The following is a 40,615-nucleotide window of genomic DNA, read 5'->3' as shown; positions in this document are numbered from 1 at the left end:
GCTGCCACCAACAGATACACTGGAGCACTCCGAAAGGAGAGGATATCTAGGAGCCGTGTGAGATGAAAGTCTCATGCACGGTTCCGAAGGAGAGGTGCCCCGGATAATACCGGGCATCGACTCTAACATAAAGGCTTTTAGATTTAGTGCAGCTCGACCTAACAGTACTAGTGCGGGTACTTTACTACCATGATAACCGCATCAATGCTGGTTCCGGCAACTTTACATATATCATAACAAATGATATACTAACTCTAACTTATGGATGATTTAATCTCAGCAAATAAAAATCCCTAGGTCAGCATTCAGCCTAGGGCTAATGGGCTTAGGGCATACTACCCTTGCCAGCTAAAATCGCTGTTCATGATCAGTGCAACAGAAACGAGCCTGCCCGATCTAGGAATCTGCTGACAGGCTCATCGGCCAGCAGGTTACCCTGTTGGCGGTGGTATAACCGCATAATCCCAGCACTTTGAACCTGTGGAGATCTCAAGACTAGGATTGATCACGGCAGTGAACTGTCAACGGTTAACAGCCAACCATCAACACAACGATATGTCTAAACCTAGAGAACTAAATCTGTTCAACTAAATCTGTTCAACTACATCACAGTCAGCAGAGTTTCTGTAGATGATGTTGCTGCTGACTTGGTAGTCTCTGGTGTGCAATAGACTTCGCAGGAGTTATTGGGACTTTCACTCAATTTCACCTTATGAAGTTGGACATCCAATTCTTGAATTGGTTGTTGCAATAACTGACAAATATAGATAGCAATATTTTCGGCAGTAGGAACAACCCGGGCAAAGTATGGAATGTCTTTATTGAGGAAAGTATGGTCAAAAGCTTCCAGGACATACTCATCCATGACTTGCTGCAAGGAGCCTAGATCAACAATCATGCCAGTGCGCGGATCCATTTCACCCTTAACTGTCACTTCTATGTGATAGTTATGTCCATGTCCGTTGGGACGAGCACACTTACCGTAAATCTGGTAGTTTTCCTCGTCACTGAGGTCAGGATGAGCTAGTCGGTGAGCAGCGCTAAAGTGGTTACTGATAGTCAGATATACTTCCATACCGTTTCCTTGATAGTCAGCCCAGAGTTTTGGATGTTCAAATAGCTGAATCTTCAGTAGTGGTAGATAGGTAACCAAGCGTTGCCAAATTACTCGTGCTATGTTTTCGGTAGTAGGTAAGGTTTGCTGAAATTCTGACCAAACCTCATTGAGATAAGCGTAGTCAAGTTGGCTGGTGACCTCTCGTTGGATCACCGTTTTGACTTTAGACAAGTTTTTCACCATGCCATACTTATCCAACTGAGCGGTCAGGGAAACGAACAGAACGTAGTTGTGTCCGTGTCCAGGAAATCTGCTCCCCAAACCAAACCGCTGAAGGTTCTCAGCTTCACTCAGTTCTGGTAACCAGTATCGGTGGCTGGCTGAAAACTCAGCACGGCGCTTAATGACGCATTCCATGTCAAGTTAGGTAAACTAGACTTATTTTCAGGATAAACTAATTTGGATTAGTGGTCGTTGGTAAGCTAAAAAAATAATATTGGTTACCCATTAGCAAAAATCTTTAACTGTGTCTTTAGCTTCCCAGAGCAGATGGGAAGCTATTCTGAACAGTTCTTGACCTGTGTGTAGGTGGTAGTCGTCGTAGTTAAGGGTAAACAGCTTTAATTCTTCTATCCCATCTCCTAACTGATTAAGACAGTAGTAGAGGTTAGCAGCAGCACTGGCAACGGTGGCAGGATTAGGTTGAGACTGAAACAGTCTCTGAGCTTGATGGAGATGATCACCACACTCTTCCAGATAAGCTTCAAACTCTGCCATGAGTTCATCATCAAACGGGTCAGCGGAGAGTTCATCAAGTTGAGCCTCTAGAGGCTCAAGGATATGACTAATCCGGTGGTTTACAGGTTGATAAATTTGCTGCAACCATTCCCCTAGCTGGGCATCAGTCTTTTTTCCCTTTTGCCGATGATGCTGGTAATGTCTTTGGGCATGAGCTGTTCGCTGTTGTCGATTCTGAGGCTCTAATGAATCCTGAAAGTAATTCCTCTTTTGGTCATAGGAACGCCGTCGCTCAGGGTTACTGAGTACCTCATAGGCAGCATTAACTTGGATAATTTTTTCCGGATCAGCGGTGGGGCTGTTGCTATCTGGATGAAAGCGCTTGGCTAGCCGTCGGTAGGCTTGTTTAATTTCTAGGGTCGTAGCGTGGGGATGAACATCCAAAGTTTGGTAGTGATTCGAGTCTGACATGGGCTACACTAAACCTACTGAAACCGGCAGCGATAGTATAATTGAGGTAGCAACTAAGCTCAATCCTTATATTTCCATCGATTTCCAGAGGTTTTAGGATAACTACTGAACCGAAGCGCCTTGCCCCATAACACTAATCAGTGGTGGCGGTTGGCTCTTGGAAGAGGGGGGTGCTTAGGTACCGTTCCCCAAAACTCGGTTGAATCATGACAATCAGGCATCCCTCATTTTCTGGACGTTTGCCAACTTCAATAGCCGCTGATAGTATGGCTCCAGTGGAAATGCCGGAAAGAATTCCTTCTTCACGGGCTAAACGACGACCGTATGCGATCGCATCATCATCCGTAACTGTAATCACCTCGTCAAGAAGTTCAACCTTGAGTACTTCTGGAATAAAACCCGCACCGATACCCTGAATTTTGTGAGGTCCTGGAGACCCTCCAGAAAGTACAGAACTACCAGCTGGTTCAACTGCGATCGCTTTAAAACTGGGCTTGCGTTTTTTGATCGCTTCAGCAACACCAGTAATTGTACCACCCGTACCAACTCCAGCCACCAGGAAATCCACCTGTCCTTCCGTATCGTCCCAAATTTCTTCAGCGGTGGTACAATAGTGAATTTTGGGGTTAGCTGGATTACGAAACTGTTGCAGCATATAGGCATTGGATGTGGTTTCTACAATTTCCTGAGCTCGCCTAATACAGCCACCCATGCCTTCACTACCTGGTGTCAGTTCCAACTGAGCACCATAAGCTCGCAACATAGCCCGTCGCTCGATGCTCATTGTCTCTGGCATGGTTAGGATCAGTTGGTAACCCTTGGCTGCCGCTGCCATTGCTAGAGCAATACCTGTGTTTCCCGAGGTCGGTTCCACCAAAATAGTTTTGCCGGGGGTAATCCACTCATTCTGCTCCGCTGTGTTGATCATGCTAACACCAATCCGGTCTTTAACAGACGAAGATGGATTCATGCCCTCTAGCTTGGCTACAATTCTAGCGACACAGCCTTCTGCTTGAGGAATACGGTTTAATTGTACTAGAGGTGTCCGACCAACCAGTTCGGTAATATTTGGAGCAATTCGCATAACTGTTGGAAATTCTGAGTTATTAGTTGTTATCCATCATCCATCCTAGTATTTTTTGACACTCCCACCCCTTCAAACAAAAATCCCCGCCTAGGGGCAGGGAAACCTAACTAATTCTCAATAGTCCTTGGGCAATTAGCCAGGGTCTTTAGAAGGTGAATGTGGTTCTGATGGTACCAATCACAGCATCATCATTACCGTCACTCTGCTCTGGATTAATCACCCAGATCACACCAGGAGTGATAGAGATATTATCGGATAGCTGATACTTGTAGAAGCCTTCTATGTGAATGGGGGTATCAATCTCATTCAAATCCGAATAGGGGACTGCACCACCAAAGAAACCTAACACACTACCTTCTTTCCCAAAATCGGGGAAGGCTAAACCACCGCCGTAACTCCAAATTTCACCATCTCCTTCACCAATCACAATCACATCGGTGTAGTTGAAAAATCCACTAAAGGAAATCTTGTCGGTGAGGCGAAACGCTAATTCTGCTCCGTAGGAGTTGGTTACCTTGTCAGCTGAATCAGCTATACGACTAGCAAGAAGTGCTTCTTGATTTAAGTTGGCAGCACGAGTACCTACTATACCATCTTCTCCAGCGCCTTTGCTGAATATGGCACTGTTCTCTTTATGGAAACCATGGACGTAAGTAAAGCCCACACCAATGCGGTCGTTGACGTTGAAGTTCAACTGACCCAAGGCAGAATAATCACCATTGAACAGACCTGAACCTTCATCAGGATCTGACGCATTGCCAGCTAGGTAACCCAGTGTGACAGTACTTGGTCCAATCACGCTCTCTAGTAAACCGAGTTGGAAGCTAACCCCTAAACCAGCACCACCACCAATCCGATAGATGGGGTTTTGTTGAGAAAATGTGGATAGAGAGCCACTACCACCATCGAAGTCTTGGAAATAGGGATTGAGTGTAGGAACGTAATCATCATGCCGACCACCAAAGGCAGCAATGTAAGTTGATACTTGACCAAACGGACCAATAGGAATGTCACCGTAATAGGCTAACCAGTCAACTCCTATATCGTTCCCGTCACCAGTACCATCAATCTCAGTGTTAAAGGTCTGGGTGAGTTCTGGGGTAATCTCACCCCCCGCTGTGAAGGCATTCAGGTTACCAGCACTCAGACGAGTTACTAAACTGTCTTGACCAGTGAAGCTGGTGTCGAGAACTAAACGAACCCTGTCACCAAAGACAACTTGGTTATTGTCATCTTCCCCAAAATCACCAAAGTTATTGGTCAGGGCGAATATGACTTCCCCTTCCAGTTTCGTAGTAGTGGAGAATTGGTGATCCTCTAGGAATGCGACTCGACCTTCGAGGTTATCGACCCGTGCTCCGAGGGTAGCCAGTTCTGCCTCAAACTCTTGAATCAGCCGTTGCAGCGTTTCTAAGTCTTCACGGGTAATAAAGTCAGCAGTACTAGCAGCAATTAAACGCTCAATCTGGTTCAAACAAGCGTTCAAGCCAGCCGCAAATTCGTAACGGGTGGTAGCACGGTTGCCACGGAAGGTGCGGTTTGGGTAACCAGCGATACAACCGTAGCGCTCTACCAGACTACGCAGAGCTTCATAAGCCCAGTCTCCAGGAGAAACATCCCGCAGTTGGGAAACACTAGTTACCTGATCTTGGCTGTTACTGCCTTCTTTACCGTAGCGTTGAATTTGATTTAACAGCTGGCTGTTATCTGAGGCTGAGGGGACGGCTTGGGCTATTTTTGTTTCTGCCTCCGGTACGTCTACCTTAGGAACTAGGGTATCGGCCTTTAAAGTTAATGATGTTCCCTCACCCAAGGTGGAGCCCATCGACCTGGAAAAAACTGGGGTATCCTTTACTTCTGGAGCAGTGGGGGCCGCCGCGATCGCCATTGTCTTTACTGGGACAGCTTGAAGTGGGGCAGCTTCCGTAGTAACTTGATTCTCAACTGTTAAGGAGTTGGCCTTGTTGGCTGCCTGTACCTCATTGGTACCAAAGGCGAGAGCAGCACCCACTACAGCAGGACTTATCAGTAGGGACTTCAACAGTAGTTTAGACATCTTCTCTTAATCCTCACACCTTTACAATTATTGAACTCTCCCCCGGATCAATCACGGAGGATGGTGACATACTCCCGACGCTGACAAGCACGCGACAGCACGGGCTTCTTACCAACACCAGCTACTGCTTAGGTTACTCGGTAAGCTTTATTAACGACACGGGATGCCCCTCCGCGCCGGAACAATACAAAAAAGTTCTATTTTCTTTGTACTGCAGGTGCGACCCGTGGCGAATTTAATTCGCCGACGGAAAGCGCACCTATGGAATTTTACCCATCCACAGATAACTCAAACTATCAAGTTTTTTCTGAAGGTCACCCCATATTCGTTGGTTGTCAAGGTTCAGGCGCGTAGGTGGCGGTTAGCTCTTAATTTGTTTTTCCCTACTATCCCTAGTACATCGCATTGGAAAGCTCTGTTCCGACCCTTGCCCCGCGCTCCATCCCTACACTTACTCTATACGGTAAAGTACGGGGATTCTCGCGGTTTAGATAAGAATCAGCGCTATTGCGATGAAACCTATTAACCTATTACAGGAACAATTTATTAGAGGAACAATTCTTATACTATAGCCTTTATCGACAAAGTGCTATACAAACTTTTTTGCCAATGCCTGTGAATGAACTTCTGCGCTAGCTGCGGGTCTATTGCTAAAGCAATTGTCACTTATTTAGAGTTATTGAAAGGATATTAACCCAGCTCTGAAATAACTTGCGCTAGGTCAAAATCTTTTGAGGTTAAGCCACCACTATCATGAGTGGTTAGAGTAATCGTTACCTTATTGTAAGAAATCTCTAGGTCAGGATGGTGTCCTGCAACTTCAGATGGTTCAACAAGTTTATTCACAAAAGCGATCGCTTCTACAAAACCCTTGAATGTCTTTTTACTACGCAGGGTTTTCCCTTCCACACTCCAGTCTTCTAGCTGACTCGCCTTGGCTTGAATTTCTGCATCGCTGAGTAGTTGAGCCATGATGGTTAGATCCACTCCTTCAACAATCCCAAAAAAAGACTATCCGCTCTCACGGCTAGTGTTTTGGTTAATCCATAACACCTGGTGTGAGAGCGGTCTAGCGGGTCTTCTGATTGAAACCAGGCTGCCGAGAGGAACTCTTAGGTAGCCCTGCCTAAGCAGTCATATAGATTCTCCGTAGAGAATCCAGCTAACTCCTAGAGAACAGCCCCGGCGCACAGCCGGCTAACTCCAACCAGATGACCCATGAGTTTACTACTATCTTCCATGGGCATCACCTCCTTTAATCCCTAAGCGGTTTTTTGTACCTTTCCAGGATTATTACCTTTTCTTACAATAACAGAGTATCCCTCAAATGGCAACCTCTGGAAACTAGCATAATTATAAGTTCAGCGAAGATTGCTCAGAACGTTCCAGTTTTCTGTTTCTAGAACTGCTCAAAGCCCCACCTCCAGGTGGGGCTTTGAGCAAATCCAAGCGCTAACCTTAATTCGGGATCAGCCTTGGAGTGTTACAGAGCGTTACCGCGAGGCAGTACTTCCTCAGGGAACTCAAAGTTTTGGTGAGGTTGATCTGCTGGAGCCATCCAAGCCCGCAGACCCTCGTTCAGCAAGATGTTCTTAGTGTAGAAGGTTTCAAACTCTGGATCTTCTGCTGCCCGGATTTCCTGGGACACGAAGTCATAGGCTCGTAGGTTCAATGCTAAACCTACAATTCCCACTGCACTCATCCACAAGCCAGTTACTGGCACAAACAACATGAAGAAGTGTAACCAGCGCTTGTTAGAGAAAGCAATTCCGAAGATTTGAGACCAGAAGCGGTTGGCGGTGACCATTGAGTAGGTCTCTTCCGCTTGGGTCGGGTTGAACGCCCGGAAGGTGTTGGCTTTGTCCCCATCCTGGAACAGGGTATTTTCTACCGTTGCCCCATGAATGGCACACAGCAGAGCACCACCGAGTACTCCAGCTACGCCCATCATATGGAAGGGATTCAGTGTCCAGTTGTGGAAGCCTTGCAGGAACAGGATGAAACGGAAAATACCCGCTACTCCGAAGCTAGGTGCAAAGAACCAGCTGGACTGTCCCAACGGGTACATCAGGAACACGCTGACAAATACTGCAATCGGCGCACTGAATGCGATCGCGTTGTAGGGTCTAATGCCTACTAGACGAGCAATTTCAAATTGCCGCAGCATGAAGCCAATTAGACCAAACGCTCCGTGGAATGCCACGAAGCTCCACAACCCTCCTAGTTGGAACCAGCGGGTCAAGTCTCCTTGAGCTTCTGGTCCCCACAACAGCAGCAGGGAGTGTCCCAGGCTGTTGGGAGGAGAGGATACTGCTACGGTCAGGAAGTTGCAGCCTTCGAGGTAGGAAGAGGCTAAGCCGTGGGTGTACCAAGAAGTAACAAAGGTGGTACCAGTTAGCCAGCCCCCCAAAGCCATGTAGGCACAGGGGAACAACAGAATGCCTGACCAGCCAACGAATACAAAGCGGTCGCGCTTGAGCCAGTCGTCGAGGATGTCAAACCATCCTCTGGTGCTGGGGGCGCGTCCTACTGCTACTGTCATAGCAAGGATCTCCAGATATATATAAGTACGGTAAGCCGATTTACTTTCTTGCCAACTTTGCTACCTTACTAAAGGGCGTCTAAGTAAAGAAAAGTAAAGTTCGTCTAATATAACTATCATAATATGTCATAATTCTTAATTTTGCTACCCCCTTAAAAAAAAATTAGGTAATAACTGCACCCAAGATACCGCTCTTACCCCGGTTTGGGCTGGGGTCTAAGATAAGAAAAAGAAGTACATTTATAGAACGCGCTACGGCTTGATACTCCATGTTCACCATTGACTTGATTCTAAGGAATACACCCATGCCACTGTCTGTGCAACGTAAGTCAGAAGAAGAGGCGCAAGCGACCTACCAGGAAATTTTGACAGCCATGCTCTCTGGGCATCCTCAGTTGTTAGAACTCAGCTGCGATCACCAGCCAGAGAAGAAAATTGGCGTTCTCAGCGATCAGATCAGTGCAGCAATGATTTCTCAAAAATCTGGAGCCACAGGCTCAGGACGTACTCCCGGCTTCTTTGCCATGGCTGAATAAATTCATGGAACAGCAAGATATATAATGACTCAACCAGCAATTCAAGTAAGAGAGGTTGGCTTCAACTGGCCTAAAGGGGGGACAGTTTTGCAATCTTGCTCCCTGGAAGTCCCTAAGGGGGAGTTTTGGATGCTCTTAGGAACCAATGGCAGTGGTAAATCAACCTTACTTAGATTACTGGCTGGTTTATTGTCCCCCCAATCCGGTGAAATTTACCTAGCGGGTTCAGCAGGTTTTGTTTTCCAGAATCCTGATCATCAGCTAGTGATGCCTACCGTAGGTGCCGATGTAGCCTTTGGACTGGTAGCAGAAAAGCTCGACCTAGCTCAAGTTCAAGCCCGGGTAAAAGAAGCTCTAGCTGCGGTCAATTTACTAGACCTAGAACGACGCCCGATCTATGCCCTCAGCGGTGGTCAGAAGCAGCGAATTGCGATCGCTGGTGCGATCGCAAGACAGTGCGAGATTTTATTGTTAGATGAACCCACTGCCCTACTCGATCCAGATACCCAGATGGATTTAGTATCACAAGTGCGAAATTTAGTCAAAAGTAGAGGATTGACAGCCATTTGGGTTACGCACCGTTTGGATGAGTTGGATTATTGTGATGGAGCATTTTTGTTAGACCAGGGTCGGGTCATTGACCAAGGTCAACCGGAACGCCTGAAGCAAAGACTGGTAAGTCCTAATCACTGATTCTCGGGAAGTTTCCGGAAAGTGGTAGGATTTGTAATCGGCTAACTGTTAACAACAATAAGTGTTATAAATAACACTTATTGTTGTTATTGTAATATGATATGTTTTAATAGTTAAAGGTTGAGTGTTATTTTTGCTCAATCCTTTTGCCTTTTTCTCAAGTGCAATTTATACTAATATAAAGAAATGTTAAATTTATTCTGGCCAATATGAGCAGTCCATAGGGACTGTAAATAGTATAATCCCATGGAAAATGTCTTGTTCTTCACCGCTGGCTATTTTACTAGTTGATGGCTATAACGTCATTGGCTCTTGGTCTTTCCTGAAAAATACCCGTGATCGTGATGGTCTGCTGAGTTCTCGCCAAGAGTTAATTGAGACCCTAGCCAATTACAGTGCCTTTGTTGGCTATGACACTGAGATTGTCTTTGATGCTCACTCACTCAATACCCCTAACAGTCGTGAGGTGATAACTAATAATTTATCCGTTTACTACACCGATTTCGGGGAGACAGCAGACACTTACATCGAAAAATTTTGCGCCTCCTATAGAACCAACCTTGTTCAACCAACTAAACGTCTGATCGTCGCTACCTCAGATCGGGCACAGCAATTGACTGTTGTCGGGTATGGTGCTCAATGCATGTCTTGCCAGCAGTTGCTCAGCGATGTTGAATTCACAGCTCGTCGAACCCGCCGCAAATACCGACCACAGAAATCCTCTCGTGGTCGTTTTTTAGTCAATTCCTTGGATGCCAAGGCTCAGCAGCGCCTAGAACAGTTGCGAAATAGTATCAAGTAAGGGGAGTGGAAAAAAATTTCCTGATCAAACACTTGACACAAACCAAAATATCCACTATTATTATAAAAGTGAAATCAATAAGCCCCCATCGTCTAGAGGCCTAGGACACCTCCCTTTCACGGAGGCGACAGGGATTCGAATTCCCTTGGGGGTATATAAAAAATAAAATACAACATAAAAAATACAACAGCTTAGGGTAGGCGATCTAATAAATATAAGATTGCCTACCTTTGGGCTAACCTATCCAGTCTTTCTCTAATGGCTAAGTTAATCAGAGAACGCAGCAAAATCAAAAACCAGAATGCGGAAAAGGCAAAGGCGGCTATCGCCCATCCACTATAAGGACCTGATAGGAAAATAGTACCGGCTACCAGAGTAAATCCAGTTAAACAAGCATAAATTAGGCTTTTTAGAGCAAGGGTGATCTGCTTGAGAGTGCGATCGCTTTCTACAGAACGCACCCGCAATTGTAACTCTCCCAGCTCGAGCCGCTCTTCTAAGCGTCGAATTGCTAGTTCGGTAGCGCTAGCCTTACGTAAGTTATATTTCACAAAATCCCTAGCTTGTTTAGCTAGTTCCCCCACTATATTCCCCCGCCCTTGAAAAACAGCCAGGCTTTTAACAAAAGGCTCTGTAGCAGCTAACAAATTATACTGGGGATCTAGGGAACGAGCGATCCCATCAAGAGTTGTTAGTGACTTTAATATAAATGTCAGTTGTGCTGGTAGGCGAAAAGGTTGCTGCTCAAACATTAAGTAAAGTTCGCTACTGATTTCCTCAAAAGCTTGTAATTCTATGGGCTTTTCGGTAAATTTTTCCAGTAGGAAAGCAACTAATCGCTTGACTGGCTTGAGATCTGACATGGGTTCAATTAACCCCATGTAAGTTAAACTATTAACGACCTGATCAGTGTCCTTACGCAGTACAGCAAAAAAAGTCTGGAGCATTTGGTCTTTAGTCATGGACTTGACCTCCAGCATTGTGCCAAAGTCATAGAAAATCAGACTGCCCTCTGCAGAGACTGCCATATTTCCAGGATGAGGGTCAGACTGAAAAAAGCCATCTTGTAATAACTGCTTGAGGTAGCAACAAATTCCCAGCTGAATAATTTCTTTAGGATTTATGCCTAGGGATTCCAGGCTCTGACGGTCATCAATTTTAATCCCCGGCATATACTCCATAGTCAAAACTTTTTTAGTTGTATATCGCCAGTAGACTTTCGGGACACTAATACGAGCATAATTGCTGAAATTTTGACGAAAACTCTCAGCATTCTTCCCTTCATGGATGTAGTCAATTTCTTGATAGAGCAGGTTAAAAAACTCATGGGTGATGGAATCCAAATCATATTTTCTGGTTCCCGGAACAAATCGATTGACAAAACGAATCAATCGATGGATAATCTCAAAATCTAGGTTAAATAGCTTTTCTAAGCCAGGACGCTGAACCTTAACGACTACATCTTCCCCGGTGTGCAATCGGGCTTTATGAACTTGTCCCAAACTCGCAGCGGCTAGAGGAAAATGCTCAAAATCCCGATACAAACCATGAATGTCGTGACCCAGTTCTGATTCAATTAGAGTTATAGCATCGGTTACACTAAATTCTGGGATCCGATCTTGTAATTGCGCCAAGGCATTCACATATTCTAAGCTAAGTAAATCAGGGCGTGTGGATAGTGCCTGCCCAATCTTGATGAACGTTGGACCTAAGTCTAAGAGCTTTCTAACTAACCACTGGGCTCGACGATTTCTTTGCTTGGGGGAATTATTAGCCGATACCTTGTCCCACCATAAATAAACCATAAACTGCGCTGCCGCAGTAAAAATATCGATCTGGCGAGCCAGGGGAGAATAGTTAGGTTGTTGCCAACGTGGTGGCTTGGGCGCATCAGTTGTGAGCATACTCAGCTATTCATAGTTACTCCTATTCAATCCGGGAGTATAAATCAGATCATATCCACTTTAATACCTATTCTTCCCAGTTAGTCTTCCGAGCTATTAGTCATTAGTGATTAGTTTTGCCTTCTTACTTACTAATGACTAAGTTTTACATAAAAGATTGAACCTGGGGCAGAGTAATTGTGAAAGATACCCGAGAGGTGCGAGGAGTGTCAGACGGGCCAGTGGAGACATCTACTGTGCCATTGAGATGCTGCACTAAGCATTTTACTAGCGCTAGACCCAAACCAGTACCCTGAACTGCTCTTTGGGTCATCCCCTGACCGCGATGGAATTTATCAAAAATATGTCTGAGGTCTTCTGGAGAGATGCCCTGACCAATATTGCTCAAACTCATCACAATCTGCTTCACCGATTGCTGGATTTGCTCAGTTACCTCGATCACCACTGTAGTATTTGGGTGAGAATACTTGCCAGCATTGGTTAAAAGTTCCAGCAAGATACGGTTAAGGCTCTCAGCGTCGGTGTTGATCAAGAGCGATGGTAGTGAACTATTGATTGTTAAGGTTAAGCCTTTCTGCGCCCATTTGTACTCAAAGGATTTAGCCAAGTGCTTAATCATCGGCATCAGGTCAATTCTTTGCAGCTGCAGTTGGGACTGGTCAGATTCCAGCTGCTGTAGACTCAACAGGTCGTTAATTAGCTCAATTTCTTGATTACACTGTTGCTCAAGGATTTCTAGATATTTGGCACGACGCTCAAGATCAAGTTTGGGTTGACGTAACATCCGAATCGCTAGACTCATGGCAGTCAAAGGTGTCCGCAACTCATGATTCATGCTACTGAGAAATTCGTCTTTGAGCCGATTTAATTCTTTTAACTGACCCATTTGCTGGCGAGTTCTTTCGTATAACTCTGCCTGAACTTTCAGACTATGTTGTAACTGAGCCGTGCGTTCTTCAACAAGGGATTGTACTTGCTGGAGAGTCTGATTTTGGATAATAGTGCTACTAACTTGTGTACTGACCCACTTGACCAAGTTGATTTGATTTTCTAGCCAAGGGCGAGGTTGACTATTTTGCAAGACCAAGAACCCCAAAACCTTAACGGATAGCAAGCCATGATTATCTGCCCCAACCAGAGGACAGATCAGTAACCCTGGCAATAGGACCTGATCTAGGAGTGAGATGCTCTGGTGGTCAGCTTTACCAATCGGGTGATCTGGTCTATGGGTAATGACTATCGGTTCAGGGGCTTGCTTGAGAGCCTGTTGGTACCAAGAACACTCAGAAACTGGGAAGGATTTATTTAACAGTGCGTCGCCTTTTGAAAATAGATCAGTAGTAGAGGTTTCCTGTAACCATTCACAAACGACTGTCAGATCATGTTTTGGTGAATGCTGTCCTGGTACAGTGCAACCAAGGGGATTCGTTTCATCTAAGAGTAGCAGTAGTGCCCGTGACACCTGAAGTGCTTCAGCAACAGCCGTGGTAGCTATCTGGAAAATCTCCAGGAGATTGAGAGAGCTATGCATCACTTGACTCAATTGGTTGAGCAGAGTTTGGTCTCGAGTAGCCGCCTTCACTTGGTGGGTTAGCTGAACTTGAGAAATTGCTACTGATACCCATTGGGATACAACAATTAACTGTTCTTGCTCTGTCTTTGTCCATTGGTAAGGCTGGGCTTTTCCTAAAACAATTACCCCGTTGACTACAGACTGAAACTTTGTGGAGGTCTTCAGTATTGCCCTGGCAGATAGCACTTCTTCACCCAAATCTAAGTTAGACCAAGCATCGGATTTTTGCCAATCTGAAATTGCCAGTACTGAGTCACTGCCTAAGTCATCCTCTGTGGTTAAGAGTTCCAGCAGTTGCACTGGATTTTTGTAGTATCGGTGTTCTGGGTCGAGGTGTTGATCAGCACGCCACCAGGCTAGTTGGGGTGTAGTGCTAGGGTTAGCCAGCCCCCCAATTAAACAGCTATCCACCTGAAAACTCTCTCCTATAGCCTTGGCCAGCATGGCCAACAGAGTTTGCGTTTCTGAGGTATTTAGTATAGTCTTAGCAATTTGTTGCCCGATCTGAGCTAACTCTGTCGGGTAAGGCATGAGTGAACCCTGATGTTCCTGGCTAAAGGTTGGTTCAAATGTACCTGAGAGACGGGACTTGATGGAATTTACTCTTGGGGCAAAAATCGCGCTTTCTGCATCCATTATGCTAGTTGCACAACTTGTGAATACTGGTCTTGACTAGAGCAACTGTTAAAACAGTAATCTCGCTAGGATTAGTGTTCCCGGCATCAGAGTGCTTTTGATCAAGAGATTGGAGTTTTTTACGACAACCGACCTACACACCCGTTCAATCATCACTGCTGGTTAGAGGAGAAGCTGTGGGTCGGTGGCACAACTTGCATCATGTAATCGTCACAGTTGAGTTAAACTCGTCCCCGGTGAGCTTGACCCGTAATTAAATTCGCTTTAGGTGCGCGCCTCCTAGGCCGGGGAACCCGGCCTAGGAGGCGCGCCTATCGGCAAAGCCGACGCGGGGCGCGAACGGGCGCGCACCACGATATCAACAATGGTTACTGCTCGAAATTCGTCTACCCAATTAATTCTGATCGGTAGATTGGATGAGGGCTTGTTGGAGTTTCGACCTAAGGCACAGAGCGTAAAAATCCCAAAAGGCGCGTGCCTCTGAGTTGGGTAGACTAGTAGTACCTGGAAACCCAGGAGAGAATTGAGAAACTCCAGATATCTCCCCTGGGATTGAAATAGATTCACTTTGAACACCTTAAACACCTTGAGCACCTTTTTATACCGTTTTTTAAACAAAACTGATTTAAAACTTCAATTCAACACTACTAGGAGCGCTTCTTTCTAGCTTGTTTTTGAGCTTCCTCACTGTTTTTTCGATACAGTATAACCCGATAACGAGCTATCTGGTAGCGTTGGTCATCAGGTTTTACCGTCTCCATTAGATTTGATGCCCGTTCCCACTTAGCTGCCACATCTAACCATTGAGCTGAGGTTTCGACACTTTCACCTGCTGCCGCTGCTTCTTGAGCTAGGCGCATTGCTTCAGTAAAGGGGTCCCGAGTAAAGGGGGGGTCTGGATTACTAGAAGATCCCGATGAAGAAGAATTGGCTGGGTCTTTTGCCGAATGGTCGGCTTGAGTTGGGTTTAGGGATTCGATTTCCCTCCCAAACCAATCATTCAGTAACCAACCTACTAGGATCAGGAATAAACCCAAACCTAACCCAATCACAACACCTTGCCGCAATCGACCTTTTTTACGTAGTTGACTGTAAGAAGCTGGCGGTAAGACCAGTTGCTGACTCGGTAGTTTTTTTTGGCTCAGTTGACGGGAAAATCCTGGTGTTAGAGCCAGTTGCTGGCTCGGTAGGTTTTGGCGATTGTTGAAGGTTTGAGCCAGTTGCTTGAAGAAATTTGGCCTAGTAAGGGTTATGTCTTCGTACCACAACAGCTGATTGTCTGGGTCACGGCTAATTTCTTCTAACCAGAGTAATTGTTCCTCTCGCACGATGCGGCTGTTGATCCTGACACGACGAATGTTACGCGGTGAAATTTCTTCCAGAATTTCCTGGATTTGACTGACTAGAATCGATTGTTCCAGCTGTTCCGGTTTTGCTGCTTCACACAAAACTTGCAATACGCCATCAGCCAGAATGGCTCTAGTTCTCACCCCAAAATCGGCTAATCGTTCATTCAGTGTTTGAATAATTGCCACCACGCTACCCTGGTGGGCTTGTCTAGCAATATCTTCCATGGTACCAGACATTTTTTTTAGCTATGACATTGGATTAGTGTGTTTGACTTTACTTAATATAGTTTTTCCCTTTAGAGTACCAGGATCTTCCATTAGTGCATGTATTGTTAATTTTTCTTGCCCCGTGGAGACCACTGCTAAAACCCAGGTGGATATAGTAATTATCAGAATCATGAGGTACACAGTTTTTTTTATTCCCCCTACCAGTCCCGGAAAACCATACTCGATCAACTCTCCCGGTGCGCTTACAGTCGTCGAATTAAATTCCCATGGTAGTGCGCGACCCAAGGCCGGGGAACCCGGCCTTGGGTCGCGCCTTCAGGTCGCACCGCAAATCTTTGATTGGTTTGCAGGGAATTGACATGGTGAGCATTGACTACTGCCTGAAAAGATGAAAAAATAAAGGCTGTGAGCAGGAGGTTTATAGATGCTGTTAAAGTCAACCACTCGTCATGTCCGAATCTATACAGCAGAGGTAAAAAACAACGAACTAGTCGGGAGTGATAACGTTCTCACCTTAGACATTGACCCCGATAACGAATTCAATTGGAATGAAGACGCTCTACAGCAGGTTTACCGGAAGTTCGATGAGTTGGTTGAATCCTACAGCGGATTTGATTTAACCGAATACAACCTCCGTCGTATCGGTTCTGACCTAGAACACCTTGTGCGATCGCTTTTGCAAAATGGACAAATTAGCTACAATACGGAAAGCCGAGTGATTAATTACAGTATGGGATTGCCCCAAGTAGAACCTGAGAATTAGGCAGTAGGAGATAGGCTGACAAGCTACTTTCAAACCAAGTCACGACGGGAGCGAATAACTCAAGCGCCTGTCTGCCTTCATCCCCGGCCAAACTGTAGCTGGTTTACCAAAAAAATTGGGTTTAAAGCCCCGTCCTTATAGGAGACGAAACCTTAGATAGTGGAGCCTTATTACAAAAGACCGTTACCTTTTACGCATAACCTGCCGACTATAAAGGCTCCACTATCTTACGGTAACTTCAACGGACGGCTTTTTTTAGATATGCCTTGACAGTTTTCGTCTAGCACGTTAAGATAAATAAAAACATAATAAAAAAAACGATTAGTACTTTAGATAAACATAATCTTAAAATAAGTAGACAATGTAAAAAACCTGTTTTGAGATAATCATGTTGCATAATCAAATCTAGCGATTTGGAAGTCTATGAAAATCAAGATTAAAAAACATTGTTTGTCTAAATTTATTAAATAATTTAGGTACGGTGGGGTTAGAAGTTACCGTAATCAGAGGGTCGCCTTTAAGGGTTACAGGCTATGCATAAAAGAGGTGCGACCCGTGGCGAATTTAATTCGCCGACGGAAAGCGCACCTTTGGTTAAAACTTTTTTATTAAGGCGACCCTCTGATCAGGTTTCGTCTCCGGCACACCGAAACCTAGGTCATAGACTAAATACGCTTGGGTCGAGGAGACCTCTATTTTTCCTGGCTCCGGCCTGGTTAAACAAGTCACCTCGTTGTTCGCGTAGCGTGGCCAAAGGCCAAGCAAGAATCCCCGTCCTTCCAGGGCGGGGAGTGTCAATTGACGTTCTCATGCTTTTAATCAATCCCTTGCTTAGTGCAAAGAAGTAAGTCGTGGTAGCTTAAAAGACTAATCTTGTCTACAGAAAAAAAATTTAATCCTTGGAGTTATAAGCCTTGGTGGTGCCAACCCTGGTCAATCCTATTGACCGGAGGGGGCATCATCTTGAGTATCTGGGTAGTTTTCAAAACCCTCTGGATAACACTACTCGTTGCTATGCCAATTCTGCTTTGGTGGACGTACTTTTTGCTGATCTGGCCTGAGCTAATCAAGATTAGTGCTATGAGTGAGGGGAACCGGTCAATATTGCGCAATGATTAATACATAAAATTAATACATAAAACTTAATGGTTACCTTCCCCATAGACCATAGGGTAATCATTGCTGCCTAGAATGTTTCAGGGGAATTCATTCACTATTGACGTAAATCATTAACCAGCCCTTAAGTCAAGCGCTACAATCTGTAATCAATGGGCTGATTTTGGCACTTCCTTTGTTGGCACATAACTCCTTCAAAGAAAGCTGTGCTAATGTTAACCCGGTTCCATCAGGCTATCTTTAGCAGCAAAGAGTTTCATGGACAATCCGGCGGCAACGCTCCACTGCCCAAACCATCAATGTCAGGCTCCCAATCCCCAGACCAACAAGTTCTGCCAAAAATGTCGCACGCCGCTGCTCAGACGATACTTGTGGGCTATTGGGTCAGGCATAAAAGCCGCTCAACCGGGAGAAGTTATTGCTAAGCGCTACCTCCTGATTCATTCTCGTGTTCTTTTAGATACTCAACCAGCGGTACCGCCAGAGACCCCACTAGAGATTCCTCAAACCATAACCCCATACTTGAGACTGGTTTCCTATGGATTACACCTGCCTCAAGTGTATGGTCTGCTAACACCTCAGCCAAGGCATAACAAAGAGATTTGGTTACTCGAAGGAGTACCAATTCAGGCAACAGGGAACATTAATACTCAAGGACAACTGTCACCAGAACTCACTAGCGTCTGGAAAGATGCCTCACCAGTACGCCAACTCAACTGGCTGCAGCAATGGGCTTCACTGTGGCAACCTTTGAGCCGAGAAGGGGTAGCGTCTAGCTTACTGAAATCAGACCTGGTGCGGGTGGAAGGAGCCTTGCTAAGGTTGTTGGAATTGCAGCCTGATCAAACGCCAGCACCAACCTTAAAACAGCTGGGTCAGCTGTGGTCACAACTGCTTGAGGGGGCTTCCCCTGTTATTAGTGAGTTTTGCCAACAACTCTGTTCCCAGCTTACAAAAGGACAGATACAGACATCAGAGCAGCTGTTAGCATTACTGGCGAAAGGGTTGTTTGAATGCCGGTCATGGCAATCGAGAACCTATAAGACTCTCACTCGTACCGATACCGGTCCCGGTCGTAGCCACAATGAAGACGCTTGCTACCCTCCTAGTGGTAAGCTAATTAGCTCTTCAAGAGGTAAGGAAGCTTTGGCAATGGTTTGCGATGGCATTGGTGGACAAGCAGGTGGTGAAATTGCCTCCCAACTGGCGATTGACACTCTCCGACAACAGCTCAAACAACTGCCAGCTAAACTGAAGGTGTGGCACCCAACCACTCTAACCCTGGAATTGGAAAAAGCTGTCTGTGCTGCCAATGACTCCATTAGCCAACGCAATGATCATGAGAACCGATTTGATCGGCAGCGTATGGGAACAACCTTGGTCATGGCTAGAACCCATGCCCATGAAATATACATTACCCATGTCGGGGATAGCAGAATCTATTGGGTGAGTCGCCATGGTTGTCACCAAGTTACTCTAGATGATGATTTAGCGTCTCGAGAAGTGCGGCTTGGATATACCCTTTACCGACATGCTCTACAACAACCAACATCTGGTGCGCTAGTGCAAGCTTTAGGGATGGGTTCATCAACCACACTGCACCCGACTGTACAGCGCTTGGTGTTGGATGAAGATTGTTTGTTTCTGCTGTGTTCTGATGGTCTTAGTGACAATGACCGAGTCGAGCAGTACTGGGAAACTGAAATACTGCCTATTCTCGACGGTCAAATTGATTTGAAGAAAGCAGCAGAACGAATCATTGAGCTTGCTAATACCAAAAACGGGCACGACAATGTCACGGTGGCGTTGATTTACTGTCAAGTCACACCAAGCCAGCCTTCCTTGCCAATCCAACTATCACCGCCACGGATAGAATCCCTTCCCACTCTCGAGACCAACAAGACTCTAATGTTAAACGTTAAGAGTGATCAGCAACCCGCTTCTACTGATGAACAAAAAACAGCGTTGCTCACACTTAACCTCATGGAAGAGGGGGACGCCTCTGGTGACCAAAATCCTAATTATTCAGCTTCAACCTTTCCTGAGAAGACTGGGAGACTTTTGTTGGGCATATTCGTGCTGTTGGTGTTAGGGGGGGTAGTCGTTTATCTGTTGAGTCCAGTGTTGAGTCCAAAGGCGAGTGGACAGATAAATCGCTTCCTGAGTGGGGTTTTTAGTCTCGGTAAGGGGCAACAAATAACCCGTTCTAAAACCCCTACACAGATTCCAGTAACTAAAGCTCCTCCAGAACAAACCCCTGACTCCGGGACCGACCCTAAGCCAGCTGCCTTAATTAAAAACCAAGATATTATTAGAACAGTGGGTCCTGTACAACTTTTGGTTAAACCTGAAAAGCAATCAATCCTTGGGAGATTTACTGCTGGTAGTGTTTTGCAGGTGATTGCCAGAAAAAGGTATCCTCAGGAAGAGACTTGGTGGATTAGATTAAGAGTTTGCTCACCTGGAACCAACAAAACTGATATTCCATCGGATATTCCATCGGATCAAATGGCTAGCCCTCCCAAAGTTGGCTCATCCTCAGTACCGTTAAACTCTAAGCAGACTAAACCCTCTGCTACCTTGGTGTCACAGGGACAGGAAGGGTGGATAAGAGAAAAGGATATTTTACCTATGATGGATCGTAATTTTACACCAACCTCTTCCCAAACGAGTCAATGTCAGAAAAAGACGCCTCCGTCTAGTTCCCCTAGACCTACTCAATCTCCCTAAGTCTCCAGAAAGTAGTGATTAGCTTATCGCTTTTAAGTTAATGCTCACCAAAGCTTTCTGACTAACCACTCAACTCCTCAACTAAGAACTGGAAACTAATGATGTCCTACTAATGACCAATGCCTCATTATTGATAGCGCCAATACCACCCAAGACTCGATAGAGTGATCAAAACATCGGTATATTCCCTATAATGATGAACCTTTAATGTCTGGTATCGAAAATCCTTGCCTCAGTTTAGCGATCGCTCGTCTATCTGCCGCTGGCAGAGAAAACTTGGCTATCTGGGTGCTGAAAGCTCCTTACCCAGGGGGAATGGTTCATCATGATTCTACTTGGTCTGAATACATGACTCAGTCCTGGCTGGCTTGGCAGGAAATGTTTTCCCCATTTTCAAACCATGTGCCGATTAGTGGTCATCACAACCAGTATCCCACCACTTTGCCCTCAGAGAATCAAAACGGTGCTAAAGGTCCGGAGATTAGCTACAGTGGTCGTTTGATGCAAGGTTTGGGCATTGACCTCTGGCAGTGGCTGTTTCAAGGCTCAATTCGCAATGCCCTCGAACGAAGTCAAGGCATTGCCTTGGGACAAAATAAACCCCTTCGCCTGCGCTTGGAAGTCCGCGCTCCAGATTTCATTCCCCTCCCCTGGGAAATTATGCAACCCATGGCGGGTAAACAGGCAATTTCCCTTTCTCAGCAAATCCTGTTTAGCCGCACAACTAGTGATGTAGACGCCCTCGAACCCCTGCGCTCCCACCAGGCTCTCAATATTTTGTTAGTTCTAGGAGAGAAGGTTCAAAAATTAAATGGTTCGACTACCAATTTGGATCTCGAAAAAGAAGCGGCTACCTTGGTAAATGCCCTTCAAGCTGGTAGAGCCGCTCAAACTTCTAGGAACCAATCGGTTCCACCAGTTACCTGCAACGTCTCAAAACTCATACAACCGACACCAGCTGAACTGATTAAAGCACTGGAAACCGGTGCCTATAACATCCTATTCTATGCTGGTCATGGTGAAAGCGCACCAGACGGAGGTTTGCTATTTTTACGCTCGGATGCGAAAATTAGTGGTACGGAATTGGCTCAGGTTCTGGTCCGCACCCAGGTTGCCTTAGCTGTATTCAATGCCTGTTGGAGTGCCAAACCTGACCAAGTGAATTCCCAAACCATTCCCCGTAGTAGTTTAGCTGAGGTGCTCATTCACCACGGTGTTCCAGCAGTTTTGGGGATGCGGGACTCCATTGCTGACCAAGAAGCCGTGAGTTTTATTAAAGCATTCGCCCAAGCCTTGGCGGAGCGGATGCCCATAGACCATGCTGTAGCTGTAGCGAGACAGCACCTGTTGACCCTTTACAAGTTTAACCAACCAGCCTGGACCTTGCCTATCCTTTATATGCATCCTCAGTTTGAAGGGGAGTTAATCCAACCGGTGGGAGAAGGAATTACAGAACTGCCCACCATCACCTCAAGCTGGGTTGAAAGTCCGCCCCCAACGGCATCTTTGCGTTCAATTGGAAAAACCGATCATGTCTGGCCGATTCGAGGTGGATTGATGCGAGTGGGACGCCTACAATCTCACAACGATTTGGTGATTCCCGAAGTTTGTGTTAGTAAGCAACATGCTGAAATTATCTGCCGTGATGCTTTCACTGACCAAGGCTCGGATCCAACTTACTTCTTGAGGGATTTTTCTCGTAATGGGACGAGAATATTAATCGATAATGGTTGGAAAACTGTTCATCATCAGGAAGTTAAGCTAAGGTCTGGTATTCAGCTTAAGTTTGGTGGTCCTCGTGGTCAGATCTTTGAGTTTATTATTGACTCCCCAGAATCTTGAGTCGGACTATCCTCCTGCCGAGGATAAAGTGCAGCTTATGCTGTTAACTATGCTGTTACCAATGGAAGTTTCACAAGGATACTGGTTAGAGTCAAATGGCAACTAGTGGCTGTCTACCTAAAGTCTTCTCTAAATAGCTAACTAATATCACACATAAGTTTAGTTGGAAAGTGCTGTTGCCATGGCAATTAAACACGCGCTGAGAAGTTCAGATTATTTTTTCAGCTGTTGCGGAACTTCCTCAAAAATTGATGTAGCTATTTTATGTCAGGTTTCATCTACTAACCCAAACAGGAGGGGCATTATGAACAGCCAAGCTATTCAATATCAAGAACATCAACAATCAGATTTTGAGGATACTTCGGTTCAAATCCAAGAAGAACTACTAGAATTACTATTACAGCCAGAAGAGGAGTTTTATCCTTGGGATCCAACTCATCCAGAAGCAGAAGCTTATTTTGCTGAGCTAGAAGGAGGTTTTTCCCTCGACGAAATCCAAGATCATCAGGAAATTGCTCAGGCTTCTGTTGCCTTTTTTGAGCGACTAAATCAGTGTTGGGAATTACCGCTCGAATCCACCATCGAATCCACCATCGAATCCACCATCGAATCCACCATTGACTCGTTGAAGGCAGCTTTAGCTAACGGATGTGCTTCTTGCATGCCTACCGAATGGCTAGAAGCGATCGCTTCTAGAGCCCAAGAGGTTGTTGACAAGAACTTGTCCTTAGCAGAGCAACTTGTGCTTTGTGTCAAGCCATTGTTACAAAACTGGACAGAAGACGATCTATTGGTTTTAGCTCGTCCGTGGGCTTACGCCATGCGCAGTAGCTCAGACTCCATGAATGTCAGCCCTTCAGTTAAATCTGAACAGTGGCACTCTTTGTCTTCTATCCAACAAGTCCGCCTAAGCCTAGAAGTAGCCCATTCGGCTCTGATCGAACTAAACAATCACACTAGTAACTAATCATCTCACTAATCATCTCACTAATCATCGTAATTAATTAGTATCGTAATTAGTGATAGCGCGTAATTACTGATTAGTCATTACCACCAAGCTGGGTTTGAACCGAAAAACCGTTTTCTGGTTCTGTCTTTGCCTACATTAATTATAATCCGGACATGATAGTTATCCCAAGTTGCATTGATATGTAACACCATTACCTCCCATCTGCTCATGTGTGGTTTCTACCGTCTACCTAATCCAGAATGCACTTTTATAGCGGTTTTCAGGTTTTTATTCCGATGGAATACAGCCGGTGATTGCACTCGGAATTTACCAGAGACTAACGTGTATTCTACTGAGCTGGAAACCGCTATAAATTTTTAATCTACTCAAAGGTAGTGCAACGTTTTAATTACATCAATATATTGCTTATTGCAATCAATAAACTAAAAAAAAATCTGACATTGACACAATACTACAGGGAGCTGGGTAACAGTGGTAGTAATAGCGTGACAAAATAATACACCAAAGGGGCAGTGAACACATAGCTGTCTGTTCGGTCTAAAATGCCACCATGACCAGGAATTAATTGTCCGGAATCCTTGACACCAGCATCCCGTTTCATTAAGGACTCCGTTAAGTCTCCTAATAGGCTAGCTACACCAATGATTACTCCGAGCATCATCCCACTCAACTGCCAGCACGGCCAATTCAGATACCAAGCTCCTGCGATTCCTACAGCAATACTACTGACAAGGCCAAATATAGCGCCTTCCACAGTTTTTTTAGGACTGATCATAGAAAGGCGAGTGCGACCAAAAAATTTGCCGAAGGTGTAAGCTCCGATATCTGCTGCCCAAATACAGCTGAATGCTAGGAGAGTTGTACTTAACCCAGCAGGTATGTGACTTAGATTAATCGAAAAATTAGACCAGTATTCACTCCCGGGTAGGTTCGTAGCAGCGACTGTAGCATCTCTAGCTAGGGAGGAGGTTTCAGTTAAACCCACTCGCAGACGAACCCAATAGCCGGGCAGATAACCACCATAGAGTAAACCCAATATGGAAGCCCCAATATCCGCAATGGTTGCTATCTTGGGTTGGAACAGTAAGTAAAAGCAAATAAATGTTCCAGCAATGGGAAACACCGCATCAGTCAGGGTTGGTGAAATGGTAGCTGTAATTAGTAGTAGCTGAGACACAAACATGGTGCTTTTGGTTGCTGGCACCATACCTTTTGCTTTGACTAGTTTAAAAAGTTCTAACTGACCTAAATAGACAATGACACAGAAGCCGATGGTGAAATACCATCCCCCAAGTAAGATCATCCCCATCGCCAGGGCGATCGCAACTATTCCACTAAAAATCCGTAACCAGGGCATATGACGTTTTTTTTTGACACTCCTGTTCTGACAGAAGAACAGGTTATTTATCTTATTATTGTTAATTTTGTTCCCTGAATGGGTCTATTCCTTACTCTAACTTCTCTCCACTAAGAATAAAAATGGGGTTAACTGCTGCAAATGTTTGATAATTCCCCCGTGTCTCTAGGCGGTTGACGGCTGACTGAACCACTTCGATATTGCGAGCCTGTAACTCTGCTAAGCCTTCTGATATGGAATAGAGTCCTTCTAGATTGTTGGTGGTTGCGACTATCCTCCCTGGAGATTGTAGGTAGGGCCAGACTTCTTTGAGTAAAGTTTTGATTGGTCGTCCTCCTTCAAGGCAAACTCGGTGGGGTTTCAATGGTAGATCTTTGAGACATTCTGGGGCGTTACCTTCGATCACTTCTACGTTGGTGACATTAAAGCGATCGCAATTGTGTCGAATCAGGTTGGCTACTTCTTCATCCCGTTCTACGGCAATAATCTCACTTTTGGGACACAGTAGTCCAATTTCTACAGGAATGGTACCGGTTCCAGCACCGATGTCCCACAACCGGTCTTGGCTTCCTAGTCGTAGGGCAGAAATGATCAGCAGTCTGACTTCTCGCTTACTTAAGGGAATACCGGGTAGGCGTTCAAAGAGGTGATCTGGGATTCCAGGAGTAATGTACGGCCAAATTGGGGATGACATTTGTGGTATTTAGGTTTCGGGGTATTTTTTTTCCTGTAGTTATTTTGATTTATTAAACTAACCACTTCAGGTAGAGAACACACAAAGAGTATTATAAATATGGCTGTTCGGTACCTGTTAGGCTAATTTTTTAAGTTTAATCGACTAAAACGATTACTGTGTCTAGTTTTGATAGTTTGATAATTTATTTTTTATCCTAAATAGGAGCTCAAGTTTATAACAACTTAGCATCCCTTTGTAGGGAATAACCATAACTATTTACGAAGATTATAGCCTTGATCATACTTATGAGGTACATTCAATTTTATTACCTCTTTATTAAGGGGGTAAACCCCCAATACCTCTCTGCATCGCTACTCCCTACTCCCTACTCCCTACTCCCTACTCCCTACTCCCTACTCCCATTAAGCCAGCAATCTCATTAGTCAATAATAACTTTTATGGTTTGGAGGCTGGGGTCGCTACAACCGGTAATTTGACCACCTAAGGTTAGGATTTTTTGGAGGTATTCAATAGTAGTTGATTTGATTTGTTCTCCTGGCATTAGGGCTGGTATTCCTGGTGGATAGGGACAGATTAATTCCGCACTGATCCGGTTTATGGTTTCGGTTACGGGTAGGGTTTCGGTGGGAGCAAAGAAAGCTTCACGGGGGGAGAGTAAGGATTGCAGGTTGCCAGTTGCAGGTTGTAGGTTACAGAAGGCAGGTTGCTCGGTGGAGGAATTGCCGTTATTTTGGGCAAGTTTGGTGAAAGCTTGTACAAGTTGCTGAATATCCCTTTGGGTATTGCCTAGGCTAATGATAAAGGTTAAGTGGTGAAGTGTGGGTAACTCCGCTGTGACACCAAGCTGTTGATGAATAATTTCATCGGCTTCAAATCCGCTTAATCCTAATTCGGTCACTCTTACGGTTAAGCGAGTTGGGTCTAGGGCTTGGAATCTTGGGGGTTTTATTGGTTCTAAAACTGATAATCGAGGAATTTTGCTGATTTTACTTCTGGCATCCTGGGCTAGCTGCAAGGTACGACTCATGAGTCGTTCTCCATGGAGTGCCATTTGTTGTCGTGCAGCATCTAGGGAAGCGAGTAGTAAGTAACTGGGGCTGGTGGATTGAACTAGCTGTAATGCTTTACTCAACCGCTGAGCATCAATGCGATTGCCCTGAATGTGCAACATCGATGCCTGAGTCATGGCACCGATTACTTTATGAGTTGATTGTACGGTTAAATCGGCTCCGGCTGATAGGGCATCGATGGGTAAATCGGGATGGAAGGCAAAGTGAGGTCCATGGGCTTCATCCACTAGTAGGGGAATATTATGTTGGTGAACTATTTTAGCGATCGCTTTTATGTCACCACAGATTCCCTGATACGTTGGATAGACCATCATCACCGCTTTGGTGTCCGGATGCTCAGTCAGGGCTTGGTTAACTGCAGTTGGGGTGATGCTATAAACTACGTCAGTTGATGGGTCGTACTCGGGGTTAATAAAGATCGGGATAGCACCACACAAGACTAATCCTGCGATCGCGGATTGGTGGATATTGCGCGGTAATAGGATTTTCTCCCCGGTATAGCAGGTGGCTACTATAGCAGCCATCACCCCACAGGTGGAACCGTTGACCAGGAACCAAGTTTTGCTTGCACCAAAGGCTGCTGCTGCTAGGTCTTGGGCTTCTTGGATTACCCCTTCTGGAGCAAAAAGATTATCTAACTCCGGTAATTCTGGCAAATCAGCCCTAAATACTGATTCTCCTAGCAAATCCGCTAATGGATCAGGTATTCCCTTCCCTTGTTTGTGTCCTGGTGCATAAAAGGCTGCATGGGGCTTCTGGGCTGATGCCCGCAGAGCGTCTAATAAAGGTGTCTTGTCCTGAGAAGGTGGTCGATTGTTCACAAATTTTTCCCAATGGCTCTAGCTTATCGAAAATTGAGCCAATTATGAACCTCTGTGAGGGGAGCAGGGATTCAAAACCAGTATACTAGGGGAATCGCAAAAAGCTATATTCTTGATGAGACTATAATCGTCCTAATAGGTATCCTTCCAGTTTGGTTTAGGTTTACCATTTAAATCAGGACTTAGGCATCTACAACAAACCCTATAATTTGTAGACTTTGTTATTAACGCACGCTACAGGTAGAGGTACTGCTTAAGTTCTGTTATGTTTAATTTCGAGGTAACTTGCAGATACGTATCGGAAGTTGATTAGGTTATGAATAATTTGTTTTTGACTTTGCTTGGGACTTTTCTTGGTGCTGCTATAGGAGGACTCCTAACAATTAGTTCACAAAAAAAACAAAAAGCTATAACAATTTATCTATTTGCTGCGACGGGAGTAATAATAGTAGTCTGGGTAGGATATGGCTTGGGTAAATGGGATAACAATAGCTCATTACAAACTCAAAAGGCTATAATAAATGTCTTATTTTTTACTGTGGTGGGAGTAATAACCGGTGTCTCGGTAGTATATGGCTGGATAAAATTGGATACCAGAAGAAATAAACTCTCTGATATAAGTAGTAAAAATTTGCAGGATGGTTCTGAAGCAGCACAAAAACCAGTTGTTACAAGAACTGATCCAGATGAAGATATGGGGAGTGAAGATAATCTCAAAAAAATTTCCAAACAAGCAAAGGCTATAGACAAACTTATAGAAGTCTCACGAGATCTAAACCAAGAGACACTAGAAAAAGAAAAAGATCCAGAAAAGAAAAAGCGAATGGAAATTTATAAGAATTTTTTCTCAGACCACAACAATTCTGTGTTAGGAGAAGAGATTGGAAAAGCAGCTTTAAAAAAATATAGAGACCAAGATAAATTCCTAGAAGAAATTCCTGATATAAACTCTATTCAAGAGGATCGTTTTTGCATTGATATTTCGCAGTACCTTAGACTTATAAGGACTTCTTTACTCACGCAAGACTATACAAATCTCCGAGTACCTGGAGCTGTAGTTAGGCATTCTTTGTCGTTTCCAGAGGTATATCAAGAAAGTCTAAAAATACTGAAAACTCGATTAACTGATGACATTAAGTATCAGGCTAGAGAAGAAATTGAAGATACAATTGATTTCTTAATAGATAAATTTTCTAATAATAAAAGTTAAATAGTGAGGTAGCATACAATTTTGAACATGATCTATTTCAAAATTGTATGCTCTAAATGCTTGCTGATACATCAAGCATTTAGTTTAGGGCTATAACCAGGGTAAACGCATCTAATTTTTTCAATCCTATATATAGTGTTTTTAAAATTAAATAAACACTATATGTTAAAAAGCCATTGTCAATAAGCACAATAAGGCCAGGTTTATTGAGAACTACCCCCGCTTTATTGACAAGATGCGTTTACCCTGGGGCTATAACGAAATGTTTTCTAGTAGATTTAAGTCAGTAATTGCTTTCTCTAAAGATTTCTTTTTAGTCGAATTATTATCTTTCACAAATTTTGGTTCTAGACCAAGATCTATAAGATGATTTTGGGCTTGAATTATTCTACGATCTACATCATGTTTAAAATTTGTTTTCTGACTTTCAGATACTTTCTCTAACTTGTTTGTATCATAATAAAAATTAACGATTTCTTCCGTTGACATTTGTTTAAAGCTCATATCAAACCAGGAATAATAATTTTTTACCTATACACTTTTCCTGCTATATACACGCTATCCGGAAAAAATAGGTATTGATTAAAACTTTATCCGTTTAATTAAAACACTATTTATTCATCGATTCTTTACAAAAAAAATCCGGATAAACGCTACAATAGTAGTAAGAAAACTATGGCAAACCCATCTTGTTGGGTAACCGGAGATATTTCTCAATAAACCATGGCTTATGGTGTTTGTTGACAAGGCAGTTGACACATATAGTGTTTTTAAAATTTAATAAACACTATATATAGGATGAATAAAATTAGATAGGTTTACCTGGGGGAAATCACAACTATTGCACTGTCGCAATCAACTGCTTCCATGGGTGATCAAACCGGGTGCATCTGAATATTTGCTGTTTGACTCGGTGGGTATAACGGGCATCTTGGTGGAACGGGCATCTTGGTGGAACGGGCATCTTGGTGGAACGGGCATCTTGCCCGTTTCATTTCCCGACGGACTTTCCGAACTAACCGGGGCATTGATGCGGAAAAATAGGGCAAACCAAGGGTTGTGCGTTACGGGGCGCACTATCCCAACCCTGGCTACGAGGCGAAAAATAAGGGCAAGTCCGCCCCTAACACACCCTACGCACTTGGTCTGTTCGACTCAATACTATTGGGATTGACTAACTAACGACCAAATCCTGATAGTACCATCTTCGCCACCACTAACTAGAGTGTTTCCATCTGGACTAATGGCAACTGACCAAACCCAGCCATCATGTCCAGATAGAGTGCGCAGCAATTGTCTACTCTCTACATCCCACACCTTGATAGTTTTATCACTGCCAGCACTAGCGATAGTTTTGCCATCGGAACTAATGGCAATGGTAAGAATTGGTGCGGAGTGACTTTCGAGGATAGCTAATTCTTCGCCACTGTTGATATCCCACAACTTGACGGTTTTATCAACACTAGCAACTAGGATGTTGCTATCTTCACTAATGGCAATATCATAAATCTGGGTTGTTTTGAGATGGTTTGCCGCAATTCTAGGGAAGACAAATCCCAAATCTTGATAGAACGATCTGACCCGCCACTGGCACTAACCAAATGTTTTCCATCGGGACTAATGGCAACAGCAGTAACCCAGTCGGAATGCTCGGTAATGGTGCCTAAACTTTTGCCAGTGAGGACATCCCACACCATAACTGTCTTGTCAGGAGAGCCACTTACTAGGATTTTGCCATCGGGACTAATTGCTATTGATCTGACTATACCCGTATGTCCTTTCAAGGTACGAGGTGGTGCTCCAGTTTCTAGGTTCCAGATATTTATTTGTCTTTCTGTTGCGGCAGCGAGACGTTTACCATCAGCACTGATTACCACAGAACTTGGCGTTCTCGTAAACCCTTTGACCGTCCTCTGTAGCCTACCATCCCTTAGATTCCAGAACTTGATGGTTTTGTCTTTACTGCTACTAATTAGAGTTTTGCTATCTGGACTAATGGCGAGAGAATTAACATCTGACCGATGACCTGAAATAAGTTGAGTCAGCTGAGCCTCTTGCCAAGACTGGGCTAGCAATGGTTGTTGAGAATGTGAGCGTCCTATGGTTACCGGATAGACTATCCCTGTAGCCATAGTTAAGATAACTGTAGTGCTAGATATATATGACTTACGAAGTTTAGTTGGTTTTGCCCCCCTAACCCCCCAGCGAGCAATCCCTCGCTGGGGGGGACTACTCTCAAAGTCCCCCAAGTTTGGGGGATTTAGGGGGCAATGGGTAAGTCCTGATATAGCCAACAGCGCTATTAATATTTTTCTAAACATCTGTTGGATTGTGATCACCCCTTCACCCTGCTAACGCTAATCCATCACCACGGGGTTCAGATGCCGCTACCAAAACCCCTGACTGACGCAAGATTACTTGACCTTTACCAAAATTTATGCTATCGGCCTTAACCTGAATGTCATGACCCATCTCAGCTAGCTCCAGAGCAATATGACGGGGTACACTCTGTTCCAACAGGACTTGTGACCCATCTACAAATCTCCATCTGGGAGCATCTAGAGCAGCTTGAGGATTCATCCCGTAATCTGCCAGATTAACCACTACCTGTACATGCCCCTGAGGCTGCATGGGGCCTCCCATAACTCCAAAGGGTCCTAGAGGTTGACCATTTTGAGTCAGAAAACCCGGAATAATGGTATGATACGACCGCTTACCTGGTGCGACTTGATTAGGATGACCGGATTCTAGGGTAAACCCTAAGCCTCGGTTTTGCAAGGCAATCCCAGTGCCAGGAATAACAATCCCACTCCCAAAGCCTTGAAAGTTGGATTGGATAAAGGATACCATTAATTCCCCATCTGCTGCTGCTAGATAAACTGTCCCACCTTTGGGTAAACCGGGTTTTGCTAAAGCGATCGCGTTTTCCCCAATTAACTTCCGGCGTTCCCTGGCATACCCATGGTCTAATAGCTTTTCGATTGGGACTTCCATAAACCGGTGGTCAGTGATATGGCGGTGAACATCAGCAAAGGCTAGCTTCATGGCTTCGATTTGTAGATGGTAGCTTTGGGCTGATTCACGGGGATAGTGGCTTAGGTCAAAACCTTCGATTATATTCAATGCCATTAATGCCGCTATCCCTTGGGTGTTGGGGGGAATCTCCCATACGGTCAGGTCACGATAGTTAGTTGAAATCGGGTTGACCCACTCAGCTTGGTGGGTAGCTAGGTCAAGTTTGGTCAGCACGCCACCAGTATTAGCCGCAAAGTTTGCGATCGCATCAGCAATTTCCCCTTGATAAAAGCTTTCACCACCACTGTTTGCGATCGCTTTCAAGGTCTTAGCATGATCCTTACTCCCCCATACCTCCCCAGCTACTGGTGCGCGCTGGTTAGGGAAAAATACCTGTTTAAATGGTTCAAATTCTGGCCCAGTCAGGGGGAGGTACAGAGCTTCCGCTTGTTTCCAAGCTCTTGCTGTGACTGGAGAGACTGGAAATCCCGCTTCGGCGTATCGAATGGCTGGGGCAAACAATTGCTCAAAGGGTAGCTTTCCCCACCGTTGCCACAAACTACGCCATGCTGATACCGCTCCTGGCACTGTTATCGATAACCAGCCGATAGCAGGAATGTGACTCATGCCAGCAAAATGCTCAAGGGTCAGGTGTTGAGGGCTTTTGCCAGAGCCATTGATGCCATGGAGTCTACCATCCCATACTAAGGCGAAGGCATCGGAACCGATACCATTAGAAGTAGGTTCAACCACTGTCAATGCGATCGCTGTGGCTATAGCAGCATCTACAGCATTGCCTCCAGCCCAAAACATTTCCATACCAGCTAGGGTGGCTAGGGATTGGCTGGTGGCTACGGCAAATCGATTACCCATGACTACCCCTCGTCTTGATGGGTAGGGATAATTGCTTAAGTTACCCTTGAGCATAATTTTCTCTGGTGAACTATTATCTAGTTATTTTAGAGAGAAGCTGCATAACCCCTAAGTTTGAGTACCAAGTAACTAATGAGGTTTCCTTCTACTTAGTTGTTTGACCTATGAATCGGTTCAAGTTAGGAGTTAGGCGAAAGCGCTACTACAAGTTAGGGGAAAGAATCAATGCCTACTAACAACTCAGATAACAACTCAGGTATCAAACCGTTTTCGACATCTATTTATTTAAAAGACCGCCAAGGTAATAGGGGGATCGAGCCGGTTTTTGAGTCTAATTCTAGATTAGAGGATTTCATGGCACATCTAGTCGAGTCTGAGCCAGATAGGAGCGAAGCCGAGTGGGCTGCTTGCTTCTTATATCAGTTGAGACAAGCATCTGGTATTTACCGGATTTTATCCATGACTAATCCTCCGATAGTGGTGATTAGAGCTGATCTGTTATTGTTAACGTTATCTGATCAGCTCTTATTCAATTATCTACAGTTTGTTTGTTGGTCTGCAGCTCAAGCGATCGCCCATCAGTTGAGTAAATCTCATAATCTTGCGTTACATTACCCTGTAGAAGAATGTTTCATCATTGCTAGTGCAGCAGCCAGCAACCCCGCTAAACTCCTCAGAGGATTTAACTTTTATCCTAAGTCTTCTATTTATGCCTATGCTTTTAATGCCCTCAAGCGAATTATTAGAAATCAAGTCGCCAAGGAACTCAGGTTAAAATCTATCAAGTTTTCTGATTATGGCTTGTTGCGATATTTGGATAAAACAGAACTTGAGCAAGCACTTAACGACTATGGCATCACTAATCAATATTTTAACTATTATCGTCTGGCTTGGCAATCGTTTAAAGACTACTTTAATGAGATGTATCCTCCCAGCAGCAAGGGAAATCATCGCCATCATTCCCCAATTAAATTCCTAACCCAGCAACAGCTTAACCAAATTGCTCTTCGTTACAACCAGCAGTTAAATCGGTTAAATAAACTGGTGAGCTCTGAGTTCCAAAGTGATGAGTTTCATAGGAATAATCTTAGAAGAAGTGATTCAGATTGGTTAAGACAAGTACTACGTTACTCAGCAATCAGCACTCAGCATATGCCCTACGCGCATGCTACGCGAACAGCACTCAGCAATCAGCAATCAGCAATCAGCACTCAGCCCTCAAGACTCAGCACTGAACACATTGAAGAAATGCTAGCCATTTGCATCCAAGCGGTGCGGATGTCTCAACAAAGGAATTCAGTATCCTTAGATGAGTATGGGGAAATTACTGATATAGGATCTAATCCTTTAGAGGTGGTAATCCAAGAGGAAGAAAAGGATGAGTTGACTCAAGTCAGGAGTATTATCTTAAAAGAATTTACGGCTTTAGATCAGCTAGCTCAGAAATCCCTAAGACTTTGGCTTGGTCTAGGCATCAATCAACAAGATTTTATCGAGCTTTTCGGGTTTAAAAAGCAATATCAAGTGGCTCGCCAGTTTCAACGTTATTTTAAACGGATTTTGAAGGCAGTCGTCACCTTTTATTTTCGGGATGCTATGAGCAAAAATATTACCTCTAAAGACATCAATCAGCACCTTAATAAAACCACTAAAACTAACTATATTAATAACTATCTCAAATCTTACTTAAGTGCTGATAGTAAAGAATTATTTGCTCAAATTATTTATAAAATTTATGATGAAATTGTCGATAAAATAATCACGACAAAGCTTAGTAATCTAGAAAAAAAACAACTAATTAGCAGCAACCAGATTTTAAGGGAATTAATTCAACCAAAATTTGAGGTAATGATTGAGGAAAGGTTTGCTATAAAACTGATTAATTTCAGATCAGCTAAGCCAGCGATCGCTAAATTTATTGAGCGGTGGCTCCAGCAAAATCAGGCACTAATAGAGCAATCCCAATCACAAAACAGTCAAAAGCCATGTAGGCACAGTGAAACCTGAAACGTGAAACGTTAACCCAAATATACCAAATACCAATTAACGATTAACCAAAAAGGAGATGAGTCAATGAAATTACGTTTAGAGGATGTAGCTTGCCTACACCCAGACCAAATGTTGATAGAATTCTCCCCAGAAGAACGAGAAAAAGCATGGCAACAAACCCAAGCTCAAGGTTATTCTAACCAAGCTGCTCGTTGGCGAGCCTATCTGAATTGTCTCTGTCTGAATACGTTTTTAAGCTATCTGGACACAGAAGCAAATTTAACAGAACCAAATTTAACAGGAACAAATTTACTAGAAACAGCACTAGACAAAGCACTAAACAAACCACTAGATACACCACTAAACAAACCACTAAACAAACCACTAAACAAAGCATTAGTATGGCCAGAGTTGGGGGATTTACCAAGTTTCTGGGACGTAGTGAATGGTACAGCTGTTGAGCTAAACCAGACGCGACTGGTATTAATTCCTAGTGAAGAAATCAAATTTACAGCGTTGCGAGTACCGCGAGAGTGGGTTGATATTCCTGAGTGGGCTAGTCATTATTATGTGGCGATGCAACTGAATTTAGAAGAATGCTGGTTACAGGTGTGGGGATACACCACTTATCAACAGTTACGTGATCATGGTAACTATGACATCATCGATGAAACCTATGCTGTGGATGCAGTAGATTTAATTGAAGATTTGAATGTGATGTGGGTAACGGAGGAACTTACTCCAAGTCCCAAACTGACAGTAAAGCCAATGGCAAGATTATCCTGTGATGAAGCAACAACGTTAATCAAGCAATTGAGCCAGGAAACTCCTTACTCTCCGAGGCTAGATATTCCTTTTGCTAAGTGGCAGGCACTGGTATCAAATTCTAAATGGCGCAAAGAATTATATAAACAACGTTCCCTAGTTTACTCTCGTAAGCCATCTATAAACTTACTCTCATGGCTGGATAATTTCCTGGAGGCTGGTTGGCAAACTGTTGAGGAAGTTCGAGCACGTAATTGTCAACCTACTCTAAGAGTAGCTTACCGGTCTCAACAGACTCGTTTGAAGGATAGTTTGAATGGTAATTCTTCAGCATCTTCCCCCTTTTACGAAAATATCCCTGAAGCTGTGACCGCAATTATTAAACTATTAAAGACCAATAACAGTAAACAAACTAACTTACCGGCTATAGAATTATTGGGTGAAATTGCTCATGGTAGCTTAGACGCGATCGCATTGCTTGCTGACATGATCAATACTACTCACGATCATGACTTACGCCGCCAAGCCGCTGTCAGTTTAGGAAAACTTGACCCAAATCATCCCCAAGCTGGGATTAGGCGAGTTAGGATAATTGATTTAGAAATGCAACTGAATGGGAGCAAAGTAGCATTTATGGTTACTCTCATACCTGAAGCAGATGGGGGAATTAATGTTCACTTACGGGTGTATCCTACTAATGAGAAATATCTAAAAAATAATCTCCAATTGCTAGTACTTGATCAGCAGGGAGAAATTTTCTTGTCGGCTCAGTCGAGAAGTGCTGATAATTGGATCCAATTAGAGTTTCATGGCGAAAGGGGGGATAGGTTTATGGTAAAATTGGTACTGGTAGATGCCAGCTTTTCCAAAGAGTTTGTCTTGTAACTTATCTTGGGTTGTTCGCGTAGCGTGGCCTTTTGGCCAAGGTTGTGAGGTTGTTCGCGTAGCGTGGCCTTTTGGCCAAGGTTGTGAGGTTGTGAGATTGTGAGGTTGTGAGGTTGTTCGCCTTTGGCGTTCGGTGTAGGGTAGGTTGTCTGTCAGAATGCAGAATGTAGAATGTAGAATGCAGAATGTAGAATGTAGAATGCAGAATGCAGAATGTAGAATGCAGAATGCAGAATGCAGAATGCAGAATGCAGAATTCCCAATTCTAAATTATAAATTCTACATTCTTAATTCAAAAATGTTGTTCGCCTTTGGCGTTCCCGTAGGGTAGGGTGATTAATTTGTCACCTATGTTCGGTTGAATGTTTTTATATAGCGTTTCTCATACTTATCAGGTAGAGTCAATTTTATTACCCCGACTCCCGACTCCCTCGGTGCGCTTGACCCGTAATTAAATTCGCCACGGGTCGCACCGCTCCCGACTCCCTAAAACCCAGGACTTTCTCTCCCAACCAATTTAAAAAATATATTAATAAATTCAATAATACCGGATGAAAAATGACGAATTTAGTTACTTTAAAAATAGTTGATGGTGACTTTGAACAGGGGTTTCGGGTCATCCTCAAAATTGGGATTGATGCCAAGGAAAATAATTTAATGGCTAGAGAAATTGACGGTTGGTTACCACCAGCACCTCACATTAACCAATTGTGTGACAGTTGGCTCTTAAGCTATCGTGCTCAAGGGAGAATCAAAGTGCATCGGAAACTGACAGCTCCCTCAGAACAGATAACCAACTATTCAATTATCCACTCAGCTCAGGATTTACAAGAGGCGATCAATAATTGGCTAAATTCAACCGATAGAAAGTTTCAACGCTTCCGGGATCAAGTGTTAAAATCTTTATCGACCAATGACCAGATTCGGTTTATTATTCAAACTAATAATCTCAAACTTTGGCAACTGCCTTGGCATCTCTGGGATGTCTTGTCCGATTGTGATATTGAGGTTAATTTCAGTGCTTCAGAATTTCCCCCACCCTCACCACCAAGCAAAAAATATATAAATAAAGTCAGAATATTGGCAATTCTAGGAGATGACACCGGGATTGATATCCAGAAGGATTTGGCATTACTCCAGGAGGAATTACCCGATGCAGAAATTTCCCCCTTAATCAGTCCCCAAAAAAAACAATTAAGCCAGGAATTATGGGAAAAAAAGTGGGAGATATTGTTTTTTGCTGGTCATAGTTTTACCCAGAATAAAAAGAATTTACAAGGACGGTTTTTCATCAATCAGGATGAAAGCATCACCATTGAGGAGTTAAAGTATGGTCTAACCAATGCGATTAAGAATGGGTTGAAGTTGGCTATCTTTAATTCCTGTGATGGGTTAGGATTAGCAGCAGAATTGGTTAGTTTACCAATCTCGACAACCCTGGTAATGCGGGAAAAGGTGCCAGATGAGGTAGCTCAGAAGTTTTTGAGGTATTTTCTCAACGCATTTGCCACAAAGGGAAAATCCTTATCGGATTCAGTGTGGGAAACCCGGAAAAGATTGCAGGAGGAGGTAGAAGATAACTATCCCTGTGCCAGTTGGTTACCAGTGATATTTCAGAATCCTGCTCTGAAACCGCCAACTTGGAAAGACTTGACTAAGGGATTCTATACCAAGAATAAACCCAAACTCTCAACGGTTTTACTGGTAAGTTTTATTGCCACTATTGCAGTGATCACAATACGATCGCTAGGGCTGTTACAAGGATCAGAATTACGTGCTTTCGACCATCTCATGGGTCTGCGACCACCTGAAAAGCGGGATGAGCGGGTTTTAGTAATTGCGGTGGAAGAACCAGATATTAAGTATCAGGACAAGATGGGTTGGTCGAGGAAAGGGTCATTATCCGATACGGCTCTGGCACAACTGTTGCGGAAACTCAACCCTGATCAACCGCGAGTGATTGGCTTAGATATTTATCATGACTTTGAGTTTGAACCCAGCTTAGCTACTCAATTGAAGCAAAATCCCCGTTTCATTGCGGTGTGCAAAATGCCAAGTATTGATCAGACTGCTATCGCTTCACCACCCGGTATGGCATCACAACAGATCGGCTTTAGTGATTTGCCTCGTGACCCAGATGATATTATCCGCCGCCAATTTCTAGCGATGACCCCTTCGGATACTTGTGATACCAGTTACTCTCTGAGTTTACAAGTCGCTCTGAATTACCTAGCCCAAGAGGGAATCCCGCCGATGACGAGAAATTCAGCAGGGGATGTAGAAATCGGTGGTGTGATGTTTCGGAAATTCCCACACAATGCTGGTGGGTATCAGTTAGAGCCAGATCATGCCATGGGATATCAGATGCTCCTTAATTACCGTGCTAAGAATCCCAAAAAAGTTAATCTCCAAGACTTACTCAAGGGTAAACTCGATTCCCAACTGCCCACTTTGGTCAAGGATAAGATTGTCTTGATTGGGGTGGGTAAAGATTCAAAGGATGTACACCTGACTCCCTATACTAAAGGGCCATGGCCTGACAAAATACCTGGGGTTATGGTTCACGCTCAGATGACTAGTCAGATTATTAGTGCTGTTTTGAATCAACGACCCTTGCTCTGGTGGTTGCCACAGTGGGGGGAACTGCTTTGGATTGGTAGTTGGTCTTTGGTGGGAGGCCTATTAGTTTGGCGTTTACATTCCCCATCCTACTTGGGAGTTGCTGTTTTTGCTGGTATCAGCCTCTTATCTGGAGTCTGTTATGTTCTCTTACTCCAAGGGGGATGGATACCCTTTATACCATCAGCCTTGGGGTTAGTGGCAACCAGTGGTTCCATCGTAGTTTATAGCATTTTCAAATGAATTGTAAACAATAATGACAGTTTTTTATATTCCCAAAAATCCCTAGATACTTGATTAGCTATTGCCTGTTGCCTCTTGCCTCTTGCCTTTACTAATCACGATTATGTTTACATCTCAAATGGAAAGGCTAGATTTATCATCCAAGTCTTTTAGATAATTTTGATAAAAAGGTTATTTGTTTAAAGATTTAGTGAATTTTAATTCAACTAGAGAAATGAGTCGGGATTGATATGTAATACTGTTTTTGGTAGATAAATCAGTCATCAAGGTTAACTGCGTCATTGTTCTCATAGCTACCAACCTGAAGGCGTAAACGAAAAGTAACCATTCAGTGGTCAGCGGTCAGTGGTCAGCCGTCAGCCGTGGGCTTTTGGCCCACGCTGGGCGAACAGTAGCGTGGCACAGGCTAGAAGCCTGTGACGTAGCCCATAAGCTGATCACTGATGATACCTGTACCTGAAAGCTGATCGCTGAATGCTGATAGCTGAATGCTTACAACGAAAAGACACCCAGGTTGAGATCTAGCATTTCTAAATAGATCGCGTTGCATCAGTCTTTGAATGAATAGGAGTAGAGTGGGCATCCTGCCCGCCCGAAAATATATTGAAACTGGCAAGATGCCAGTTCCACGCAAGATGCCCATTCCACAGGTGCGACCCGTGGCGAATTTAATTCGCCAAGGTCAAGCGCACCTAAGCAAGATGCCTATTCCACAGGTGCGACCCAAGGGCGATTTACTCGCCCATTGGAAAGCGCGCACCTACTCTTAAAATCATTCCATTATTAAGCAACGCCAAATAGATTGGCAAATGCTCTATATCCGATCGGTGTGATAAGAAATGTAAACGTTTGCATAAAATCCCTGAGTAAGGACTGATAAAGATTATGGAATGCTTTAAAAAAATTAACGTTTGTCAAACCTCTCAGTATGTATAAACTCAAGCTAGCGTTGTACAAACCTTCTTTGATCTTGGCCCTTGCCTGGGTACTACTTAATTTCACCATTTACCCTCTACGAGCGCGTTCGCACTCTGTTGCCCTAAACAGCAACTCTGTCACAAATAGTTTCTCCCGATCCGATACTCCATCAGGTCAACCAGATGTAGACTTTGGGGGTGATAGCAGAACTGATCAGATCACAACAGCTGGAGGACGTTTATATTTCCTCCCACCAGACTACACTACACCAAATGCTACACAAAATCAAGACTTTGATGATGTGGGCAGACCACCGAAACGAACATCAGGAGGAGCACGTGGTCTGTGTTCGGATCAGCTGATTGCTATAGTCCCTGGTAGTAGCGAGATTGTCGAGGCAACGGGCAACTGTAGTAATGATTCCAACTCTTCCTTAGCACTGACCTTAGCTGAGTCTCCTACCTTTTGGTTTTATGTTCCTGAACAGTCTACTCGTGAACTAACGGTAGAGTTTGTACTGCTCAATCAGAACCAACAGGCTGTACTAGTAAAATCGATCACCTTATCTGGAACTCCTGGTATTGTCCGTGTTCGATTGAACCAACCCCTACAAACTGACCAGCTATATCGATGGCAGTTCTCTGTTTTAGTTAATCCCCAAAACCCGTCTGGGAATCCCACGGTGGAAGGATTAGTCAAACGAATCACAGCAGACTCTACCCTCAGTAGTAAGCTAAACGCTGCTACTTCGCCACGGGACCGTATTGCTATTTATGCGAGCCACGGTATTTGGCATGATGCGATGACAGCCTTAGCTCAACTACGGTCCCAGAAACCAGAGGATTCTAGGTTAGAACGGGATTGGGAGGATTTCCTAGGTTCCGTGGGTTTGCGTGCGATCGCAGTCAAACCCCTAGTTGATTGTTGTATAGCAAAGTGAGTCGGGAGTCGGGAGTCGGGAGTCGGGAGTCGGGAGTCGGGAGTCGGGAGTCGGGAGTCGGGAGTCGGGGGTCGGGGTAAAGGAGGGGGGAGGCTGGGTTGAGAATTATCAGAAGTGGGA

General features: G+C 44.2%; 36 protein-coding genes and 1 tRNA gene. 20 read left to right on the top strand and 17 right to left on the bottom strand.

The genetic code is table 11. From position 1 onward, the window contains the following. Positions 1-601: 601 nt before the first annotated feature. The 4 genes from F6K63_RS30310 to F6K63_RS30295 all read right to left on the bottom strand — a co-directional run bounded on the left by F6K63_RS30310 (position 602) and on the right by F6K63_RS30295 (position 5,409). Positions 602-1,474: a 6-carboxytetrahydropterin synthase gene (locus F6K63_RS30310; RefSeq protein ID WP_287265796.1), complete on the bottom strand. Its 873-nt coding sequence runs from the start codon at positions 1,472-1,474 to the stop codon at positions 602-604. Positions 1,475-1,564: 90 nt separating this feature from the next. Next, on the bottom strand, positions 1,565-2,266 hold the full coding sequence (locus F6K63_RS30305) for a J domain-containing protein (RefSeq protein ID WP_009149080.1): 702 nt from the start codon (positions 2,264-2,266) through the stop codon (positions 1,565-1,567). A 133-nt stretch (positions 2,267-2,399) separates the two neighbouring features. Then, a complete protein-coding gene (gene cysK / locus F6K63_RS30300) occupies positions 2,400-3,350 on the bottom strand; it encodes a cysteine synthase A (RefSeq protein ID WP_009149078.1) in 951 nt (316 codons plus the stop codon). 148 nt (positions 3,351-3,498) lie between these two features. Then, on the bottom strand, positions 3,499-5,409 hold the full coding sequence (locus F6K63_RS30295; RefSeq protein WP_009149075.1) for an iron uptake porin: 1,911 nt from the start codon (positions 5,407-5,409) through the stop codon (positions 3,499-3,501). Between the two features lie 226 nt (positions 5,410-5,635). Between F6K63_RS30295 and F6K63_RS30290 the strand changes: the two genes are divergently transcribed. Continuing rightward, positions 5,636-5,935, top strand: a complete 300-nt coding sequence (locus tag F6K63_RS30290) for a hypothetical protein (protein WP_131826892.1) — start codon at positions 5,636-5,638, stop codon at positions 5,933-5,935. A 164-nt stretch (positions 5,936-6,099) separates the two neighbouring features. Here F6K63_RS30290 and F6K63_RS30285 read toward each other — a convergent pair whose 3' ends face one another. After that, positions 6,100-6,381 (bottom strand): 4a-hydroxytetrahydrobiopterin dehydratase, encoded by a 282-nt coding sequence (locus F6K63_RS30285; RefSeq protein WP_009149074.1) that lies wholly within the window; start codon positions 6,379-6,381, stop codon positions 6,100-6,102. A gap of 511 nt (positions 6,382-6,892) precedes the next feature. After that, positions 6,893-7,951 (bottom strand): photosystem II D2 protein (photosystem q(a) protein), encoded by a 1,059-nt coding sequence (psbD, locus tag F6K63_RS30280; protein ID WP_008183309.1) that lies wholly within the window; start codon positions 7,949-7,951, stop codon positions 6,893-6,895. A gap of 269 nt (positions 7,952-8,220) precedes the next feature. On the opposite strand from psbD, the gene F6K63_RS30275 reads away from it, so the two are divergent. From F6K63_RS30275 to F6K63_RS30260, 4 genes are all read left to right on the top strand, one after another. Further along, a complete protein-coding gene (locus F6K63_RS30275) occupies positions 8,221-8,487 on the top strand; it encodes a UPF0367 protein family (protein ID WP_287314029.1) in 267 nt (88 codons plus the stop codon). A gap of 24 nt (positions 8,488-8,511) precedes the next feature. After that, a complete protein-coding gene (locus tag F6K63_RS30270; protein WP_008177882.1) occupies positions 8,512-9,180 on the top strand; it encodes an energy-coupling factor ABC transporter ATP-binding protein in 669 nt (222 codons plus the stop codon). 253 nt (positions 9,181-9,433) lie between these two features. Next, positions 9,434-9,982 carry an NYN domain-containing protein gene (locus F6K63_RS30265; RefSeq protein ID WP_008188389.1) on the top strand — a complete coding sequence of 183 codons (549 nt, stop codon included), beginning with the start codon at positions 9,434-9,436 and terminating at the stop codon, positions 9,980-9,982. An 81-nt stretch (positions 9,983-10,063) separates the two neighbouring features. After that, a tRNA-Glu gene (locus tag F6K63_RS30260) sits at positions 10,064-10,136 on the top strand. 70 nt (positions 10,137-10,206) lie between these two features. On the opposite strand, the gene F6K63_RS30255 is transcribed toward F6K63_RS30260, so the two are convergent. The 3 genes from F6K63_RS30255 to F6K63_RS30245 all read right to left on the bottom strand — a co-directional run bounded on the left by F6K63_RS30255 (position 10,207) and on the right by F6K63_RS30245 (position 15,681). Beyond that, positions 10,207-11,886, bottom strand: coding sequence for an ABC1 kinase family protein (locus F6K63_RS30255; protein ID WP_287247537.1), 1,680 nt, complete (start codon positions 11,884-11,886; stop codon positions 10,207-10,209). A gap of 145 nt (positions 11,887-12,031) precedes the next feature. After that, the gene (locus F6K63_RS30250) at positions 12,032-14,095 is read right to left on the bottom strand and encodes a GAF domain-containing sensor histidine kinase (protein ID WP_008188387.1); all 2,064 of its coding nucleotides are present in this window, start codon (positions 14,093-14,095) and stop codon (positions 12,032-12,034) included. Positions 14,096-14,742: 647 nt separating this feature from the next. Further along, positions 14,743-15,681: a hypothetical protein gene (locus F6K63_RS30245; protein ID WP_287257103.1), complete on the bottom strand. Its 939-nt coding sequence runs from the start codon at positions 15,679-15,681 to the stop codon at positions 14,743-14,745. Positions 15,682-15,841: 160 nt separating this feature from the next. Between F6K63_RS30245 and F6K63_RS30240 the strand changes: the two genes are divergently transcribed. Beyond that, positions 15,842-16,030, top strand: coding sequence for a hypothetical protein (locus tag F6K63_RS30240; protein WP_287314028.1), 189 nt, complete (start codon positions 15,842-15,844; stop codon positions 16,028-16,030). Positions 16,031-16,096: 66 nt separating this feature from the next. Continuing rightward, on the top strand, positions 16,097-16,435 hold the full coding sequence (locus F6K63_RS30235) for an NAD(P)H-quinone oxidoreductase subunit M (protein WP_071102827.1): 339 nt from the start codon (positions 16,097-16,099) through the stop codon (positions 16,433-16,435). Between the two features lie 658 nt (positions 16,436-17,093). Here the strand turns inward: F6K63_RS30235 and F6K63_RS30230 are convergent. Beyond that, on the bottom strand, positions 17,094-17,246 hold the full coding sequence (locus F6K63_RS30230) for a hypothetical protein (protein ID WP_154659805.1): 153 nt from the start codon (positions 17,244-17,246) through the stop codon (positions 17,094-17,096). A 62-nt stretch (positions 17,247-17,308) separates the two neighbouring features. Between F6K63_RS30230 and F6K63_RS30225 the strand changes: the two genes are divergently transcribed. The 4 genes from F6K63_RS30225 to F6K63_RS30210 all read left to right on the top strand — a co-directional run bounded on the left by F6K63_RS30225 (position 17,309) and on the right by F6K63_RS30210 (position 23,090). Further along, positions 17,309-17,554, top strand: a complete 246-nt coding sequence (locus tag F6K63_RS30225) for a DUF6737 family protein (RefSeq protein ID WP_008184881.1) — start codon at positions 17,309-17,311, stop codon at positions 17,552-17,554. Positions 17,555-17,809: 255 nt separating this feature from the next. Continuing rightward, positions 17,810-20,281: a PP2C family protein-serine/threonine phosphatase gene (locus F6K63_RS30220; protein ID WP_048815254.1), complete on the top strand. Its 2,472-nt coding sequence runs from the start codon at positions 17,810-17,812 to the stop codon at positions 20,279-20,281. Between the two features lie 207 nt (positions 20,282-20,488). Further along, complete coding sequence (locus F6K63_RS30215) at positions 20,489-22,123, top strand: CHAT domain-containing protein (RefSeq protein WP_008184885.1); 1,635 nt, start codon at positions 20,489-20,491, stop codon at positions 22,121-22,123. 304 nt (positions 22,124-22,427) lie between these two features. Beyond that, a complete protein-coding gene (locus tag F6K63_RS30210; RefSeq protein WP_008184887.1) occupies positions 22,428-23,090 on the top strand; it encodes a hypothetical protein in 663 nt (220 codons plus the stop codon). A gap of 454 nt (positions 23,091-23,544) precedes the next feature. On the opposite strand, the gene F6K63_RS30205 is transcribed toward F6K63_RS30210, so the two are convergent. Both F6K63_RS30205 and cbiT read right to left on the bottom strand, forming a co-directional pair. Next, entirely contained in the window at positions 23,545-24,450 is a 906-nt protein-coding gene (locus tag F6K63_RS30205) for a phosphatidate cytidylyltransferase (protein ID WP_287314027.1), read from the bottom strand. 91 nt (positions 24,451-24,541) lie between these two features. Further along, positions 24,542-25,144: a precorrin-6Y C5,15-methyltransferase subunit CbiT gene (gene cbiT / locus F6K63_RS30200; RefSeq protein ID WP_008184891.1), complete on the bottom strand. Its 603-nt coding sequence runs from the start codon at positions 25,142-25,144 to the stop codon at positions 24,542-24,544. A 287-nt stretch (positions 25,145-25,431) separates the two neighbouring features. Here cbiT and F6K63_RS30195 point away from each other — a divergent pair, with 287 nt between their 5' ends. Beyond that, positions 25,432-25,569, top strand: coding sequence for a hypothetical protein (locus tag F6K63_RS30195; RefSeq protein WP_287314025.1), 138 nt, complete (start codon positions 25,432-25,434; stop codon positions 25,567-25,569). Here the strand turns inward: F6K63_RS30195 and F6K63_RS30190 are convergent. Next, positions 25,566-27,038 (bottom strand): aminotransferase class I/II-fold pyridoxal phosphate-dependent enzyme, encoded by a 1,473-nt coding sequence (locus F6K63_RS30190; RefSeq protein WP_287314024.1) that lies wholly within the window; start codon positions 27,036-27,038, stop codon positions 25,566-25,568. The genes F6K63_RS30195 and F6K63_RS30190 overlap by 4 nt on opposite strands. Positions 27,039-27,354: 316 nt before the next feature. On the opposite strand from F6K63_RS30190, the gene F6K63_RS30185 reads away from it, so the two are divergent. After that, on the top strand, positions 27,355-28,248 hold the full coding sequence (locus F6K63_RS30185; protein ID WP_287314022.1) for a globin family protein: 894 nt from the start codon (positions 27,355-27,357) through the stop codon (positions 28,246-28,248). A gap of 252 nt (positions 28,249-28,500) precedes the next feature. Here the strand turns inward: F6K63_RS30185 and F6K63_RS30180 are convergent, their stop codons facing one another. Beyond that, complete coding sequence (locus F6K63_RS30180) at positions 28,501-28,737, bottom strand: hypothetical protein (RefSeq protein ID WP_287314021.1); 237 nt, start codon at positions 28,735-28,737, stop codon at positions 28,501-28,503. 352 nt (positions 28,738-29,089) lie between these two features. Between F6K63_RS30180 and F6K63_RS30175 the strand changes: the two genes are divergently transcribed. Then, positions 29,090-29,422, top strand: a complete 333-nt coding sequence (locus F6K63_RS30175) for a hypothetical protein (protein WP_287314020.1) — start codon at positions 29,090-29,092, stop codon at positions 29,420-29,422. Here F6K63_RS30175 and F6K63_RS30170 read toward each other — a convergent pair. Genes F6K63_RS30170 through F6K63_RS30160 form a run of 3 tightly spaced genes read right to left on the bottom strand, consistent with a single transcriptional unit; the run spans position 29,410 to position 32,190 of the window. Further along, positions 29,410-29,808: a WD40 repeat domain-containing protein gene (locus F6K63_RS30170; protein ID WP_071986889.1), complete on the bottom strand. Its 399-nt coding sequence runs from the start codon at positions 29,806-29,808 to the stop codon at positions 29,410-29,412. The two genes, F6K63_RS30175 and F6K63_RS30170, sit on opposite strands and share 13 nt — an antisense overlap. Next, on the bottom strand, positions 29,718-30,587 hold the full coding sequence (locus F6K63_RS30165) for a WD40 repeat domain-containing protein (protein WP_287314019.1): 870 nt from the start codon (positions 30,585-30,587) through the stop codon (positions 29,718-29,720). The genes F6K63_RS30170 and F6K63_RS30165 overlap by 91 nt, the downstream gene beginning before the upstream one ends. 4 nt (positions 30,588-30,591) lie before the next feature. After that, positions 30,592-32,190, bottom strand: coding sequence for a gamma-glutamyltransferase family protein (locus tag F6K63_RS30160; RefSeq protein WP_287314018.1), 1,599 nt, complete (start codon positions 32,188-32,190; stop codon positions 30,592-30,594). A 171-nt stretch (positions 32,191-32,361) separates the two neighbouring features. Between F6K63_RS30160 and F6K63_RS30155 the strand changes: the two genes are divergently transcribed. The 6 genes from F6K63_RS30155 to F6K63_RS30130 all read left to right on the top strand — a co-directional run bounded on the left by F6K63_RS30155 (position 32,362) and on the right by F6K63_RS30130 (position 40,495). After that, a complete protein-coding gene (locus F6K63_RS30155; RefSeq protein WP_287314017.1) occupies positions 32,362-34,143 on the top strand; it encodes a hypothetical protein in 1,782 nt (593 codons plus the stop codon). A 66-nt stretch (positions 34,144-34,209) separates the two neighbouring features. Beyond that, positions 34,210-35,775, top strand: coding sequence for a DUF1822 family protein (locus F6K63_RS30150; protein ID WP_008184906.1), 1,566 nt, complete (start codon positions 34,210-34,212; stop codon positions 35,773-35,775). Between the two features lie 558 nt (positions 35,776-36,333). After that, positions 36,334-38,637, top strand: a complete 2,304-nt coding sequence (locus tag F6K63_RS30145; RefSeq protein WP_008184910.1) for a CHASE2 domain-containing protein — start codon at positions 36,334-36,336, stop codon at positions 38,635-38,637. Between the two features lie 331 nt (positions 38,638-38,968). Beyond that, on the top strand, positions 38,969-39,097 hold the full coding sequence (locus F6K63_RS30140) for a hypothetical protein (protein WP_267872042.1): 129 nt from the start codon (positions 38,969-38,971) through the stop codon (positions 39,095-39,097). 100 nt (positions 39,098-39,197) lie between these two features. Further along, positions 39,198-39,407, top strand: a complete 210-nt coding sequence (locus F6K63_RS30135; RefSeq protein WP_008184911.1) for a hypothetical protein — start codon at positions 39,198-39,200, stop codon at positions 39,405-39,407. Between the two features lie 200 nt (positions 39,408-39,607). After that, positions 39,608-40,495, top strand: a complete 888-nt coding sequence (locus tag F6K63_RS30130; protein WP_287314015.1) for a DUF928 domain-containing protein — start codon at positions 39,608-39,610, stop codon at positions 40,493-40,495. Positions 40,496-40,615 lie beyond the last annotated feature (120 nt).

Source organism: Moorena sp. SIO1G6 (assembly GCF_010672795.1).
Taxonomy (GTDB): domain Bacteria; phylum Cyanobacteriota; class Cyanobacteriia; order Cyanobacteriales; family Coleofasciculaceae; genus Moorena; species Moorena producens.
The sequence above is the reverse complement of the archived record's forward strand: the minus strand, read 5'-3'. Positions and strand labels throughout refer to the sequence as shown.

Bases quoted from the DNA above. Each gene is read 5' to 3' on its own strand.
- F6K63_RS30310 (WP_287265796.1), bottom strand. From the start codon at position 1,474: ATGGAATGCGTCATTAAGCGCCGTGCTGAGTTTTCAGCCAGCCACCGA.
- F6K63_RS30305 (WP_009149080.1), bottom strand. From the start codon at position 2,266: ATGTCAGACTCGAATCACTACCAAACTTTGGATGTTCATCCCCACGCT.
- cysK (WP_009149078.1), bottom strand. From the start codon at position 3,350: ATGCGAATTGCTCCAAATATTACCGAACTGGTTGGTCGGACACCTCTA.
- F6K63_RS30295 (WP_009149075.1), bottom strand. From the start codon at position 5,409: ATGTCTAAACTACTGTTGAAGTCCCTACTGATAAGTCCTGCTGTAGTG.
- F6K63_RS30285 (WP_009149074.1), bottom strand. From the start codon at position 6,381: ATGGCTCAACTACTCAGCGATGCAGAAATTCAAGCCAAGGCGAGTCAG.
- psbD (WP_008183309.1), bottom strand. From the start codon at position 7,951: ATGACAGTAGCAGTAGGACGCGCCCCCAGCACCAGAGGATGGTTTGAC.
- F6K63_RS30275 (WP_287314029.1), top strand. From the start codon at position 8,221: ATGTTCACCATTGACTTGATTCTAAGGAATACACCCATGCCACTGTCT.
- F6K63_RS30270 (WP_008177882.1), top strand. From the start codon at position 8,512: ATGACTCAACCAGCAATTCAAGTAAGAGAGGTTGGCTTCAACTGGCCT.
- F6K63_RS30265 (WP_008188389.1), top strand. From the start codon at position 9,434: ATGTCTTGTTCTTCACCGCTGGCTATTTTACTAGTTGATGGCTATAAC.
- F6K63_RS30255 (WP_287247537.1), bottom strand. From the start codon at position 11,886: ATGCTCACAACTGATGCGCCCAAGCCACCACGTTGGCAACAACCTAAC.
- F6K63_RS30250 (WP_008188387.1), bottom strand. From the start codon at position 14,095: ATGGATGCAGAAAGCGCGATTTTTGCCCCAAGAGTAAATTCCATCAAG.
- F6K63_RS30245 (WP_287257103.1), bottom strand. From the start codon at position 15,681: ATGTCTGGTACCATGGAAGATATTGCTAGACAAGCCCACCAGGGTAGC.
- F6K63_RS30240 (WP_287314028.1), top strand. From the start codon at position 15,842: ATGAGGTACACAGTTTTTTTTATTCCCCCTACCAGTCCCGGAAAACCA.
- F6K63_RS30235 (WP_071102827.1), top strand. From the start codon at position 16,097: ATGCTGTTAAAGTCAACCACTCGTCATGTCCGAATCTATACAGCAGAG.
- F6K63_RS30230 (WP_154659805.1), bottom strand. From the start codon at position 17,246: ATGAGAACGTCAATTGACACTCCCCGCCCTGGAAGGACGGGGATTCTT.
- F6K63_RS30220 (WP_048815254.1), top strand. From the start codon at position 17,810: ATGGACAATCCGGCGGCAACGCTCCACTGCCCAAACCATCAATGTCAG.
- F6K63_RS30215 (WP_008184885.1), top strand. From the start codon at position 20,489: ATGTCTGGTATCGAAAATCCTTGCCTCAGTTTAGCGATCGCTCGTCTA.
- F6K63_RS30210 (WP_008184887.1), top strand. From the start codon at position 22,428: ATGAACAGCCAAGCTATTCAATATCAAGAACATCAACAATCAGATTTT.
- F6K63_RS30205 (WP_287314027.1), bottom strand. From the start codon at position 24,450: ATGCCCTGGTTACGGATTTTTAGTGGAATAGTTGCGATCGCCCTGGCG.
- cbiT (WP_008184891.1), bottom strand. From the start codon at position 25,144: ATGTCATCCCCAATTTGGCCGTACATTACTCCTGGAATCCCAGATCAC.
- F6K63_RS30195 (WP_287314025.1), top strand. From the start codon at position 25,432: ATGAGGTACATTCAATTTTATTACCTCTTTATTAAGGGGGTAAACCCC.
- F6K63_RS30185 (WP_287314022.1), top strand. From the start codon at position 27,355: ATGAATAATTTGTTTTTGACTTTGCTTGGGACTTTTCTTGGTGCTGCT.
- F6K63_RS30180 (WP_287314021.1), bottom strand. From the start codon at position 28,737: ATGTCAACGGAAGAAATCGTTAATTTTTATTATGATACAAACAAGTTA.
- F6K63_RS30160 (WP_287314018.1), bottom strand. From the start codon at position 32,190: ATGCTCAAGGGTAACTTAAGCAATTATCCCTACCCATCAAGACGAGGG.
- F6K63_RS30155 (WP_287314017.1), top strand. From the start codon at position 32,362: ATGCCTACTAACAACTCAGATAACAACTCAGGTATCAAACCGTTTTCG.
- F6K63_RS30150 (WP_008184906.1), top strand. From the start codon at position 34,210: ATGAAATTACGTTTAGAGGATGTAGCTTGCCTACACCCAGACCAAATG.
- F6K63_RS30145 (WP_008184910.1), top strand. From the start codon at position 36,334: ATGACGAATTTAGTTACTTTAAAAATAGTTGATGGTGACTTTGAACAG.
- F6K63_RS30135 (WP_008184911.1), top strand. From the start codon at position 39,198: ATGAATAGGAGTAGAGTGGGCATCCTGCCCGCCCGAAAATATATTGAA.